This window comes from Moorena sp. SIO3E8, from assembly GCF_010692445.1.
Lineage (GTDB): Bacteria > Cyanobacteriota > Cyanobacteriia > Cyanobacteriales > Coleofasciculaceae > Moorena > Moorena bouillonii.
In genome coordinates this window covers 1-52,136 of sequence record NZ_JAAHHM010000046.1, presented here as the reverse complement: position 1 = coordinate 52,136, position 52,136 = coordinate 1, and the positions used below count along the sequence as shown (strand labels likewise).

The window sequence follows — 52,136 nt, the reverse complement described above, 5'->3', positions numbered from 1 at the left end:
CAACCTTGACTCTTAAGAAAATTGGAAAATTACATGGGCACACAAAGAGTATGCTAAATAAAGCTTATCCCTTATGGGGATAGCCTTTCCGTGCTCTAGTAGTACAAAAGTACAGGGGAACTTCAGTCAAGAGTTTTCTAGGTGATTCTAGCCAAGACACCTCAGCATCGATTAAGCTTCAAGCCTCTAGGGAGCCAGTTTCTGGCAGAGAATATGTCAAAGTTATAGTGATTGGTTCACTCAAAGGGGTAAAAAAAATAATTCACGCCCTATACATCAGAGGATTTGCTGAGGTAACGGAGTGGACTCAGCCGATGCCAACTGGTAATCCTGGTGAGGTGATGAGAGTTTTGAGGCGATTGGTTTTTGTTGATTGAGGGTTTGCTTTGCGATCGCTTTTCCCTTTCCCTCCCCCCATACCCCCCAAAACAGCGGGGGGCTTATACCATTTCTGTAAAATACAGCTACACTCAAAGCCTGGTCTGGCTTCCCCAAGGAATTCAATCAAGTAATATGCGATCGCATGGTTATTGTAGCTTGGGTTGAGCCGAACTGATGCTGTTGGCGAAATATTTCTTAACAAACCAACAAACCCCTTTAGCCCTCACCCCCAGCCCCTCTCCCAACCTTGGGAGAGGGGAGCAGATTACGGCAGAATAAGGGTTTCACGGATTCGCCAACAGTATCAGCCGAAGGAAACCCAACAAATGCTTCTAAGGAAAATGGAGAATAATGTTGAGTTACGTTAGCCATTGAAAACCTTATGGAAAATAACGATAAAATTCCCGGCGATGTAGAACACGCATCATTTCTAGCTTATCTCCATGCACTTCTATTCCAATACGATAGTCACCAACACGGATACGATACCGATTAGGATAACCTTTCAAAGGTTTAACATTACTTAATTCTTTCAATTCTGCAGCTTTCGGTATAATTTCAAAAGCTACTTCCATAATTCGCCTGTATACAGGTTGCTTTTTTAACCTCTTTAAATCTTTCAAAAATAATTCACGGTACTCGATTTCCACATTATTACTCCAAGTATTTTAGTGCGGCTTCACGGTCTAACAAAGGAGTTAACTTAGCCTCATCCATCGCTTGGTTAAGACAATAATCTTCTAATCTTTCTGATAACTCATCTAAAGCAATATTTTCTTCTGGGAATAACTGTCGCCACACTTCAATTGGGATAACAACAGCTTTTGGTTCACCATTTTTATCAGTCAGATACTCAATTTCAAACATAGAGGATTTTCCTTTGATTTGTGAACAGGATACCTTAGGCAAGAGGCAAGAGGCAAAAGTGGTGCATCTTCTATCTCCAATTTGCTTTCATTTTTGACTAGATCAAAAAATCGGGTTAGCAGTTAAACTAAGGTTCGGAAAGACTTTCGATACAAGACCATCATCATTTCGGAACAATTGTTTTTGATACTGATCATCTACCAAAGTGCAAATTGTAATGGTTGGTTGTTTAGGTTTACCAATATAATCTCTACCACCAATGCCCAGATAATCGACAATCCAATATTCAGGTACACCTAGTATGGCATAATCTTCAACCTTACGAGCATAATCGTTCTGCCAGTTTGTGCTAACAACTTCAACAACAAGCTTGATTGAGGTTCCCAAGGTAATCACAGGCTCTTTTTGCCATAAAGGTTCATTTACTAGCCGAGTTCTATCTAATACAATCACATCAGGACGAAAAGCTGTTTGGGTAGCTAAAAGTTTGATCAGACAGCGGTAGGGAATAACATAATCTGGGTATCCTCGGTCAATTTCGACATTTAACTTCCGTCCCACAAACCCTGCTACTTCCTCATGATCTCCAGTAGCTTCTATGTCAATTAGTTCCCCATCGATTAGTTCATAGCCTTCGTTGTAACCATACTGGGTAATAAACTGATCAACACTTAGAAATGTTGGTAAAGCTTGAAGCATTACAATCGCACTCCTTATCTGTTTCAGATAATGCTGGCAGTGGGAATCCGCTATGATCAATTATTGAATTATAACTGTCAATCGTGGTGGATAAAATATATATATACCAATCCTAAATGAATTGTGAGAATTTTTGTTCCCTTTTCCCAGATCCGCTGTTCCCAGATCCGCTGTTCCCAGATCCGCTGTTCCCTGTTCCCTTTGGTATAGCGTTTATTGCATTTACCAGGTACGCTTATCAACCTCAAAGTCCCCCTTTTTAAGGGGGATTTAGGGGGATCCCTTTGTCCCTCATGGGATAGAGAATTGCTATAATGAAGAAAACTAAGTTTACCTAAAATAAAAATTATCATGACAAAAACTCCCTTTTCAGAAATATTAGAAGCAGCGGATGAACTTCCCTTAGAGGATCAAGAAAATCTAATTAGTATTTTAATAAATCGTCTTCGCGATCGCCGAAGATCCGAGAGAGTTAGAGATGTTAAAGAAGCTCAACAAGAGTTTGCCGAAGGAAAATGTCAACCCGTTACTCCTGAACAGCTGAGGTCGGAAATTCTCTCGTGACTTTGTAAGCATATGCGCTACGCGCACGCTACGCGAACAGCAATCAGCTGTCAGCTGTGAGCTAAAAGCGCACGCTACGCGAACAGCTTAAAATAAACTTCTTTGGCCTATGGCCAAGCTACGGGAATGGGAGAATTTAATATTGATAGAAAAGCATGAGAATTGAAAGTATGGGGAAAAGTGCAAACAGGTTTGTGGCACAGGCTTCCAGGGTGGCACAGGCTTCCAGCCTGTGACCTAACCCATAAGCTGATAACTGAATGCTGATAGCTGATAGCTGACGGCTGAATGCTTACCCCTCAACTAATCTTGACCAAAGATGCCCCTAACCACCCAGAAAAATTATCCTGCTGCACATTGGTAGGATTCTTGACTGGCATAACTTGGTAACGACTCGGTTGAGATTTCCCTAATGTAATCGGTAGAGTGACCAATTGATCCTGATGGAATACACTAAGCTCGATAACATCACCAGCTTCGTAATCTTTTAAGCGATCGCATAATTGCTCCCCATTGACTCGCAACCCATCAATAGCCAGTAACTGATCACCAGCATCCACTCCTGCCACTGCCGCAGGAGAATCCATCTCCACAAACTGGATCCAGTCCTGACCATTCTCGGTCTTCACCTTCACCCCCAAGTAAGGCACAGATTCTTCATCCACAGCCACCACTTGTAAGCCAAAGGGTTTGAGATACTGATTGAAGGGCAATTCCCCAGTACCCTCAATAGTCTTCGAGAAGAAATTACTTAAATCTAGCTCTGCTACCGATTCTATTACCTCTTTTAGTTGTTGGGGAGTAAAGCCAATTTCCTGTTTACCAAACTGCTCCCACATCTTCCTGATCACATCATCAAAGGATCGCTGGTTTCCATGGCGCTCCCGGATTAACAAATCCAGCAATAACGACACCATTTCCCCTTTCAAATAATAGGAAATTTGGTTATTATCACTATTCGCATCCCGTCGATAAAGCTTAATCCAGGCATCAAAACTCGACTCACTCAGGGGCTGCACCTTACGTCCTGGTGTAGTTAAAAACCGGGTAATTTCTTTACTCAAATTTTCTAACAACGTCTTAGCATCATAGATACCAGCCCGTTGGGGAATTAATAAGTCATAGTAACTGGTTGTTCCTTCACAAAACCACAACGATGTCGTATAATTTTCCTGTTCATAGTCAAAGGTTTCTAGGGCTAATGGTCGAATCCGCTTAACATTCCACAAGTGAAAGAACTCATGAGCCACCAGTTGCAGGAAGCGATTGTACTTATCCTTTGCCCGAAAACCAAAGCGTGAGTAAATTAACGAACAACTATCCTTATGTTCCAGTCCCCCAAAGCCACTACCAGTTAGATACAGCAAGAACAAATAGTGATCATAAGGTAAACCCCCAAACAGCTCAGCTTCTACCTTGATAATCTTTGTAGTATCCTCAATAATCCGCTTTGGGTCAGCATTCCCCTCTCCCCAAATTGCCAATTTATGGGGTTTTCCCAAAACCTCAAACTCATAGAGCTTATGGTCACCAATTTCAAACGGACTATCGACTAAGGTATCAAAATCCGTTGCGTTGAAGGTATTATATTTTCCTGACACTCGCGGTAAGGGTGTGGTCACCCGCCAATCGGGATTAGGTGGCGCGATAGTAACCTGGCAAGGGTATTGTTCAAATCCTGGGATGAACAAGAACAGAGCAGCACCATTAAAATAACCGTGGCTAGCATCTAAGTGATTAGTCCGTACCGTTAATTCATTAGCAAAGATACGATAACGCACAGTGATAGCCGACCCATCACCAGTTTCCACTAGCCAATGATTCTTGGCCAGTTTCCGCCACGGTAAAGACTGGCTAGGATTACCCGTATCCGCAGAGAAATCTTGTAAATGTCGAGCATACTCCCGCACTAAGTAAGAGCCTGGAGTCCAAACTGGCATCTTTAAATCTAACAAAGGGGCTTCCCAGCCTTCCACTTGCAGCGTTACCTCAAACAGGTGGGATTGAGGCTGAGGCATAGCGACATGGTAGTGAATAGCTAAGGTACTAGTGGCTGCGCTGCTCCGAAAAATAGTTCTTGCTTCAGTCATTACTCAACGTTAGGGATTACCATTTAGCTCTTAGGGTAGCAATCCTCTGAGGACTCGACCTGTCAAAAAAAATTGATAATTAACTTGGGTCATGTCCATGTCTCCCGACCCTTACCACAGCGGTAGAGAGAGACTGATGACATCCCCCAAGCGCCCACCACTAGTTAAACCCAAAGCCCCAGCGCTGATTTTATGGATTTACAGATTATCGAACGAGATGGTAGACGATACCTTCCTAGCGAGCAGTTGTCGATGACCAAATGGCCTCGGCTGACCACAAGCCAACCTCTACCAACCCTTCCTCTCAAAGTAGATGACCTGTTTTTAATCACAGATACCCTAGGGAATATTTCGGGGAACTTAGAAAACGAAACTAATAGCACAACCGGGTTATTTTGTCAAGATACCCGCTTTCTCTCTCGCTTAGAGTTACAAATAGAAGGGCAACTCCCCATTCCCCTGAGTAGCACTGCTGAAGAAGGATTTGCCCTATCGGTCATGTGTTGTAATCCCCGCTCACCTAATCTTCCCCCAAAAACCCTAGGCATTCAGCGGCAGCTAGCCCTCCATGGTGGCTTATGGGAAGAAATTGTAATCACCAATTACGACACTCAACCCCTTAGCTTCACCGTCAGCCTCAGTTTCGATGCCGATTTTAAAGACTGGTTTGAAGTCCGGGGTCATCAGCGACAGCAACGGGGAACTCTGCTGCGTTCATTACCGCCTGATATCGATTTAGATACCCTGCTAACCCTAACTGAGTTCAACAGCAATACCATTAACCTAGGTTACCAGGGACTCGATAACTCCCTGATTGAATCTCAGATCCACTTTATGCACCGTCTCCCAGACACCTACAAAGGAGACACAGCGGTTTGGGAATTGTGCCTCAAGCCTGGGGCTACTGAAACCTTAGGCTATCGACTGGAACTGGTCACCCACAAAGCGCGAATCACTACAGCTAAAATTCCAGCCACCCTGGAACAAGCTAAGACCGCTAACTTACTCCAAAAGCAGGAATGGTATAAACAGGTAACTCACATTACCTCCGATAATGAAACCCTTAACCAAGTGATTTCTCGGGCAACACGAGACATCTTTTTACTAAGGCAGACTATTAATGGCTGCACAGTTCTTTCCGCAGGAGTACCTCGGTTTTCCACCTTGTTTGGACGAGATTCCTTAATTGCTGCCTCACAAACCTTAATTCTTGACCCTACCATTGCTAAAGGTACTCTGGAAATTTTAGCCCACTACCAAGGCCAAGAGGATAACCCATCGCGGGATGAGCAACCGGGTAAGATTTTGCATGAACTACGGGTTGGGGAATTGGCTCGCTGTCGGGAAATTCCTCACACTCCCTACTACGGTACAGTTGATGCTACCCCACTGTGGCTGATGCTCTATGCCGATTACTATGCTTGGACCAATGACACAACTACCCGAGACTTGCTCTGGCCCAATGCTTTGGCTGCCATGGATTGGATTGATCGTCAATCTCAGCAAAACGGCTATCTCTGTTATCAGCGCCAGTCCAAAAAGGGTTTGCGTAATCAAGGGTGGAAGGATTCCGGTGATTCCATGGTCACTCGTGATGGTACCCTAGCAACGGGAGCGATCGCATTATGCGAAGTCCAAGCTTATGTCTATGGTGCTAAAGTTAGGCTAAGCCATCTGGCCAGGATCAAGCAGCGAATTGATTTAGCCGAGCGTTGGGAAAACCAAGCCAAGGAGCTCAAGCAACGCTTCAATCAGGATTTTTGGCTAGACGACCTAGACTTCTGTGCCTTAGCACTAGATGGAGAAGGAAAACTCGTAGATAGCATAACCTCCAATCCTGGTCATTGCTTGTCATTGGGTATTTTTACTCCAGAAAAAGCAGCTAGTGTAGCAAAGCGGCTGTTAGCACCAGATATGTTCAATGGTTGGGGGATTCGTACCCTCAGTAATCAATCCGCTGCTTACAACCCGATCAGCTATCATGTCGGATCAGTCTGGCCCCACGAAAATTCCTTGATTGCGTTAGGATTGCGATCGCTAAATCAAGTCGATCAAGCCTTAGAAATTGCCAAAGGCATGATTGACATGACAGTTGAGCAACCCTACTATCGTCCTCCAGAACTATTCTCTGGTTACCAGCGCACTCCCAACAGCTCTCCGGTCAAGTATCCAGGAGCCTGTCCTCTCCAAGCCTGGGCAACTGGCAGTATTTTCCAACTGCTGCAAATGATGGTGAATTTGCGACCGGATGCTTCAGGAAACAATTTACATATTTTCAAGCCAACTTTACCAAATTTTATCAATCAACTCTTAGTCCGTAACTTGCGGATTGGCTCAACGGTGCTAGACTTGCAATTGGAACGAGCTGAGACAACCACCACCTGTAAAGTGGTCAAAAATTCCGGTAACCTCACGGTTGTGATCGAAAGCTCATCCAGTTAATGGCAAAGGGAAAAGACAAAGCATAGCGCTATAAATTTGTCCGATTTGACAAAGGTAAGGCTTTCATAGAATTGACCCTTACCACTGAGCGCTGATCTCCCACGCACTTCCTTTATACTTGCTGAGTGCCGATGATCGGCAAGCTGTCTTGACCATTAGTGCGTGGGAGTTGAAACCTATTGTTCAGGGTGTTTAAGTGTAGGTGGGGTATCGGCAGGTGCAACCTGTGGCGAATTTAATTCTTCATGGGTCAAGCACACCTAGCAAAATTATTTTAATCATAATTAAAAGCTTAATTGTTTCCATGTATTTTCCAACTGCCTTGTCGATCTAGGGGAATCATGTAAATATGGCGGTTGCTTACTTAAAGCTTGGCACACCCCGCCCTAATTCAAATCACGATAGTGGGGTAAGCGATTGCCCCACTGCCAGAAGATCCCAAGGAGTGAGCCAATCTCCGACGACAATCCTACTCCCTGCTAGCCAAGGGCTAGAGCGGGAGTAGGTTACAGACCCACCATGGACAAGACACGCTAAGTTACTATGTCTAGTTTGTTACGAGCTGTTCTCCAAAGTAACGAGAAAGCTGATTTGCGTCAGTTTATCAGCCAACTGCGATCTGAACAAGAGCAGTACTTTCTAAGGAATCAGATTCTGCAAGCGTTTGATAATTACTGCACTACTCATGACAAGCCTGCTTACTTTAAAAGAACTTCCTCTATCGCCGAACTACTGAACTATACCCACGAAATTATTCTGGAAGAGAAAAACCTTTGGCTTCTCCTGCGGACAAGGGTTGCTTCTCAAGAAATCTATCGGCTGGCAGCGGATTTGACCAGTTTTGAACCAATGCCAGTGGAGGAGTTACTAAGCTTACGCGATCGCTGGGTTAAGCGCTACTTCCCAGAAAAAGGGGGTCTGCTAGAAATTGATGTTGGTCCGTTTTACAAAAATACTCCTACAATTCGTGACCCGAGAAAGATTGGCAATGGGCTGGAGTTTCTTAACCGTTACCTATCTAGCCAATTATTTGCTGACTCTGAGCAGTGGCTAGAGGAGCTGTTGAAAAACTTACAAGCGCACCACTACGACCACACACCATTACTGCTCAATAACCGGATTGACTCAACTACCCAACTCTTTGAAAAGGTTAAGCAAGCACTAACATTAGTGGGAGAGCTACCAGCTCACACCCCCTATGAAAAGTTTCGCTTCGAGCTTCAAGTTCTCGGTTTTGAAGCAGGTTGGGGTAACACTGCTGGTCGGGTGCGCGAAACCCTAGAACTCCTCGAGCGGTTAATGGACGCTCCTGATCATGCAGTACTCGAAGCCTTTATTTCTCGTATTCCCCTGATATTTCGGGTTGTTCTGGTTTCCGTTCATGGCTGGGTTGGCCAAGAAGGAGTCTTGGGTCTTCCCGAAACCGCTGGTCAAGTGGCATACGTCATCGACCAAGCCAGTAGCCTGGAACAAACAATCCAAAACAATATTAAACTCTCAGGTCTTGACGTTCTGGGTGTCGAACCAAAGGTGATCGTTCTGACTCGCCTAATTCCCAACTGTGAAGGTACCCAGTGCAATCTACGCCTAGAAAAAATCCAAGGCACCAGCAACGGTTGGATTTTGCGGGTTCCTTTCGAGGAATTTAACCCAAACGTCACCGACAACTGGATTTCCAAATTTGAGATCTGGCCCTATCTCGAATCCTTTGCCTTAGATTCAGAAAAAGCCCTGCTAGAAGAATTCCAGGGTCGTCCAGACTTAATTATCGGAAACTATTCCGATGGGAGTTTAGTTGCGTTTCTGCTAGCTCGACGCCTAAACGCTATCCATGGCAGTATTGCTCACACCATGGAAAAGCCTAAATATCTGTTTAGTGACCTCTACTGGAAAGACTTTGAGTCCCAATATAACTTCTCCATACAATTCACCGCTGATTTAATTGCGATGAATTCAGCAGATTTCATTCTGACCAGTACCTATGAGGAGCTTGTGGGAACACCAAACAGTGTAGGCTACTACGAGTCTTACAAGTCTTTCAGTATGCCTGAACTTTATCATGTGGTGAATGGGATTGAGTTATTCAGCCCCAAATTTAATGTGGTACCACCAGGGGTCAACGAAAACATTTTCTTTCCCTACACTCAGACATCAGACCGGATTGCCGACGACAGTGAACGGGTTAAAGACTTGCTGTTGACCAAGGAAGACCCCGAAATTATCGGCTATCTCAACAGTCCTAACCAGCGCCCGATTCTCAGCATTGCGCCCCTAAACTCAATCAAGAATCTGAGTGGCTTAGTGGAATGCTTTGCCAGTTCAAAAGAACTTCAGGAACAGTGCAACCTAATTTTAATCACTAGCCATGTCAGGGTTGAGGACGCCACTGATCCAGAAGAGAAAGGGGAAATCGAGAAGCTCAACCAGCTAATTGAGCAATACCATCTTCACGGCAAAATTCGATGGATCGGACTACGTCTGACCACCCCCGATATCGGCGAATCCTACCGAGTGATTGCTGATTTGGGGGGAATTTTAGTCCATCCTGCTCGCTTTGAAGCCTTTGGTCTCACCGTTTTAGAAGCCATGATCTCCGGTTTACCAACATTTGCTACTCAATTTGGTGGACCATCAGAGATTATTCAAAACGGCGATAATGGGTTTCTCATTAACCCCACAGACTTGCAAGGGACTGCCGAAAAAATTCAGCAATTTACTTCAAAGTGCGAACACACCCCTGACTACTGGCAGAAAATTTCTCACGCAGGTATTAAGCGAGTTCGGGATAAATACAATTGGCAGTTGCATACCAAGCAGCTGCTCTCACTCGCAAAAATTTACGGATTCTGGAGCGAAACCTCTAAAGAAAGCCGAGAAGCTTTGCTGCGCTACCTAGAAGCTTTGTTCTATCTGATTTACAAACCCAGAGCGGCAAAGTTACTAGCCGAGCATAGCTCGCGTTAATCAGAGATTATGGGCTATAAAAAAGTGAGGAGGGGGAGCAGAAAGCATCACAACTGAATGGTTGAGCTGACTGTTTCTAAAGTAATGCTTAAAACCATTCAAATTATACTGATTTTAAGCTAATAAGAACTCACTCTTAGTTAATTCCCTGGTAGTTTCCGGTTAATCGGGAATTTCCTAGCTAAGATGCACCGCGATGGACATTAGTCCGCTGGTTGTAATGGTTACGAGACCTACGAATGACCGCCAGCTCGTAGCCCTTTCCCTAGTAGTTAATGTGAGGGAAAAATGTGCTGCTAGCCCCACAAGCCTTTACAACATTGCCGTTCGCGGGAGTGGAACGAAGTCCGACAAACGTTACTCCTAATCGGAGTTGTAGAAAACTCATGGAACGATGGAGGCTGATTCTAGAAATTACTAGTTATAGAAATTACTAGTTATTAAGCTTCATATCGTTAACTGACCTAAACTCATCCTCCGATGTTGGCTACCAACAGCTAACCAAAGATTTGTTCATGGGTCAGTTAATGCGGAAATCGCAAATTATTAGTGAATTCACTAATTATGGGCAATCTGCCTGAGCCAATAACTATTTCAATTAATTGCTAGTAGCCTTCCCTTGACAGCAGGGGTTTAGATTGTTGGGTATGGGGTATGGGTAAAATCTGGTGTTAGTGATCCGAGTTTCAAGGGTGGCGTTGTGCCATCTTCTGTTCACACCCCCATCACCCCTCTCTCCTACTCCCTAAACCCTACACCCTATACCCCACAAGCGAAGGGAAGCGTTTGACCTCACTCAAGGAACCACCCACCACAGCAACACTAACGACTAACTATGGATGCCAAAGTATCGTCCCCATCTAGCTCTAACCACATCTACACCGACTGGACAGTAACTGAAACCAAGTTTGATCCGACTCAATTGCACTACAAGGAAACCGTTTTTACCATTGGCAATGGTTACCTCAGTACCCGAGGTAGCTTTGAGGAAGGGTATCACGCTGCATGGCCAATGACATTGATTAATGGTGTCTACGACGATGTGCCAGTTGTCTATACTGAACTGGCTAATTGTCCTGATTGGCTACCTATAGTGATAGTTGTAGAAGGTGAACGCTTTCGTCTTGATCAAGGCGAGATCTTGCACTACGAACGTCAACTTGACCTGCATCGAGGCAAGCTAACTCGTGATGTGCGTTGGCGTACTCCTGGTGGTAAGACTATCGATATCCATATCGAGCGTTTTGCCAGTATGGCTGATGACCATGTATTAGCCCTTCGCTGTCAAATCACTCCGGTGGATTTCGATGGGGCAATCGAAATTCAAGCCAGCATCAATGGTTACCCAGATAACCAAGGGGTGCTCCACTGGGAATGGTTGAAACAGGGTCAGATTTCAACTGGAACTAACCAGACATCCGAAGGAAGTATCTGGTTACACGTTCGCACCCGTCATACTGCGATCGAACTGGGTATGGCTTCGAGAGTCAGTGTAAGTGGTGTTGATGATGCCCAAATACAGCTCAAGGGCTGTGAAGGTCACCCCACCTTAGCCACTACCTTACAAGTGCGCTCAGGACAGCTGGTTACCCTGGATAAAGTAATTAGTGTGTTCACATCCCGGGACACCGAAACCCCAGAAAAGGTAGCCCAGGAACACCTGGTCAACCAACCGGATTATCTCACCCTATTCTCTCGACATGAGGCAGCTTGGGATAAGATTTGGCAAGATAGCGATGTTGTCATTGAAGGGGACCTCAACGCTCAGATTGCTATACGCTACAATTTGTTCCAACTGTTCATTTGTGCTCCCCGTCATGATGACCGGGTGAATATTCCCGCTAAAACCCTTTCTGGTTTTGGCTATCGGGGTCACGTTTTCTGGGACACAGAAATTTTTATACTCCCGCTGATGATCTTGACTCAGCCCCAGATCGCCAAGAATTTGCTGACCTACCGTTACCATACTTTACCTGGGGCAAGGCGTAAAGCTAAGCTTCAGGGCTATCCGGGAGCCGTTTACGCCTGGGAAAGTGCTGACACCGGTGACGAAGTAACCCCTCGCTGGGTTCTCTCTGCTGAGAAAGATGGAGACCCAGTCCGAATTTGGTGTGGCGATCGCGAACTCCACATCACTACTGATGTAGTCTATGGTATCTGGAAATATTGGCAAGCTACCGGTGATGATGACTGGGTGGTACGTTACGGTGCTGAAATTATCCTAGATACAGCGGTATTCTGGGGAACTCGGGTTGAGTGGAATGGTAAACGGGAGCGCTATGAACTCCGGGATGTGATTGGTCCGGACGAATACCACGAAGGGGTAGACAACAATGCTTTCACCAACCGCATGGTTCAATGGCACCTAGAGACTGCTCAGTTCGTCCTAGACTGGTTGCGCCGGGAACATCCACAGAAAGCTAAAGAACTCGAAGAAACACTGGAGCTAACTCCAAGCCGAGTGAGTCTGTGGTCTGAAATTATCCGTCGGATGTGGATACCCTATGACCATGAAAAGAACTTAATCGAACAGTGTGAGGGTTTCTTCCAAATTGAAGACATCAACCTGGAAGATTACGAGCCACGTACCCGTTCCATGCAGGCTATCCTTGGCATTGAAGGAGCAAGTAAAAAGCAAGTACTCAAGCAGCCAGATGTCTTGATGTTACTATACCTGATGCGGGAGCAGTATGGCGTAACCTCTGAGCCCGAGAAATACCGGGAAATTTTGCAACGAAGTTGGGACTACTATTCTCCTCGCACCGATCACACCTATGGTTCGTCCCTCGGTCCTGCGGTTCACGCCATCCTCGCCTGTGAATTAGGAAAGACCGAGGAAGCTTATGTCCACTTTATGCGGGCAGCGATGGTAGACCTAGAAAATGTGCGGCGTAACGCTCATGAAGGAATTCATGCTGCTTCCGGTGGTGGTCTATGGCAAGCTATAATCTTTGGATGTGCTGGGATCAAGTTCACAGACGATGGACCGGTTGCTATTCCCCACTTCCTACCGGGCTGGACACGTCTGAAGTTTAAGCTGCAATGGCGTGGACAAAAGTACGAGTTTGATCTCAATCCAGAAACCAGTACTCAAACAGCACAATCTGGGACTACCATCTCCTCAAGTTCTCGACCCCCCGGCTCTCCAGCTCAAATCCAGGGTGTGATTTTTGACTTAGATGGGGTAATCACTGATACCGCAGAATATCATTACCAAGCTTGGCAAAAACTAGCTGATGAAGAGGGTATTCCCTTTAATCGCGAGGCCAACGAAGCACTGCGGGGTCTTTCACGTCGAGAGTCCCTGATGGAACTTTTGAACGGTCGCTCAGCCACAGAACAGCAACTCCAAGAGATGATGGATCGCAAAAATAAGTACTATCTGGAATTGATCAAGAACATCTCTAAGACTGACTTACTACCTGGAGCTCTAGAGTTACTGACTGAACTCAAGGAAGCTGGTATCAAAGTTGCGATTGGCTCCGGTAGCAAAAATGCCAAGGAAGTTATGGAACGATTGGGTATTAGCGATCGCATTGATTCAATTTCTGACGGCTACAGTGTGACCCGCTCTAAGCCAGCACCAGATCTCTTCTTGCACGCAGCACAGCAGTTGGGATTGGAACCCGCTTATTGTGTAGTAGTAGAAGATGCCGGGTCTGGTGTCGAAGCCGCTCTAGCTGCTGGTATGTGGGCTGTAGGACTTGGTCCAGTTGAACGAGTTGGAGCAGCTCACCTGGTGTTACCCAGTCTCGAAGGCGTACACTGGAGCAACCTCCACAAACAATTGGCAGGGAATCGTTTAATTCCTTGTTAGGGTATTTAAAACTAAATATTTGGAACTAAATTGGCTGGGTGAAGTCTAATTCACCCAGCCATATTTTTTTAGTTATAGTCCTGAGTACTGAGTAGCAAGTGCCGATTAAAATAAATCAGTTTAAGATAAATCATTTGCTGTCATTGTTTCTTATTCAGAACTCAATGAACTTAGCAACTCAGGACTTCTCTATTTCGTGTTTATGTTTGGAGTGAATTACTACCATTGCTTGCCACCTATAGGTAGGCTAGTCGAGCTAGTAGTGATCTGGTTCGCAGGGATTTTTCCTTAACTAGATTGAACTAGATTCTTTCAAAACTGTATATGGTTGTTCCTACTGGCCTTCACGTTTTCATAGTAACAGATTCACCGCACTTAAAAGTGCCGTGGTGGGCTACATCTGCCCCATGAATATGGGGAGTTTTGTGTCCCGATTTCCTATAATTATCTGGAAAAGGCGAAAAGCGCTGATCTAAACGATTAAACTGCACTGACAGGAGCTGAAGTTTTGGGATTAGCTTACTTATGCTGTTCTAGCACTTTCTGATAAGCTGCTTCATAGCCATCAACCATATTGGGAACACTGAAGGTCTCTTCCACATACTTACGGCACTCTTCGCGAGAGAGTTTAAGAGCTTCTGGAATGGCAGCTATCATGTCCTCAGGATTGGCACAGATTATGCCAGTTCTCTTGTCGGCCACCACCTCCGGTACAGCGCCAAAGTTCGTGGCAATCACTGGAGTGCCAACACACATTGACTCAATCATTACCAAACCAAAAGGTTCGGGCCAGATAATCGGAAAGAGGGTCAGGCTGGCTTTGGATAATAATTCCACCTTCTCTTCGTGGCTCACTTCACCCAAGTATTGAATTTGTTTACCGTCGATTTCCGGAGCAATTTCTTGTTCGAAGAATTCCCGGTCAACTACATCAAGCTTGCCCGCCATTTTCAAGTTCCAGCCAGTTTCACGGGCAATTCTGATCGCATGATGAGGGCCTTTCTCCTTTGACAAACGACCCAAAAACCCTAAGTAGGGGGGGTCATCGGCTGCTTTTGGATTGAACGGATAATCTTTTATTTTAACACCATTGTAAACCGTAGCAACATAATTCATCTCTGGTCCGGATGACCGCTGATGATTACTGATGCTAATATGGGGTATGTGGCTGTATCGCGCATAAGCCTTGCTAATATCATTGCCGAAGCGACCATGCATGGTATGAACCACAGGGGTCTTATACAAGTCAATCACCGGAAAGGTAATCATCCCTGTGTGAAAGTGAATTAGGTCAAACTCATCAGCCACCTCGCCAATCTGAGCCAGTTGCAGTAGTTCGTAAACTATTGGTGCCTCTACGGAGGGGTCAAGGCGCAACGCCTGAGGAGCCACAGACTTTAGTTTAGCGATAGTGATGGAATCTCCAGAGGCAAATAGGGTGACATCGTGACCACGACGAACTAATTCATCAGTGAGTTGGCTCACAACTAGTTCGATACCACCATAGCCTGGTGGGGGAACTCTCTCCCATAAGGGGGAAACTTGAGCTATCCGCATATCATAGTCCTCCAAAAATCTTCTAAATTAGCTTGATTGAGAGCTAGTAAAACTTAAAACGGTGCTTTTATCACAAATAAAAACCGATTCTGCTATCTTACAGAAAGTTTTTAGCTTTTGGGAAGAAGCTAGACGTAATCTATCTACATGCTCCGAGAGTAAGTCTCTACCATACAGGTGTAGATAGGTTAATTAATTTAAGTTTTATTTAACTTTATGAAGAAATATTAGCTTATATTAAGTAATCTATCAAGCTCGATATTGGTAAATTCAGCCAAATCTCCTAACCAAGGCCCACGCCTCCCTGATGGCGCAGGTAGCACCTAGAGCTAATCTTGCCTCATGAGCTACCTCGTCTGACCAGCTGAGTTAGCTGCTTGATATTCATCAAGCGCATAGTTTGCTGCTCCGGGTCAACTTTAATCCAGCCCTTACTCTCGAGCTTTTCCATAATTTTGGTAGTATCCTCTACACTGATATCTGTGATATCAGCTAAGTCTTGATAGGAAATGTTATAGATTTCTGTGCCTTTTTCAGTTATTTCACCGTAATTGTCTGCCAAACCCACTAGAGTATTGACTAAATTAACCGCTGGAGGTTGATAGCGATTTTGTAACCGGACATTGCTCTGACGTAACCGCCGCACCATCAGTTGTAACATGCGATGGTGCAACTGGGGATCTTTAAAGAGAGTTTGAATAAAGCGTTGTGCAGAAATGGTCAGTAGTCGCACGTTCGACATGGCAACGATATCGGTTGAGCGGGGAGATTCATCAAGAATTGCCATTTCACCAAAAAAGTCACCCCGACCCAAAATTACCAGTGTGACATCGTTTTCACCGCGTAAGTGTCGCACTTTAACCCAGCCGGAGACAATAAAGTAAACAGCATTACCCCAAGCATCTTCCATGATGATAGCTCGGTCGGTCGGGTACTCATGCTCCACCGCAATGGACTCAAACCATTCTAAGGTTTCTGGGCTAGCTGTATTAAATAGTGGGAAAAGCTCACTATAAGCTGTAGTCTGCATTAGGGTTCTTTAAGCTGAGATTGAAGGTAATGATACGCAGTAGTGACGATCTGGGACTGCTTGGACAGTTCCTAGCCTAGCAGTGAAGTGATAGTGGTTAACCACATTCTATTAAACCAACTCTAATGAACCAACAGGTAAATAAAGGTGAATACTGATAATACTGTCAGCTGTGGACTGTTGAGTGTTATCGTTCACCAGTTACGTAGATAATTTAATTCCACCCTCCCCTACTAACCTGTCGCCCATTTAAATTTAATAGTATTTAATAGTTTAGTGCCTGAACCCCTTTGTTGGTACTGATGCGTGAAAATTAGATGGGAACTTAAATCTTTGATTGTAGCTTTGATTGTACTAGGAGAGTCTTTTTTTCCTAGAGTATGAACCTATTCACTACCAGAAGGTAGTTAGAGCATCCCGAATGTAAAACCCTCTATCAGTTAATTCTGCGACCAAAAAAAATTGACTACATTTAACACTAGCTATTCCCGTTGTTTTAACCCCAGGTTCAATTTGGAATTGCATCTCTATTAGCACCAGCCCATCTCAGACCATAATGAAATAGCCCTGGTATAACGGTTACTTTTTTTTCTATCCAGGTTTTAACGTACTTTTTGCCGTTTAATCCTTTTTTTAAAGGATGTTAACCCGTTAATTCAAATTTAAAATAAAGGGTAGTTTTAATTTAAAATTAACTAAAATGGCCAAAGTTTTGAGGAACTTACTGTATTTTAAAATCCTGAATAACCGGATTTTTTGAACTTGTAGATCATAATCTAAATTACAAACACCAGTTCTCAGGGATTTAATAGTCGTCAATTATTTCTTAGTTTTTGTTTTTATAATGGTATCGACCTTACCATTACTCTTTCAATATATCCGATCTTCTCTGAGAGAAGATATAAGGATAAAAAATTGTGTCTTGGCTTACCCTTACTAACTATGGATAGAGTAGCATGGTAATGCCCTCCACCACTTCTTGTTAAAGAAGCTGACGGCGAATAAAGTCAGCGCCTTGAGTTTAATAACTGCGGCTCTATTGACAAACAGTTTCCCTGGTTCGAATCTGCCTATTGTGAGCTTGGGCAATTCTCTGTTTCCGATTTTGGGCAATGGCTTTGACTAGTCTAAAAGGATTAATACCGTGTTCGTTAGCATAGCGTAAGATATCTTGCAGCTCTTCTTCGGTAAAATTAACAGTTGGCTGAGAGTGGGTAGATGGCTGATTTTTGCTATTTTGAGTCATAATCCTGGTTTGCCAATAGGTTGAAAGTTGTAGATGTATCCCTGACTTGCCATAACAGTTGCTTGAAAGATTTTGAGCTGAGGTTGTCAGATGGCTGATCATGGGCAGCTATACCCATTGAGCGGTCAGCTTACGGGCTACTTTCCTGGGTAAACAGCTATTAGCTCGCTCTTCTGTACGGAGATCAGAGCTTAAGTTCAATAGCTAAACCAAAAGCTAAGTTTATACCCAAAGGAAGTATAAGGGTGCAAATGCTCAAGCAATTTGAGATGATTGGTTTTAAGTTTCTAATACGGTTTCGATATTCCTTGATAGTTTGGCTTGGATTAGATCGTTTCCCATACTCAGCTGTTAATGATTAACCACTAACGACTAAACTAATGACTATAATCCTAACGAACGACGATGGGATAGATGCTCCCGGAATTAAAGCACTAGAGCAAGCGGTCAACGGTAACGGTAATTTTGTAATTATCGCTCCGAAGGAGCATCATTCAGGCTGTGGCCATCAGGTTACTACATATAAACCGATTCACGTCCAACGTCGGTCAGACTATGAGTATGCAGTTTCTAGTACCCCAGCGGATTGTACTCGCCTTGCAATATCACATATTATACCAGAGGTAAAGTGGGTTCTGTCAGGTATTAATGCTGGCGGTAACTTGGGGGTTGATGTCTACATTTCTGGTACAGTGGCGGCGGTTAGGGAAGCGGCGATACAGGGGATACCAGGTATTGCGATTTCCCACTGGATTAAAAAACCTTGGGTGATTAATTGGGAGGTGGCGAGTCGTTGGACAGCTAGGGTGTTGGCGGATTTGTTGAATCGTCCGATTGCTGCTGGTACTTACTGGAATGTGAATTTACCTCACTTGGAACCGGGGTCACCTGAGCCAGAGGTGGTATTTTGTGAACCGAGTACTCAACCGTTACCGACAAAGTATCGTGTGGAGGGGGATCACTACTATTATGAGGGGGAGTATGACAAACGCGATCGCGCTCCTGGTACTGATGTAGATGTGTGTTTTTCGGGTAATATTGCTGTGACTCAGTTGCGACTTTAAGGTATCAGGACTTACCCAAAACTGGGCACCAAACCCCCTTAGGTAGTAGGGTGCCCCTACTAGTAGAGTAAGTGCCCAAGTCCTGACAATGCTATGGGTGGTTTGGTTTAGAACCACGAAGGCACAAAGTCCGCCCAGAGGTAATTAATAAATCAGTGAATCAAAGTTTTTAGTAATTAGTGACCATGCGAATTTTAATCATGGGTGGTACCCGGTTTGTTGGGGTTTATTTAACCAAGGTTTTGGTGGAGATGGGCCATGAGGTGGTGCTGTTCAATCGGGGTAATAAGCCAGCGCCAGTGCCAGGAGTCCAACAGATTCATGGCGATCGCAAGGATCCCAATCAGCTCAAGGAAATGTTATCGTCTCAAGAGTTTGATGGCATTTTCGATAATAATGGTCGGGAGTTGAGTGATACTCAACCCTTAGTGGAAATTTTTAAAGACCGGGTGCAGCATTTTGTGTATATGAGTTCGGCTGGGGTGTATTTGAAGTCTGACCAGTTACCCCATCTCGAAGGAGATCCAGTTGATCCCAATTCTCGCCACAAGGGTAAACATCATACTGAGGCTTACCTACAAGAACTTGGGGTGCCATTTACCGCGATTCGTCCAACTTATATCTATGGTCCCCAAAATTATAATGATGTTGAAGCTTGGTTTTTTGACCGGATTGTTCGCGATCGCACTATTCCCATCCCTGGTAATGGCATGCACATTACTCAGTTAGGTCATTGTCAGGACTTGGCGAGGGCAATGGCGGCAGTATTGGGGAATCCGGAAGCGATTGGTAAAATTTACAATGTGTCCGGGGAACGCTATGTCACCTTTGATGGTTTAGCACGAACCTGTGCTATGGCCTGTGGTAAGTCGGCTGATGAGGTCAAGCTCGTGCATTATGACCCGAAGCAGTTTGATTTTGGTAAGCGCAAGGCTTTCCCATTTCGATTACAACACTTTTTTGCTGATATCCATAAGGCATTGACTGAACTTAACTGGCAACCGGAGTATGATTTGCTTTCGGGACTGAAGGATTCCTTTGAGAATGATTATCTCGGTTCAGGTCGGGATCAAGCTGAAGTAGATTTTGCTGTTGATGACCAGATATTAGCGGGTAACAGGTAAACTAAGCCAGAGATTAAGGTTAGGACCACCGATAGCCAGAAAAGGACTAGGGATGGGATGATCCAGGTGTCGGGAGTTGGAGCAATTAAAAGTGCGATCGCACTAATTTGGCTGACGGTTTTGAGTTTACCCCAGATATTGGCTCCCTGTATGCTAGCGCTACCGGATAACTTGGGGTTAACTCGCCAACCTGCGATCGTTAACTCCCGTGCCAAAATCAAACAAACTCCCCAAGCGGGTACCTGACCTAGCTCAATTAATGCTAGTAGGGGCGCTAGTACCAAAAATTTATCCACTAACGGGTCAAGGAATTTTCCTAAATCAGTAATTTGGTTCAGTTTACGAGCTAGATAACCATCTAACCAATCCGTTCCAGCCGCAAGGACAAAGATCCCTAAACTAATCCAGCGGCTTTGGTCAGTTGGGTGATTCAGGAAGTATAAGATAAAGGGCAACCCCAGTAAGCGGGAAAAGGTAATCCAGTTAGGCAGACTCATTCTGGTAATCGGTAATCGGTAATCGGTAATCGGTAATTGGTAATTGGTTACTGACCATATTAATTTTAGGGGCACAGGCCGTGCCCCCTTAAGCATTTCGTCTATGGAAGTGAGAACCGACAGAGGAGAGGGAATAAATTTAGTATGTACCTCATCAAACTGAGAACCGCTATAATTCCTCTTCCTCGTTTCCGATTGCCTATTGCTGACTGCCCGAAGACGTCTAATGAACCATTGCTGGTTCTAGCACTATCAAATTGCCCTCCTCATCAACTGTGATCGGCAGAGGTTCGCTGATATCGCCGAGAAAGCTCCCGTCTAGAGCGAAATTACGCCATGACATAAAGTACCAGATCTGATCAGGACCTTGTACCAGTTTCCCGGAATAGAGCCGCTTCACTGAATCAGCCCAGAGCGCCCTTGGAGCAGAAAATGGTCCTAAAGGATGATCAGCAACCATGTAGAACGTTCCCGTGAGGTTACTATCAACAAACTCTCCTGGGGGGATCGAGAAGAGCAGATAGTAGCGCCCCTTGATAGTAACCACTTGCGGACATTCCATAGTCCCGAACGTCATAGGCTCAGTTAATGGTGGTAATACTTGCCAATCAATCAGGTTTTGTGAAGTGGCATGAGCAATCACGCCCCGACTTTCAGCAGGACCATAGTTAACGCGACCAGTAATTAAAGCATGAAATTCCCCTGTTTCTGGATCCTGAAACACCCAAGGATCGCGCCAGGCTTCATCGAACCAAAGGTTTTTCTCAGGGTGCTCGAGATCATACTTCTCGTAGTAGCGACTATCAGCCTCGATCACCGGGTTTTTCGGATGTTTTTCCCAGTGGATTAAATCTTTGGAGGTCGCAAGGCTGATGCGTTGGATTTTTCCTTGCTCTTTGCGATCAGTGCTGGTGTATGGGAGATACCACAGGCCATCATGACGAATTACGCAGCCAGTCCAATTAGTGTACTCATCCACGTCACCATAAGCTTCAGGCTTCATAGCATCTGGTAGAATCTCCCAGTGCCGTAAATCCTGAGAAACAGCGTGACCAAATGAAACATGCCAATGTCGGTCTTCTGGATCCGGTAAATCCTTAGAAGCTTGCAAGTAAAATAAGTGATAGTCGGAAATATCTTGAGCTAGCCAGAAGTCCCAGATCCATTTATCTGAGAGTTGTAAACTGTGATTAGGAAGCATAAGTTACCTGCTTTTGTGTAAGAGTATTAGTTAGTGAATAACTGTGACTAACTCCCTAGAAAAGTTAGCCTCTTTACTAAGGCGTCAACTAGAGAGTATAAAGTAATAATTCGGTAGTAGGGTAAGGGAAGTAAAATTCCTTACCGCTTAATTAAATCCTATCTAACTAATTATTGTGTAATTTATAGAAGCAACGCCTAATGATTAAACAATAGTCTATGTATCCAAGTATTTTTTTTCCTGAATACATTAAACTAGTGAGGAATTACGTACTGAGAGTAGTTAAAACTATATCTATACTTTAGACGGGCATAAAGTTTGAGTTAGAAGCTATCAGCAAATACGCTCACTGTTGATCGCTCAAAGTATAGTGTTTTAATTGATGATAACTTACCCTCTAATCAGATAATCAGAGAGTTACTACGTAAGTCCTAATATTATTTGATAATAGCTTAAGGCTATAGCAGCATTTAAGCGAGGTCTGTACTCGCTTTTTTACCTATCACTACCAAACTTATTCTAAGATAACAAATAGTGTTGGGGAAATGTCATTGGTAAAATTGCTTATTAATTGCCATTCAAATCAAATCTTTAAGTTGTGAAGACATAGACAAAGTTTTAACTAAGGTCAGATTACTAGGATGTAAGCATTTAGCTATCAGCTATCAGCTATCAGCTCTCAGCTTTTTAATAAAACGGGTAAGCATTGCTTTAATTTCTGTTACGTTAGCTGACCGCTGACCACTGACCACTGACCACTGACCACTGAATGCTTACACTAGGACTTACGCAGTTGAAAGGAAAACCCGAAGCCAAACTCGAAGCCAAACCCTAATTTAGGAGCCCAAGGCTTGCGCCCTCTAGATAGGATCTCAGCCTATATAGCACTACGCATTCAGATGTTTGACATTGTCTTGATGCAGTCGCTCATGGGGGAAACCACGGCAGTCGCTCATGGGGGGAACCCCCAAGACCGCGCTGCCTCCCCAAGACCGCGCTGCATCGCTCCTAAACTCCGAAACCTAGTCCTAGCTTACTTTTGACTTCTGACGCAAGAACCTTATGACTTGCGCGTAGCGCTATACCTCGATGCTAAACTTGCATGAGCCAGCCTACGGATTGGCGTTGCGTCAGTCTTCGAATGAATATAAGTAGAGTGGGCATCCTGCCCGCGCGGAGAGGAAACGGGCAAGATGCCCATTCCACGGCAAGATGCCCATTCCACGGCAAGATGCCCATTCCACGGCAAGATGCCCATTCCACGGCAAGATGCCCATTCCACGGCAAGATGCCCATTCCACGGCAAGATGCCCATTCTACAGGTGCGACCCAAGGCCGTGAGCAATCCCTCACGGCCTTGGAGGCGCGCACCTACTCTTAAAATCATTCCATTATTAAGCAACGCCTACGGATTAGGCTATCAAGCGTGTAACCTTAATGTATTACTTAGTAATACATATCATCAAGGAGAATTGGCGATCGCCAATTCTTGGTAAAAGATAAGTATTTATGGCTCTTCCGTACTTGTTATGCTAAATTAACACTTTGAGGAAGGGAGCAGGAAGTAGGGACTGAGGCCGTTGGCCACGCTACGCGAACGGAGCAGTGGAAAGAGGCAGTATTTAGAAATTATTGTTAATTAATCAGAACCATTGTATAGTAAGCTTTATGATTTTTTTAACCTGAAATGAGCGCATAGCAGGTACTGAAGAACCGTATTTATACTTAGATTGTGCCCCATATCCCTGGAATTTGATGGATCCTCTTGTCAAACAAATAATACATTGATTTAATAAAGTAATATTCCCTTAACAAAACTAAAAATATCTTAAGCAGAAGCTGATGATACAACAACTCGATCAGGGCAGGAGCGACGCTGCGACCTTAGAGCAACTGTTCAACCATGATATCAGCATCCAGACAACGCCTCATCAACCTGCTCCAAGTAAAACAGCTCTCTCAAAATATCTCCTGCTTTACCTTCAAGGAGGAAAGGATTTAGAGGGAGTGCCTTGGCAGAGAGGGGAAATGGGTGGGGCTATTCTTAGTGAAGATTTGTCTGTAATTAAGCACTTAGGTCCTGTGTTTCAGCCAGACCGGGATGACTACTGGCGAAGCTCTCGCCTTCTAGCAGGAAGCTTACGGTTGGTAAACGAAAATTCCCTGTATTTCTTTTACGGTGGATCTCCAGACCGTCCTAATTTGCTTCATGAGTATATTGGCTTCTGTAAGGGAATCATTAGGGATAATCACGAGATTGATTGGCAAGCTCCCCAACTGATCGAATTTCTTGATTGGGAGAAATACTACGATTACTCTGACCATCCATTGATGCCAGACCAACGTCACCGCCAGTTGCGGGATCCTTTCCCCATCTTTCACGAAGGCAAGTATTGGATGTTTCTATCTGCTGCTGCCAAGACAAATTCCCAACCCAAGAAAGGCTGTATTGGTCTAGCAGTAGCAGATCAACTCGAAGGACCCTATACACTCTTGCCACCAGCCCTGTTTCCTCATTTCATGACCGATGAAGGTGAGCAAGGTCTCTTTTACGAGTGTGAACGAAGCCACGTTTACTATAAAGGAGGAATGTGGCACATGTTCTTCTCTGTGATGAAGCAACATGTGGATCCCCGTTGGCTTGAGCAACTTGGTGATGACGCTGCCTCCATTACTGACTCCAGCCTGTACCATTTTGTCTCGCCACAGATCAACGGTCCCTATCAGCCAGCAGGGGTGGTACCGGTTGTGAAAGGATCCTCCGAGTCTAACTTGTATGCGATCAACTTCGAGCGCAATAACCAAGAAGACCTCATTGCCTATGGGTTAAATTTAGGAATGCAGGAACTGGATGTTTCTGGTCAGTGGAAAGTGTTGTGGGACAACGATTATCCAGAAATTAAGAAAGTAAGTCCTTCTGGTCAGCAGAGTGTTGCTGATCCCTCGTCACTATTATATGGACGTGAGGGATACTTTATTTGGGATGCAATTCTATTCAAGCTACCTGCCTAAGGTTAACTAGGTTACCAGGTTAAAGGTTATCTTTTGAAGCTTTAACGTAAGCATATGCGCTACGCGCACGCTACTTGAGGTGCAGTCAGCGGTCAGCGGTCAGCGGTCAGCTTATTTTATTCAAAAGCACCGATGACGCTACGCTGTTCGCTGATAGCTGCATGCTTACCCTTTAACTTTCAACCTTTAACCAAACAACCTTCACACTAATTCAATAGCTAATAGCTTACGGTTCCACAATCGAACCCATGAACAAAATTGCTCCAGTTTTATTGTCCCGAACAGTACAGAAAAAAGGACGATTAACCACTAGATTAAATGGTTGATCTATGCTAATCGAAGTGGGAACAACACCGATAGAAGTAGCAGCCGCTGCTTCAGTGCCTTCTTCATTCACTTCTACAAAGGTTTTGTGCTTGACTTGACTAATCGCTGCTGATTCAGAGGTTAGATTAGAAAAATCAGCGTTATCGGTAAACGCCACATCCATCCCCAAAGCTTTTAGGGAATCGTTGAGTTTAATATCGTATTCAAATTTAAAGCGGGGTAGCCGAATTGACCCATCCCGAGACCTAAACTCTTTCATCCATTGTAGCCAGTTTTCCGCTGTGAGTTGTTGTTGAAATTCTGCCAAGCTGCTCCCTTCACGGGGTAAGAAAACATACAAACTCAACCGTTCTTTACCGTAGGGAATACTTACAGCTTGAAAGGCATCATTTTCATAGTACTGATACTTCCCATACTGATACATCATTGGGTGTTGCTTTTGGTTTAAATCAGAGATATAAAAAGCTTGATCAGACGTTTGACTTTTATCGAATTCTCTGGTCCAGCTGCCTTTGAAATAGATAGCATTAATTAAGAAAAGTAATTCATCCCCTTGAGTGCGTTCGACAATCGTTTTGATTTTGCCGTTTGTGTTATTTTTGACCCAACGGTTAATTTTTTTTGCAGCCTTGGCACTACTAAAATCAAGTTCTGTGACCTTTGCTTTGTAGAATTCCTGGTTGTTTTTAATAAATTTGGGGTTGATGTCAATGCCTTGGTTAGCCCACAGGGAGTTGGCAATGGACAGCTGGACATCAGGGTCAGCATTTTCCAAGCTAGCTTTTAAGGCGTTATTCCCCTGGTTGAGTTGATCTAGACTCAATCCCTCTAATTCTAGGACTTTTGCCATAGCCTCTTGAGTCTCGCCGCTGGCACCGTTGTAAGCCATGTCTAGGGCAATGGCGATGCTGGTGGGAGAGACAAAAACATTCTTGTTAGTGTCCTGCTTGAGAATTTCTGAGAATAGCTTGAAGCCAAATTTAGTATTAGCGTCTACAAGATTGGTATCTACTGCTAAAGTTGGTTTTTGGTCAGCTGACATTGATTCTTTCCTTGGTTCGGAGTTAGGCAGAGGGTCAAGGGCATTGGTTTTTTCCGACACACACCCCAATATACCTGTAAGCAGGATGCTGACTGCCATAACAGTGGCTATACGACTAAGTATTTGATGGTTCATTTGATCGTCTCCGTTGCTAATACCCTGTTCTAATATGACCATTTCAGGATAATTCGGTTCCATTAGTTACGGTTTTTGCTACGGCTAAGAGGGTAATCCGTAATGGGGAATAACGATATAATCGTGGTGTTTAACAGTCTAAATAACCTAATTTCCACATAACCAACGTTATCCAGGAGTCATGATTTCATAAGTTGTCAAGGTTTTAATGGCTCGATACTTCTGGACTTTTCGGTATTTTTTTGTCCCTCACATACCTCAAGTCTTTCAAGTTGGCTTTTCTGTTATCCCTCACCAGAAAGTGCTGCACAAAAGGCTATTTGTCTCATAGGGAATTATAGTCAAGTTTAGGCAACTATTACTATAACTTACTGATCTTCCCGATTTTTTGCCCTTGACAGCCACAATATTTTCATGCTATAGTATAATAATATAAATAAAAACTATACTCCAGATTCTGCTGAGCAACAACTAAATCAAACACAAAACCATACATTAAGCAAACCAGATCACAAACATCGGATATCTACGATGAAGTTGACGAATAACACACCCTGCCTCCACTAGTATCAGGCTAGTGGAGTTTTTTGATCGAGATCACCTGATGCTCAGATTGACTAGATCGACCAAAACAAGCAAGTTTATAAAAATTTATATGAAATAACACCAAAAATTGACATTAGACCAACACCAAATCATACTTAATTGGCCAATAATAATAATTGAGAACACAAAGAGAAAAGCACACCCCGCTAGTCTGGCCGCTAGCGGGGATTTTTTTTACCGGAACTACGGCCAGGAGCCAGGCCATTTGAGCAGTAAGCCTCAAAACTGGGTAAATTTATCATGGGCAGCTCGGGAGAGCGGTGGCTCCGACTAGAATGAAGCGGAAGTGATGGTGATTGTGGTCGAACCGACCGTTTGCCAGCCAGAGTTGCTCTGACTCCCTACCCATTCACCCAATTAAGGGTAAGCTGACCACAGTGGTTTAAGCTTTAGCCCCATCTTTGCTTACAGAAACAGATTCCGAAACGTATCCATATTGCTGGCTGCAAGCATACCTGCTAGGAAGCCAAATAAATGTCCTTGCCAGGAGATCCCTGTTTCACCAGGCAATAAACCTCTGAGTGTAAAACCATAGACACCACCGATAGCGATAGAACCTATGACTAACAGGGAGTTACCTTCTAAATACCCCTGTCCGATCAGAAAAGCTACATACCCAAAAACTAGACCGCTTGCGCCATAAGAGACCGTGTTAGGTGAACCAAGTAGCCATTCAGCCAAACCACCAACCAAGACTATCACCAAGGTCACGACCCAGAAATCATCCGTTCCTCGTAACAACACCCAACAGCCAAGGAGCGCGAACGGAATAGTGTTTCCGATCAAGTGTTTCCAGTCTTTGTGCAAGAAGGGTGAAAACAAAATACCAACTAGCCCAAGCCAGGTGCGGGGTTGGATACCAAACTTGTCGTTCAGTGCTCCCCCGCATAAGACTAAATTGACAAAACTTATAATCCAGGCGTAAAGAACCAAATCACCCACCGCCTGGAAGTTGTCACCCCAAGCATTTTGGAATTGATTAATCCAATCAAATATACTTGTCATACTTCACCCGGTAGCCTGCACGCTCATATTTATGTTTACTACTATAATTTATATAGCGTTTCTCCAGGATTTTTTACCTATTCCCTGTTCCCTACTCCCTACTCCCTAAAACCCAGTACTTTGTAACTTAACTAATTAAGACTTGCTATATATATAATTGATCATGAGTGCCAATTCAAGGTTATCCCAAGGTAATTGGATCATGAGTGTATATTCAGAGTTGGTTTTTCCCCGATTGATGGACTGGGCTATGTCTGACCCGGTCTTAAGCAAGTATCGTCAAGAGGTTTTATCTGAGGTGTCTGGGGAAGTCTTTGAAATTGGCTTTGGCACAGGATTAAATTTAAGGTATTACCCCAACCACCTACAAAAACTTACAACTATTGATGTTAATCATGGGATGGAATCATTAGCTAAAAAACGTATTCATGACTCGGAAATTACTGTTGATTTTCGGGTACTGAATGGCGAAAGTTTACCGATGGCTGACCATAGCTTCGATAGTGTAGTTAGCACCTGGACATTGTGCAGTATTACTAAAGTAAATCAGGCTATAGAAGAAATTTATCGGGTCCTAAAACCAGGGGGAAAGTTCTTTTTTATTGAGCATGGAATAAGTGATGAGTCTAAGGTTCAGGTTTGGCAAAACCGCTTGACCCCTTTACAAAAGATTATTGCGGATGGCTGTCATCTAAATCGTAATATCAAACAGCTGGTTGAAAATCACTTCCAGATTCTGACGTTAGAAGAGTTTTATGAACCAAAATTTCCTAAGATTATGGGCTATATGTATAAGGGTGTTGCTCAGAAGTCTTGTTAGCATTAAGCGGTCAGCAGTCAGCGGTTAGCGGTCAGCGGTCAGTGGTCAGCCTAATGCTTAAAATAAACTTCATTTGGGATAATTTAATAGTTCGAGATTTTACAGAATTAAAAGTCTGGGGAAAAGCCCATCATAAGCATATGTTGATAGCTGAATGTTGATAGCTGAATGCTGATAGCTGAATGCTGATAGCTGAATGCTGATAACTTAAATAGGAACATTAGTTCCAACAGGAAATTAATTATTACCCTATTAACTATCTCGATTTAATGCTGAAATTACAGCTTGCTGGCTGACTATCTGATAAATTCCTTTGAGATACTGCATGACACGAGGGTCAGCTGCTCCTAGAGGAATTGTTCCTAAGACATCGAGGACTGTTCCACTATCTGTTGGTGGTGCAATTACCACCAGGGAAGAATCGAGAGGCTGATCGTATTGCCAAAATTGCTGAATATTGACTGAGGTTTCAGGATCGCCGATTACTGATTCCCCCTTTTCCCTGTTTTGATCAGGGTTTTGATCAGCAGACGTGAGATTTGGAATTGACGATGGCTGCTCTGTGGTGGAAGTTTCCCCTGCTTGACCACTGCGTAATTTACGCAAGGCATCAAGGATTTGTTCTTTGGTGCTTCCCCGCAACTGGAACAAAACAAAGGGGTCTTCGCTGAAGCGATCGCCTAATTCATAGTATACTGCTGCGATATGCTTACAAGGATTTTTGGGATCGGGGCAATTGCACTGGGAACGAACGTCGGAGAGGGTGAAGGGAAATAAACTTAAACCATTGGCAGTAAAGACTTCTTCGATATTATGGGGCATTTCTCCTGCTAATAACTGAGCTGAGTAAATTGCTTTACTTGCTAGGGTTTGCACCACATAATTCCAGTCTTCCTCGGTAAAGGGTTCGATGGAAATGGTTAATTCATAGGGCTCCGGAGCAGTTCCTTGAACTTTGGCGACTACTTGTGGTCCTAGAAAGTCAATACTGAGAATATTGCCTTCTTTGGCATAGATACGTCCCCGTTCCAAACGCTTTTTGAAGCGATAGGAATTGAGTAAGTCATTCCAACGTTCTACCCACCATTCTTGGGTTTCGATTTCGTAGTTTGTCATTTATATAGCAAAGAAAACAGGGAGTAGGGAGTAGGGAGTAGGGAGTAGGGAGTAGGCAACAAATGCTTATATTAGCACTATAGCTGTTTCTAGTCTAATCAGGTAAGCACTATTTTTTCGCTCTTCCCTGTTCCGAAGTCCCTGCTCCGAACGCGCCCCGCGTTCGGAGCAGGGAGCAGACCGATTTTTGGCAACTTTACACAAGTTAATACAGCGATGCAGCTTCGGAACAGGGGGTTTCCCCCACTCGCGCTTTGCATCAAGAAGTGAGGTTTATTTTTGTCCAGGTACATATTTATGGTTTTTTAGGGAACAGGGAACAGGGAATAGGGAACAGGGAAGAGAAAAAAATCCTGTGTACCTGATAGCTATTAAAAACGCTTTAAATGTGATATAATTATAATGTTAATTAAGTCCGTCAATAGTATCTAAATGAAAACAATTTCCAAAAGTATACTGAAAAGCAAACTGCTGGAGTTATTGCAGCTTGTAGAGTCAGAAGGGGAAGAAATTGTAGTCACTGATCGGGGCAAACCAGTGGTGATAATTTCTAAATACGGTAATTTATCCTCAACAGAACAGTTATTTGGAAAAATGCGCGGTAAAGTCAAGTATTTTGAGGATTTAACAACTCCTACGACAGAAGAATGGGGAGAAGTGTGAAAATTGTTCTCGATACTTGCGCGTTGATTTGGTGGAGTCTAGATCCAGATAAGCTTTCTCAATCGGCGAAAGACCTTTGCTAAACGCTATAACTGTGTGGAAGATAAATAATTTGGTCTTGATATTCGTTTTCAAAAGATGCCTCAGCTAGAAAAACCAGCTCATCAATATTTTCTCCCATACTTAACTTGGTGTTGAGAATAAAGATTCCTGGTATGTGATTCCCTTCTGTAATATAATCAGCTAAATGGGTAGGCATAGATTTATGATTATTTGTTACCAGCACAAAACCATACTCGTCACACCATTTCAGAATTTGGGGGTCTAACGTTCCTCTTGCAGGAGTATTCGGTTCACCAACAATCCACATCACCAAATCAGGAGAATTCCGGGTCAATTGGATTTTGTAAGCAGGATTGACATTTTCATCCAATAGATAGTTGAGAGTCATCAGCTTTTTTGATTACTTTTCGTTCTGCTCTCAACTTCCGCAATCGCAGGGCAGAGGTCGAGGGGTTAATTTGCTGTGCTTTCAGTTGCTGGTGACTCCACTCTAACCAGTCAGCAACATATTGGCTGACCATTTCTTTATTGTGTAGATAATAAAGAATAGTAGCATAAACCTGTTCTAGATTTAGGGATGGATAGGTTTCGGCAATTTCTTCAGGAGTGCGGGCACGATGGATATAATCATAGAGAATAGTTTCTATTCCTATTCTTGTGCCTTTTATACGAATATCGTCCACACTGAGGAAGTCAAAATAGTCTTCTAGTTGCATTTTTTTATAGCAAAGGGAACAGGGAGTAGGGAGTAGGGAGTAGGGAGCAGGCAAGAGGTAAAAAATCCTGTATACCTGATAGCTATGAAACACCATTTATTAATTTTATCATACTTTGATGATGTTGGAGTACAGGCTTACTGAACCACCAGTATTGGATTCCCGATTCCCAATTCTCTATTCTAAATTCTCTATTCTAAATTCTCTATTCTAAATTCTCTATATATTCCAAAACAAAAAAAAATAGCCGCAGAAATACTATCCACGGCTATTTCAATCACCTATGTCAGAAGTTTCCAAACCAATCCGGATGTGATCCGATGGGATTGGCCAAGGGGGGGAAACCCCCCCAGAAATTTAAGGTGTTATGGCAACAACAAGTACTTGGTCATGATAGTAATGAATTGCCCTGGAACCTCAGTGGGCTGCAGAGGACTCCACTCGGAAATTTCCGCATAGCGCAGACCATAAAGGGCGTACATCGTGTTGAGTACTGCTTTACGAGAACCCTTCAAGATGTGCTTAACGGGTTGTTTGTTGGAGTTTGGAGTAAATTCTGACATAGGTCAAAGATTCAATTTGTTGACAAGTATTATTGTAATGATTATACAACTATTTGTCAAGGGTTTTTAAAGGTTTTTTTTTGAGTATTTTAAAGTTAATAAAAAAAGCAATACTATAACGTTATCGTTAGCTTTTAAATAAACAAATGCCCTAAAATAGACTTACATTGCTATCAATATTTATCCATACTTAAATCCATCAATCCCTACAAATAGTCTTTGTAAATAAATGTAAAAAACTAAATTAATCCTTGCATTTTTTCCAGGATTTATCTATACTATAGATATTGAGACTGAGACTAATAACCGCGCTGGTTCAAACCATTAACCGACGCCAGCGCGGTTTTCCTCCCACCTAAATAGGAGTTACTTCCATGATGGCAAAAATATCACAATTATCAATACAGCGGTTTGCAATTGCTGTTAGGTACAACGTCTGGGCTTTTAGGGAGCAGGGAGTAAGCAATAGGCAATAGGCAATAGGCAATAGGCAATAGGCAATAGGCAATAGGCAATAGGGCTATAAGGCTCAAGGGTTAACAATAGACCAGACCAGGTAATCACTTTTAACACACCAGTACCCATTTATTCCTAACGAGTACTATTTTCTCACACACCAATACTATTTTCTTGTAAACGAGTACTGCTGTGTAACAAATGGGTACCCGTTTCTTCCTAACGAGTACTAGTTTCTCATTAACTAGTACTTGTTGCTAATAAACTAGCCAGTCAGCAAAGCTTGTAGGGTGGGCAAAAACCCTTTGGTTCTTTGAACAATTCTAGATACTATCATTTTGCCCACCCTACGCAACTAATAAACTAGCCAGTCAGCAAAGCTTGTAGGGTGGGCAAAAAGCCGTTGATTCTTTGTAAGTAGGGTGGGCAAAAACCCTTTGGTTCTTTGAACAATTCTAGATACTATCATTTTGCCCACCCTACGCACTGTTCCCTGTTCCCGTCTTGATGCAGTCGCTCATGGGGGAAACCCCCAAGACCGCGCTGCATCGCTATTCCCTGTTTCCTAAAAACCTCACCTAATTAAAAACCGCAATATATTATTTTATAATTAGGACAATTACCAGCCAGCCATAGGGCAATTGCCATCGGGGGCATCTCATTGTTACGGTTTTATCCGATGGTGCGTTATTTTATTAACTTGTGTAACGTTGCCAAAAGTCTCCCTGTTCTCTCTTCCCTACTCCCTACTCCCTACTCCCTACTCCCTACTCCCTGTTCCCTGTTCCCTGTTCCCTGTTCCCTAAAACCAGGAACTCTGTACCTCACCAAATTGAAAACCACTAGACACATCACCCCCCATGAGCTTAATCAAAAAAATCTACAATCAATTTCAACCATTTTATCCCTTACCAGCCAACGATCCAGTTTATGTAAACTGTAGTGCAGTCAGGGGCGATGACAATATTTTCAGAGAAATTGGTAAAAATATCCTCTTTTCAAACCAAGCGACTTGTCAACTTTATACTGGACATCGGGGTGTAGGGAAGTCAACGGAGTTATTGCGTCTGGAAGATTATTTGCAGAAGGATGGCTGCTTTGTGGTTTATTTTCCCGCAACGGAAGGAGATATTGATGAAATCGATGCTCAATATACAGATATTCTGTTAGCTTGTACTCGTAATATTTTAGAGAAACTTAAAGAGTATGCTGCTCCTCATCCTGTCTTAAATTGGTTACAGTCTCGCTGGACTGAATTAAAGGATTTGGCGTTATCGGAGGTAGAATTTGAAAAATTAACGGTTGAAGCTCAAATTCAGGTTTTTAGTAAATTGACTACAACCTTAAGACGCAATCCTAGTAGCCGTGAAACCATTAGAAAACAAGTTGATACTTATAGTGTATCGTTGATTACAGCGTTAAATGAATTTATTGAAGAGGCTCAACAGAAATTACCTGAGGAAAAATCTAAAATAGTTGTGATAGCAGATAACTTAGATAGAATCATACCCCTGGAAAAAGGGAATGACAGAACAAGTCACGAGGAAATATTTATTGATTATAGCAGTCAATTAACAGCGTTGAATTGTCACGTAGTTTATACAGTACCTATTTCCTTAGCTTATTCCAGTCAAGCTACTGAATTAAGAAATAGGTATGCTACTCCTCAAGTTTTACCAATGATTATGGTAAAAAACCGTCACAACCAACCCTATTCACAAGGATTAGATAAATTAAAAGAAGTTATTGAAAAAAGGATTCACTTAGTTGACCCTACGATTGATATTGATACACAAATATTTGATAGTCAAGATACTCGCATTGAGCTTTGTGCTATGACTGGTGGTCATGTCCGAGAGTTGATGCTATTAATGCAGTCAGTAATGCGTTATATTGATGATTTTCCGATTACTACAAAAATAGTGAGGCGGGCGGTTAGTGATGCCAGAGATAGCACCTATCGTAATGCGGTTAGTTCTGAAGAATGGCCAAAATTAGCTGAAGTTTATCTTTCCAAGACTATCCCTAATGATGAAGACTATCGTAGTTTGCTATTCCGTCGTTGTGTGTTGGAATATCGAGAGTCTAATGCAGAAGATAATCCTGTGCGTTGGTATGATGTTCACCCTTTAATTGAAGGGACATCAGAATTTAAATCTGCTCTTCGTGAGTTAACTAATAGTGAGCATTCAGCAGTCAGCGGTCAGCCATGAGCCATTCCCGTAGCCTGGGTGGCACAGGCTTCGACGCTGTGATCTAGCCCATTAGCTGATAGCTGATAGCTGATAGCTGAAAACTGATAGCTGATAGCTAAAAACTAATAAATAAAATGCTGACATCCAATTCAACAACATTTAGATCAGATGAACAAGAATCGTATCTGAGGTTAAAACGCGATTTATCTTGGCGTGAAGGCTTTGGGATTTTATTTGTGCGGTGTACTCCTGTACAAGAAAAAAGAATTATTGAAGAAATTCAACAAGATATTAATGATAAAACGGTTGATGTTTTAAAGCTAGACCATTCTATTTATAATTTATATGATCTGATTGAGGAAAAGGTTAACGACAATCCCATTGATATTTTATTTGTTAGTGGCATTGAAAAGTCTTTAGCCTTAGACGATTATATTAAACGTACCCTTGAAAACCCTAAAAAAGCGTATCAAAAAGAGGCTTTAGCCAGCTTATTAGGTCATCTCAATTGGCAACGGGAAAGATTTAGAGATGATTTTAATTGCTGCTTAGTCTTTACCGTCAGAAAATATACGTTAAGGTATTTAGTCCGTCGTGCTCCTGATTTTTTTGATTGGCGTTCTGGAGTAATCGAGTTTCCTGTAGATAGAGATATTGATTTGCTTGACTATTATACTCCCTTTCAAGCTGATATTGAGCCGCAAAAACCACAGGAGGTATCTCAAAATATATTTCATAGTAGTGACGAGTATTATGACTTGTTGAAAAAACTGCTATTACTAGAGTATGAGAATAATGGAGATTTACAATTTATTTATTCTGTTATTAAATCTAATTTATCAAAATTAGATTTGTCTTTTAAAACTATTTTACACAAGTGGATACTTAATACTTGTGCTGAATTAAATCCTGAAGAAAAAGAGGCAATTGCTGGAATAGTAGAAAGTCTTTGTATTGATATTTCTAAATTTCCATTAGGAAAATGGGCAAATGCTATAGAAATAGCAATTACTGGATTAGAAACTATTTTAAAATTACGTCCTCGGGAAACTCTATCACAACAATGGGCGCAAACTATACATAATCTTGCTGCTGTGTATAGTAACCGTATTTTTGGCAAAAAAGCTGAAAATATAGAAATATCAATTGATTATTATAAATCTGCATTAGAAGTTAGAGTACGTGATAATTTTCCTGAACAATGGGCAACAACTATTAATAATCTTGCTATTGCTTACACTAAAAGAATTAAAGACTCCAGAAGAGATAATCTGGAGGCAGCTATTGGTTATTATCAGCAAGCTTTAGAAGTACGAAGTCGTGAAGATTTTCCCTATGAATGGGCAACGACTCAAAATAATCTCGGTAATGCTTACTTAGAAAGAATCACAGGTGAGAAAGCACAAAATCTAGAAGAGGCCATCCCTTGCTTCCAATTGGCTTTAAGGGTTTACACCTGTCAAGATTTTCCCTATGAATGGGCAACGACTCAAAATAATCTCGGTAATGCTTACTTAGAAAGAATCACAGGTGAGAAAGCACAAAATCTAGAAGAGGCCATCCCTTGCTTCCAATTGGCTTTAAGGGTTTACACCCGTGAAGCTTTTCCTATTGATTGGGCAAGAACTCAAAACAATCTCGGTAATGCTTACCGTAATCGAATCAAAGGTGAGAAAGCACAAAACTTAGAATATGCGATCACTTGCTTCCAATTGGCTTTAAAAGTTTACACCCCTCAAGCTTTGCCCTATGAATGGGCAACGACTCAAAATAATCTAGGTCTTGCTTACTTAGAAAGAATTACAGGTGAGAAAGCACAGAATATAGAATATGCGATTGCTTGCTTCCAATCGGCTTTAGAAGTACGCACCCGTGAAGCATTTCCCGAAAAATGGGCACAGACTCAAAACAATTTAGGTCTTGCTTACTCAAACAGAATCACAGGTCAGAAAGCACAAAACTTAGAATATGCGATCGCTTGCTTCCAATCAGCTCTTACCGTTTATACCTTTGACGCATTTCCCTATGAATGGGCATCGACTCAAAATAATCTCGGTAATGCTTACCGTAACCGAATCAAAGGTGAGAAAGCACAGAATATAGAAGAGGCGATCGCTTGCTGGCAATTGGCTTTAAAAGTGCGCACCCGTCAAGCCTTTACCCGAGAGTATCTACAAACTAAAAATAACCTGGCTTTCACTTACCAAGATGTTCAAAAGTTCACCGAAGCTTACAAGGCTTTTGATGCTACCATTGAAACAGTAGAATCTTTACGCGAGGAAATTATTTCTGGTTCTGGAGTAGAAGAATACAAGACCAAACTAGCTGAAGAATGGAATAAAGTCTATCGAGGCATGGTGGAAGTCTGTATAGAGTTAACGGACTATACCCAAGCCCTAGAATACGTGGAACGGAGCAAAACCCGCAATTTAGTTGAACAGATCCTCAGCCGTGACCTGAAAAGCATCTTCCCTAGAGATGTTGTCACTAAACTAGAACAATATAGGGATGAAATAGCCATAGGTCAATACCAAATCCAGCATGGCAAAGTTGAAAATTCAACCGCCCTGGCACAACATCTCCAAGAATTGCGACAGCAGCAGAATGATTTACAAGACCAATATTTACGTATCGGTTCTAGCTTTAAATTTGAGCAATTTCAGAAAAATTTAGATGATAAAACTGCCATTGTAGAATTTTATATTACAGGGAATAAGCTACTTACTTTCATCTTTACTAACCAAACCAAGCAGCCTATAGTTTTGCAGTCTCAGCCAAAATGCTTAGATAAATTGATAAGATGGGTAAATAAATATTTCACTGCATACCATACAAAACAATCCCATTCGCGACGCCACCTGACTACCCGTTTACATTTGCTGGCGCAAATTCTGCACATTGATGAAATCATTCAGCAAATACCTCTAGAGTGCGATCGCTTAATTTTAATCCCCCATTTATATTTACATTTATTACCGCTTCATGCTTTACCGATTAACAGTAAGCAGGGAGGAGGTAAATCTCAAATTTTGATGGATCGGTTTCCAGCAGGGGTAAGTTACGCCCCTAGCTGTCAACTACTGCAACTTGCTCAAACCAGAAAACGCCCGGACTTTACCCACCTGTTTGCCGTTCAAAACCCCACTGATGATTTGCTTTACACCAACATCGAAGTAGAAGTCATTAAACACTACTTCAACCCAGCATATACAGATGTTCTGGCTGGAAAAGCTGCCACTAAAACTGCCATAGATAGCAAACCTCTCAACACTTACCACTGTGCCCATTTTAGTGGTCATGGTTACTTTAACTACGAACAACCACGTAAATCGGCTCTGATCCTGGCAGATACCCACCTCAGTCCTGCACCAAATCAACTCGACCCAGAACAACATCTAGTTTTGGATAACGCAAACGCTATTGACTTAGACAAGAGTCTAACCCTAGATGCAGTCTTTGCTCTGAAATTAGAACAATGTCGCCTTGTCACTCTTTCTGCTTGTGAAACGGGATTAATCGACTCCAATAACATTAGCGACGAATACATTGGCTTACCTGGTGGTTTCCTAGTTGCGGGGAGTCCAGCGGTGGTTAGTAGCCTGTGGCCGGTAGAGCAGTTCTCTACTGCGTTGTTGATGATTAAATTTTATCAGAATTTGCAAAACCAGATGTCCTTAGCAGTTGCCCTTAATCAAGCGCAATTCTGGCTGCGGGATAGTACCCAGTCTGAGTTGTTGGCCTGGAGTAGGCAGTTATCTGTGGACAGCTCTTTGATGAAAAGCATTGAAGACAAACTGGATTTTTTTCACCCCCATGAGCAACCGTTTCAAAAGCCCTACTATTGGGCAGTATTCTGTGTAATTGGAGAGTAACATCATGATTTATAACTATAAACTTCTAATATTGCCCTCTTTCCTGAAAACACAACTAGACGTGTTTTCTAGGGAAAACTTACAGGACTTAGATGAGACCTTAACCCGTTTGCGGAGTAACCGACCAGAAAACGTTGAGGAAATTCTCATAAATTGGTTAAAGGCACGGCTGACAATCAGGGATAAACTCATAGAATTTGAGGAAATTTACAGGGCGGAGCTTGGCAAAGTTCCTCCCAGTGAACCTATTCAGCGCGATCGCCTTTCTAATTGGTTTCAGGAACTGCGCCAGCCGGTAAATGATAAACTTAATAGTAAAGGGAAGGGAGAAGAGGAAACAGGGAGTAGGAAATAGGGAGTAGGGAGTAGGGAAAATGGACATGCCTATGATGTTGAAATTGTGGATTATCACTAATGACTACAAAACTTCCCCCTATTACTCCCGGTGACATTCTTCTAGAAGAATTGATCAAACCATTCGGCATCAGCCAGAATCAACTGGCTGAGGATATCCATGTACCCGTAACACAGGTCAATGCCATCGTAAACGGCAAAAAAACTATTACTACCGATACAGCCCTGAGGCTAGCCAGATACTTCGGTACTACTCCCCACTTTTGGTTGAACCTCCAACAACATTATGAGCTTGAACTAGCCGAAGCAACCCTAGCTGATCAGATTTTGAAAACGATCAAACCCCTCGCTTCTATTGCGGCAAATGACCATGAAGGGTAAGCAAATTATAGGGCTGCGCCCAGGGAACAGGGAACAGGGAACAGGGAACAGGGAGTAGGGAGTAGGGAGTAGGGAGTAGAAAGGGAGTATGTCAGTTTTGTTCATTCCTGATTCTGATTCCCTGTTGGTTCCCCTTAATAAGGATTGAGATCCCCCTAAATCCCCCTTAATAAGGGGGACTTTTGAAGACTTATACTGATACTTTGACCAGTACAAAAAAACTTTGTAACGGCAGTGATAACAATCAATTTAAGCACTAAAATAGTCAAATATTATCACTGTTCCCTGTTCCCTGTTCCCTGTTCCCTACTCCCTACTCCCTACTCCCTACTCCCTACTCCCTACTTCCTAATCATCAATAACCGCACTCCGGTCAAGCAACACCAAATCGCGCAATTGTTCCGTATTCATTTCCGTCAACCAATCTTCTCCAGCATCTACAGTTTGTTCCGCTAACTGTTTCTTACTTTCAATAATGTCATTAATTTTTTCTTCTACAGTGCCAGTACAGATAAACTTATGGACTTGAACATTGCGTTTTTGACCAATCCGAAAGACGCGGTCAGTAGCTTGATTTTCCACCGCTGGATTCCACCAGCGGTCTACATGAAACACATGATTAGCTCTGGTTAAATTCAATCCTGTACCACCCGCTTTCAGAGACAGAATAAATATCGATGGACCATCGGGGTCATTCTGGAAGCGATCAATCATTTCCTCCCGTTGTTTCTTACGAGTTGCGCCATAGAGGAATAAAACTTCCTTGCCAAATTTTTCCTCTAAATAGGGTTTCAGCAATTTCCCCCATTCCGAAAATTGGGTAAAAATTAAGCCACGGTCTCCCTCAGAAATCGCTTCTTCTAACATTTCTTCCAACCGTCGTAACTTACCCGACTGCTGGCTAGACATCAAGGAATTATCTCCCGTTTTCCCTTTCGTCTTTTTCCCCTTACTCTCTAACAGAGCGGGATGATTACACAGTTGCTTGAGTCTCAACAACAAGGTCAAAATCATGCCCTTGCGCTTAATCCCCTCAGCTTCTTCAATTTGTGCTAAGGAATCATCCACCAACTGTTGATAAACCGTAGCTTGGGCTGCGGAAAGACCACAAAAAACATTCATTTCCTGCTTTTCGGGCAAATCTTGAATAATAGACTTATCGGTTTTGAGGCGACGGAGGATAAAGGGTTGCACTAGCGATCGCATGGTCTGCAAGGAATCCCGGTCGCCAAACTTCTCAATGGGTACAGCAAATCGACGTTGGAAGAATTGGCGATCGCCTAAATACCCAGGATTGAGAAAATCGATAATTGACCACAATTCCGACAACCGATTTTCGACGGGAGTACCGGTTAAGGCAATCCGAAAGCTAGTGGAAAGTTGCTTCACCGCTTGGGATTGCTTAGCGCTAGGATTCTTAATATTCTGAGCTTCATCCAGCACCACCCCCTGCCATTCCACCCCATCCAGGGTAGTGGCATCCCGATGTACTAAGGAATAACTGGTAATGATCACCTGCTTAGTCTTAACTGCCTTAGCAAAGGCTTTCCCTTTGGAGCGTTTATCCCCGTGATGGACAATAGTTTTCAGGGATGGCGCAAATTTCCTTACTTCCCGTTCCCAGTTTCCTAGCACAGAGGTCGGACATACCACTAAGCAGGGTCCATTTAGCGTACCTTCTTCCTGAAGATGCAACAGAAACGCAATCAGTTGTGCCGTCTTACCAAGGCCCATATCATCCGCCAGACAAGCACCCAAACCCCAACGTTCCAGAAAGGCCAGCCAGCCCATCCCTCTAGCTTGATAGGGTCGCAATTGCCCCTGAAAACTAGCAGGTTGAGGAATCGGCTCAAGGGATTGATTCCCCTGTAAGTTAGTAATTAACTCTTGCAACGCTCCCGATGCTTCAAACTTCACTACTGGTAGTTTTGCCAAGGTATTATTATCACCAGTAGTGATCCGCAAAGCATCCTCTACCGACAGAGTCATGTTATCTGTCGAACCCTTAAACATCTCTTGAGCTGCACGGACATCAGACGGTTGTAACGCCATCCATTCCCCATCCACCTCCACTAGCGGTGATTTCAGTGCCATCAAGCGATTAAACTCCCGCTTCGAGATGGTTTTATCTCCAATCGCCAGTTGCCACTTAAACTTCAGTAAGCTTTGGAGTCCTAACCGTTGATTCTTCTTTTGTGGTGGCACTTCCGCCACAAGACTAATCCCCAAGCGTTTGGCTCCCGTGCCTGGTTTCAATCCTGGGGGTAGCACAATACCCAAGCCATTGTTTTGCAACCGCCATGCACTCGCCCTAATGAACTCATACACATCTACTATGGTTAGCTCACAAAACTCAGGACGGGGTTGGTGTAGGCTAGGTTCAATGGGAGGATAGAGTCGAGTCGCTAATCCTAACCCTTTGAGGAACGTTTCCTGAGGTTGTTCAATGGTTCGCTGGTTAATCTCCAATCGCTCTCCGGAGTAATTCCAGATTGTCTCAGCATCCACCACCAGGTCTGGGTCATCAACCGCTTGTAAGCCATAGGCCAAGCTCCAATTCTCTTGATCAGAGGTAGGAGGTTTCAGGATAAAACAAGTACGAAACAGATTTTGGCTGAAGGTCTTGGACGTCGGTGTCACTAAATTCTGTTGCACCGGAGTGTTCCAAGTCGAGAGTGCTGCGGCTAATCGACCTAGGGTTGTTGACTCTAGGGCTAGGGTTTCTGAATTATCTGAATTAGAAGACAAATTAGAAGAAAGCGATCGCAACCATTCCACCATCGGTGAATCTACTACTGGCACCGACTCACCCTTGACAAAATGCCGCACCTGTGTATTAACCACACTACTCAAGAATCCCAGTAGCAATTCCTGAGCCTTAACCAAATCGGTTGCAGGTTGAAGGGTCAACTGTGGAGAACTAACCTGTTGTGGATAAGCACAGCAAGCCGAGGGCATGAGCTTGATATACGTTTCTAGACGGACTTGATCGGTAGTACTATCAAGCAGAGGTTGCCAGCAAGCCCTTACCTTACCATCAGGCAATCGGTACACTCCTGGTAAAAACTTACCCCGACTCAGCAGATCCAAGCTCCACCGCATCACCTGAGACCAAAAACGCAACTCCCCTCCCAGGTAAGCGTCTGAGCCTTCAAAAGAGCCCAGGGGTAAAGCTTGCAGGAATCTTACCGCTGCCATCGGTTCCAGACTTACCCCTTGCACTTGCCATGGTTGCAATTCCCACTGGCCAGCCTCTGCACTATCTTGTGAACTATCCTCTGCACTATCTAAAAACACTTTGCTAGACAGCACTGGATAACCTGGCTCACCTTTGGATGATGCTTGAGTAGGTAAGAGAACAATTTGAGACTGCCAGGGATGGTGATCCTGTTGAGCACTACGCTTACGACTACCTGAACGAGCCTTCTCAGACACCTCTAAAAATTGACCAATGGACAGACGATGAGAATCTAAAAAAGACGTCAATTCTTCCTCAGTCATGGCAAACGGGTGACATGACATCTCATTGGCAGTAGTTGATATCTGCGCCTTCGTGCGCCAGGTTTCTCCCCAAATAAATAGATGACCATTAGTTTCCCTAGGTATCCAACTGCCATGTAACGTTGCCATAATAATTTTTGTGTCTTTTTCTGTTATCTAGTCCAGGTTTTGTCGATCAAATTTGCTGAATTTATCCCTTAGGATGAACAGCTATCCTATCTGATTAATAGATTGTATAGCGTTTCTCGCAGTTATTAGGTAAGCTTTTTAATCTCAAAGTCCCCCTTATTAAGGGGGATTTAGGGGGATCAATTTCTACCTTATGGGATATAGAATTGCTATATAACAAAGGGAATCGGGAATCGGGAATCGGGAATCGGGAATCGAGAAACACAAATTATCATAATTCCTTGAGATTACTATATTAATTGAAGTAAGCAAACTTATTTTTTTAGCTGATTAGGGGAGATTATCTCCAGTTATTTCACCCATTACATAAAAAATATTCGCTTATCAAAAAACTTGATAGAGACTACCTTAATTCGATTTTGCAATAACAAAAAACGGTAAAAACTGAAGTAAAATTAATGGCTATTACTTAGACTATTCAGTAGTCTTGAAACTCTAAAAAACCGCTGAGGTGACTCCAGAATAAAATTGGCCGCTGTGAAAAACCAAGCAACCCTAGGGCGTGTTTTCAAAGTTTTCCGCAAGATTTAGATCCCCCCCAGCCCCCCTTAATAAGGGGGGAGCCATTCTCAAAGTCCCCCTTTTTTAAGGGGGATTTAGGGGGATCTCCGAGTTTGAAGACACGCCCTAGGCGTAGAGGAGTTGATCCCTTAGCCAAACACCATCAAAAAGTATAGCGTTTCCTAGTCTAATCAGGTGCATCATATAAATTTTTTCATTGCTCCCTGTTCCCTGTTCCCTGTTCCCTGTTCCCTGTTCCCTGTTCCCTACTCCCTACTCCCTACTCCCTACTCCCTACTCCCTACTCCCCACTCCCTACTCCCCACTCCCTACTCCCTACTCCCTACTTAACACCCCCCCCGAGTGATAAATGCTACGATTGCGACAGAACGAGAACAGTGATCAAACAAAGAAGGAAAAAGTACCGAAATGGTAGAGATAGACAAGTCAATATCCTTTGATGGACGGGATATTAGACTCAAAGTAGGTCTACTTGCCCCTCAATCTGGTGGTTCAGTAATGATACAGTCGGGGGATACAGCAGTTTTAGTGACAGCAACTCGTGCCCCTGGTCGAGAAGGGGTCGATTTTCTGCCCTTGGTAGTTGACTACGAAGAAAGACTCTACGCAGCAGGTCGGATTCCAGGTGGTTTCCTAAGAAGGGAAGGCCGTCCTCCAGAAAAAGTTATTCTAACTAGCCGTCTAATTGACCGTCCCTTGCGTCCGTTATTTCCCAGTTGGCTACGAGATGATATACAGATTGTAGCAACTACCCTGTCTATGGATGAACAAGTACCGCCAGATGTTTTGGCAGTTACTGGTGCATCGATTGCGGTGTTGCAGGGTAAGATTCCCTTCTATGGACCGATGGCAGCTGTAAGGGTAGGCTTACTCGGGGATGATTTTATGATTAATCCCACCTACAAAGAAATCGAAAACGGTGACTTGGACTTAATCGTGGCTGGTTCCCCACAAGGGGTAATTATGGTAGAAGCCGGTGCCAATCAATTACCGGAACAAGATATAATCGAGGCCATTGACTTCGGCTACGAAGCGGTACAAGACTTGATCAAAGCCCAGCAAGACCTGCTTGAGGAGTTGGGAATTGAAATAGTGATTGGCGAACCCCCAGCCGTAGACTCGAATCTAGAAGAATTTATCCGCGTCCGCGCCACTGAAAAAATTAAAGCTATCCTCTCGCAATTTGACCTGGACAAAAAGGGTCGGGATGTTGCCTTAGATAAAGTTAAGGACACTGCTGTCAAAGCAGAAATTGTCGAACTCAAAGAGGATGACCCAATCCGTGTAGCGGTTACTGAAGATAGCGCATTAGTCGATAAGCTGTTCAAAAGCCTCACCAAAAAACTGATGCGTACTCAGATTGTGGAAGAGGGAGTGCGCGTAGATGGTCGCAAGCTAGACCAAGTGCGTCCTGTCTCTTGTCAAACCAGTTTATTACCTCAGCGAGTTCATGGTAGCGCTTTGTTCAACCGAGGACTAACCCAAGTCCTATCCACTGTTACCTTGGGAACACCTGGAGATGCCCAAACTCTAGATGACCTTAACCCAGAAGATGAGAAACGCTATCTGCACCACTACAATTTCCCACCCTTTTCTGTAGGGGAAGTCAAGCCATTGCGATCGCCCGGACGGCGTGAAATTGGTCACGGAGCCTTAGCTGAACGAGCATTAGTGCCAGTGTTGCCCCCTCAACACGAGTTTCCCTATGTGATCCGAGTGGTATCGGAAGTGCTCTCCTCCAATGGTTCCACCTCCATGGGCTCGGTTTGTGGTTCAACACTGGCCTTGATGGATTCAGGTGTACCCATTACCAAACCCGTTAGTGGTGCAGCCATGGGTTTGATCAAAGAAGGAGAGGAAGTCCGCATTCTCACCGATATTCAAGGTATTGAAGACTTTTTGGGTGACATGGACTTCAAAGTCGCTGGTACCGATACTGGCATCACGGCTTTGCAAATGGACATGAAAATCACTGGTCTGTCCATGGATACCATAGCCCAGGCCATTGAGCAAGCCAAACCGGCCAGACTGCATATCCTAGAAAAGATGCTGGCGGTGATTGACACACCCTCCACAGACATGTCACCCTTTGCTCCTCGCCTCTTAACCATGAGGATTGATCCAGAGTTCATTGGTACCGTGATTGGTCCAGGGGGTAAGACAATTAAAGGAATTACCGAGCAAACTGGGGCAAAAATCGATATTGAAGATGACGGTACAGTTACCGTATCTGCTATGGATGGGGACAGAGCTACAAAAGCTATCAGTATCATCCAAGGCTTAACCCGCAAGCTGAATGAAGGGGATGTCTATGTTGGTCGTGTCACCCGAATTATTCCCATTGGTGCCTTTGTGGAAATACTTCCTGGCAAAGAAGGTATGATTCACATTTCCCAACTAGCTGACTACCGAGTTGGCAAAGTGGAAGATGAGTTAGCGGTAGGAGATGAGGTAGTTGTCAAAATACGGGAAATTGACAACAAGGGTCGTCTTAATTTAACCCGTTTGAACATTCATCCCGACGAAGCTGCCGCAGCAAGGGAAGCAGCAGCGTTATAGCGCTACGGGCAATGGCATTGGCAAGAGGCAAGAGGCAAAAGTTAACACCGACAGCTTTTGCTGCTTGTATCAATGTCGGGAGATGTCACAGAACAGATGTAAGAAGCGTCTGGGGAGTTGGGGGAATAAATTGACCTTACTCTGATGATGCTTCCCTGAATTTACCCTAGGAGTATCGTCTGATCAGGTCAATGACCAGCAAAAGTCTAACATTTCTGATATTGGCGTAAGTAAAAGCTTTAAACTAAATAATGCATTATGGTTTAGAGATGATTTAGTTAAGCTGTGCGGAAAATTGTTATAGCTGGTAACTGGAAAATGTACAAAACTCAAGCGGAAACCGCTGAGTTTTTAAAGGGATTTTTGCCTGAGCTGGAGCAAACTCCCATAGAACGGGAGGTTGTTCTGTGTGCTCCCTTCACCGACTTGGGTGTGATGTCTGAGCATGTACAAAATACTCCTGTACAGATCGGGGCTCAGAATATCCACTGGGAAAATGCTGGAGCCTACACTGGTGAAATTGCTGGTGGGATGCTCAAGGAAATTGGTGTGCGCTATGTCATTGTTGGTCATAGTGAACGGCGTCAATACTTCGGCGAAACTGATGAAACCGTTAATAAACGCCTTCACGCTGCTCAGCGTCATGGTTTGATTCCGATTCTGTGTGTTGGGGAAACGAAAGCACAACGGGATGCTGGTGAAACAGAAGACATTATTACCAAGCAGTTGGAAAAAGACCTAGTCAACGTTGACCAGCAAAATTTAGTGATTGCTTACGAACCGATTTGGGCAATTGGTACTGGCGACACTTGTGATGCATCAGAAGCGAATCGAATCATTGGATTGATTCGCTCTAAGCTAAAGGAAGCTAATGTCCCAATTCAATATGGTGGCTCCGTCAAACCCAAGAATATTGATGAAATTATGGCTCAATCAGAAATTGATGGAGTACTGGTGGGCGGAGCAAGCTTGGAACCTGCCAGCTTTGCCAGGATTGTCAATTATCAGTAGTTGTAATTAGTCATTGGCTAATTGTTAATTGTTAATTGTTAATTGTTAATTGTTAATTGTTGATGGGTTAATTGTTCTTAGCTTATTAATTAGTTAATTTGCTAATTGCAATTTTCAATGTGCAATTAGCCATGATCTATAAGCGATGGATAAAGGAAAACTAACCATCCAGAACTATTCTTTTGAGTGGGGCAAACGAACCTATATCATGGGTATCTTGAACGTTACCCCCGATAGTTTTAGTGATGGCGGAGAGTATTATACCCCAGAAGCTGCCTTAAGGCAAGCTCAGGCTCTAGTAGATGCTGGTGCTGATATTATCGATATTGGTGGTCAATCGACTCGACCTGGTGCCGAGCAAATTTCCCTACCCGAAGAACTGAAACGAGTTGTGCCTGTGGTAAAGGCAATCCGTTCAGTGGTGAAGATACCCATTTCTGTCGATACCACTAGAGTATCTGTGGCTAAGGCTGCGGTAGAAGCTGGTGCAGATATAGTCAATGATATTTCCGGTGGCACATTTGACCCAGACATGTTGCCAGTCGTAGCCCAGTTGGGGGTACCCATTGTCTTAATGCATATTCGAGGCACCCCCGTTTCCATGCAAAAACTAACTGACTATCAAGACTTAATTGGGGAAATCTATAGCTTTCTGGAGGAGCAGGTCAATGCCGCAATCGCAGCAGGAATTAAGCGATCGCATATTATTATTGACCCAGGCATTGGTTTTGCCAAAACCGCTGAGCAAAGTGTAGAGATTCTGCGGCAACTCCCTAGGTTTGATGCCCTTGGTGTACCGATGTTAGTCGGAGTATCTCGGAAAAGCTTTATTGGACGAATCATCAATCAACCAGACCCCAAGGGTAGAATTTGGGGAACTGCTGCGGCTTGTTGCAGTGCCATTGCCGGTTCAGCAGACATCCTGCGGGTACACGATGTTCGCCAGCTCCATGATGTCTGCCGTGTTGCTGATGCGATTTGGCGTGTGTAAGTATTCAGTTATCAGCATTCAGCTATCAGTTATCAGCATTCAGCTAAAGCGCTACGCGCACGCTACGCGAACAGCATTCAGCTAATGTGCTACGCACACGCTACTAGATCGGTGCTAATGTGCTACGCCCACGCTACTAGATCGGTGCTTTTGAATAAGCGATGCAGCTTCGGAACAGGGGGTTTCCCCCATGAGCGACTGTATCAAGACAAGAGGTAAGCATTGGTTTAATCTCTGTTTCGTCTGCTGAACGCGCACGCGTGAGCCTTTAGCTCACGGCTGACAGCTGACGACTGAATGCTTACATTATTATTGCCCTAATTACTCTCGCCCACAGATTCAGTTTGAAGCAAATCAGTCATGGCTTCGCTCAGTGCTTTTGGATCCATAAAGACGACTTTAGAATTGCTGCTTTCACCTAATTTTTCATTGGCTTCTACATAGCGTTGAGCGATCAGAAACTGTAGGACTTTCTGAGTATTAGCTTGCTCTTGAAGAGCTTTGGAGATCATTTGGATTGACTCCACTGTACCTTCAGCCTGTAAAATTTTGGCTTGTTTCTCACTCTTAGCAGCTCGCTCCTTCTCTAGGGCATCGATAATAGTCTGGGGTGGTTTAATCTCTTGCACCTCAACCCGCATCACCTTGACTCCCCAATCAGCAGAGGCATCATCTAGTTGTTGCAATAAGTTCTGATTGATTCTGTCTCGAGAGGCATAAGTCTCATCTAGTTCCAACTGACCAATGGTAGAACGCAGGGTGGTCATGACTAAATTTTCAATCGCCTCATGAACATTGTCTACAGCATAAAACGCTTTGTACATATCTAAAATTTGCCAATACACGATGGCATCGACTTCTACCTGAACATTATCTTTCGTGATTGCTTGCTGAGGTTCAATGTCTAAAATCTGTTCACGGGTACTCTCTTCTACAGCAATCTTGTCTATAAACGGAACTACATTGAAGTTAAGACCAGGGTCTAGTTTTTTACGATACTTACCAAAGCGTTCTACTAGAGCTTCATTTCCCTCTTGGACAACTTTTGTGGTACCGACGCTGTATCCAAAAGCTACTAAAACAACTGGGGCAAGTATGCTCAGAAGAATATCCATAGTGTTTGAGCTCCTATTAGGAGATTAATCAATTAACTGATGTTGCGGCTAGCGTTTGCTAGAAATAACTTTATCAATAGAACAGCACAAAATGTGTGTATAATAGATAACTTTCACTCTAGCGACCCCTGGGTTGACTGTCAAAGCTGTTATCAAAACTACGGAGAACCTAACTTCTGTGGATGAGGGGTATTACCCTCACCATTACCCTCACCTATAGTTAGAAACTGATAAGACAACAAAGGGAAGATCCGCAAGAACTAAAAAAGTAGGTTATCAAAGTCGATTTGGTGTAACCATTCAGCCGTGAGCCAAGGCCAAAGGCTGATAACTGATAACTGATAGCTGAATGCTGAATGCTGATTGCTGATTGCTTACGATTTGGTACTAGTCAGTTTTTTCACCACCAGATGGCTTGTCTTCTTCAGCCTTTTCCTGATTAACCAGCCATTCTGAGAGGGGGCGTGAGACCGCATACTGAAAGTCCACGGGCACTAACAGTACATCCAACTGCTCAGATTTGGAATCCAGTGGTAAAACTTGAGCATATAGGAAACTGCGAGTAAAGTCCAAGTTGCCTAAGATCAGCTTCGGAGTGTCCTGATTTTTCAGTTTCACTGTTATAGTTGCTGAGGGCTTGTCCAATCCATACTCTGGAAGTTGGTCAGGGCTAACCGTAAGAATGCGATCGCTTTTACCCTGAGCCAGCAAGTTCAACAAAAAGGAAACAACCGCATCACTAGCTATCCCCTCTTTCGGCTTTTTCATCCGCCAACCCGATTCTGGCTCACTGGCTCGCTCAAATACTAAGGTCTTGTCATCACTATTAACAGTAAACGATTGAATCTCGTCTTGAGTGAAATTAAATATAGGTTTTTTAGGGATTTTAGCAGCTTCTCGCTTTTCAGAACCCTGAATTTCATAAATATATACACCTCCCCCGAGGAGGATGGCAGAAATGACTAAAATCAGAGTTGTCCGTTGTAGTTTCATGGGATTAAACTGCATCGATGCTAAACACAGCTTAATACTTTATAGGGATTCTCAATTGGGTGAGGTACGCCGCCCTTGGGAGTAGGGAGTAGGGAGTAGGGAGTAGGGAGTAGGGAGTAGGCAACAGGCAACAGGCAACAGGCAACAGGCAACAGGAACCCACCCCTAACCCCCTTACAAGGGTAGGTTTTTTATAAAGAGGCGAGTAGGTACTTTTATTAGGTATCAACTTCTATCCATATGTATCAAAATACACCATTAATTTCTGTAAATTTATCCCCATATGTATCAAAATACACCATGATTTCCGGGATAATTCTCCCCATTTCCCGCTTTTCCCGACTCCCGATTCCCGATTCCCGACTCCCGACTCCCGACCCAAATGTAAAAAATACCCCTGTGAGCCCCTAACCCCTCCCAGGAGGGGAAAAGAGGGAAGAGATCAATAAAAGCGCTCTGTGTAAACAATTATGAAAATTCCGATCCAAAAAACACTGCTATGGCTATTGGGTGGTTTAAGCATCTCAGGGGTAATCGCCCCAGCCTTGGGATTAGATACATCAATCTCAGAAGCTGGTATTAATGTCTATCGGTTACACCAACCTCCCTATAATTTAACCGGTCGCAAAATTGCCATTGGGCAAGTAGAAATTGGTAGACCTGGATTATTTGGTAAGGATAAAGCCGCTGTCAAGAATCGGACAGTAACTCCTGCAGGAGTTTTTTATCGCAACACCCCAGCACAACCTAATACCCATGTTGATGAACATGCGGCTATGGTAGCCGCTGTGATGGTTAGTCGAGACAAAGGGTTGCGGGGAGTAGCACCTGATGCAAAACTCTACGCTTCAGCAGTTGGCTCCCTGTCTAGGAGTGGACAACCAGAAGAGTGCCTGGCGGCTCAGCATATTGCTCAGCAAAATGGCTCAGATGTGCGGGCAATTAATTTTAGTTTTGGTGAATCCCTACAGCGGGACCCGAGGGAGGAAGCGGTGCTGGATGGCAATGCGCTGTTAACTCTATGTATCGATTGGTCAGCTAGGGTGCATGATGTCTTGTATGTGATTGCTGGCAACCAAGGGAAAGGGGGCATTCCGATCCCCACAGATAATTTTAATGGTATCAATGCAGCATACACAGCCAAGCGTCAGGGAGTTTTTAATAAAGTAGACTTTGCTAACTTGAGTGCTTTACCAGTTGGCATTGGTCGTCGTCTGATTCGGCAAGAAATTAATGTTGGTGCCCGCCGCTCGATTAATTTGGTAGCTCCTGGCAACAAGATATCGTTGTATGACCTCAAAGGTAAAGTGACTAAGGTCAGTGGTACCAGTTTTGCTGCTCCCCATATCACTGGTGTTGTAGCATTGCTACAGGAATTTGGTGATTCCGCTTTGCGCAAGCTGCGCTCAAGACAACAAAAACTATTCTTGATGCAGTCCCTCAGGGCGGAAACCTCCAATACCGGGCTGCATCGCTTGTGGATGAATTGGAGTACAGATTCCCGACGCCATGAAGTAATGAAGGCAGTGTTGCTTAATTCTGCTGACAAAATCCAAGATCTCGGTGATGGGATGCTACTAGGCATGAGCCGCACGATTCGGGCAAAGGATAATCACCACTGGTTAGAGTCTGATGCTTACCAAGACCCCAAAATTCCTCTGGATATGCAGATGGGGACAGGACATCTCAATGGGTTTCGAGCTTACCAGCAATTTAAACTCGGTCAATGGAGCCCCAGTGGCATTGGAGTGCCACCAGTAGGTTGGGATTACCGTACTGTGGAAAAATCATCTTATCGGGACTATGTGTTAACAAAACCCCTAGCAGAAGGAAGTTTTATCTCTTTAACTCTCGCTTGGGACCGTTTGGTAGAGTTAGAGGATGACAATAATAATGATGCTTATGATGTTGGGGAGCGTTTTAGCGATCGCGGTTTGAATAATCTTGACCTCTATTTAATGCCAGTCGGAGAAGAGGACACTACCAAAAGTGTCTGTGCTTCTATCAGTGAAGCGGATGCTGTGGAACATATTTTCTGCCAAGTCCCTGCTCCGGGTCGCTATAAAATTCGGGTTCAGTATCAACAACAGCTTAATCAGCCGTCTCAAGCTTATGCTTTGGCTTGGTGGACAGTTCCAGATGCCCAATGAGAAGCAAGATGGGGAAGATAGGGAAAGTTGGAAACTTTACTCACATCCGGGAAACTCCTGAATCTTCCCTAAGATTACTCATAAAAATGACAAAAAAATAATAATAAAGCCTGAAGGGGTGACGAAATAGCCTGAAAAGCTTTAAATGTAAAGCTTTCACCATTTTGTGCTAAAAAAAAGATAGGTCTCTTTTGTTCAACAAGACCTACCTATTGACAATGTTACCTGTATTCTAC

At 43.6% G+C, this 52,136-nt stretch carries 44 protein-coding genes; 22 read left to right on the top strand and 22 right to left on the bottom strand.

The genetic code is table 11. The features are described 5' to 3' along the window. Nucleotides 1-307: 307 nt before the first annotated feature. The 4 genes from F6K46_RS19985 to F6K46_RS19970 all read right to left on the bottom strand — a co-directional run bounded on the left by F6K46_RS19985 (nt 308) and on the right by F6K46_RS19970 (nt 1,947). Entirely contained in the window at nt 308-583 is a 276-nt protein-coding gene (locus tag F6K46_RS19985; RefSeq protein WP_293062691.1) for a hypothetical protein, read from the bottom strand. Between the two features lie 178 nt (nt 584-761). After that, nucleotides 762-1,031, bottom strand: a complete 270-nt coding sequence (locus tag F6K46_RS19980; protein WP_075902223.1) for a type II toxin-antitoxin system RelE/ParE family toxin — start codon at nt 1,029-1,031, stop codon at nt 762-764. A 4-nt stretch (nt 1,032-1,035) separates the two neighbouring features. Then, nucleotides 1,036-1,248 (bottom strand): hypothetical protein, encoded by a 213-nt coding sequence (locus F6K46_RS19975; RefSeq protein ID WP_293062688.1) that lies wholly within the window; start codon nt 1,246-1,248, stop codon nt 1,036-1,038. 102 nt (nt 1,249-1,350) lie between these two features. After that, on the bottom strand, nt 1,351-1,947 hold the full coding sequence (locus tag F6K46_RS19970) for a Uma2 family endonuclease (RefSeq protein ID WP_293062686.1): 597 nt from the start codon (nt 1,945-1,947) through the stop codon (nt 1,351-1,353). A gap of 351 nt (nt 1,948-2,298) precedes the next feature. Between F6K46_RS19970 and F6K46_RS19965 the strand changes: the two genes are divergently transcribed. Next, complete coding sequence (locus tag F6K46_RS19965) at nt 2,299-2,511, top strand: hypothetical protein (RefSeq protein ID WP_293062684.1); 213 nt, start codon at nt 2,299-2,301, stop codon at nt 2,509-2,511. Between the two features lie 299 nt (nt 2,512-2,810). Here the strand turns inward: F6K46_RS19965 and F6K46_RS19960 are convergent, their stop codons facing one another. Further along, nucleotides 2,811-4,601 (bottom strand): M61 family metallopeptidase, encoded by a 1,791-nt coding sequence (locus F6K46_RS19960; protein WP_293062682.1) that lies wholly within the window; start codon nt 4,599-4,601, stop codon nt 2,811-2,813. A 252-nt stretch (nt 4,602-4,853) separates the two neighbouring features. On the opposite strand from F6K46_RS19960, the gene F6K46_RS19955 reads away from it, so the two are divergent. From F6K46_RS19955 to pgmB, 3 genes are all read left to right on the top strand, one after another. Continuing rightward, the gene (locus F6K46_RS19955; RefSeq protein WP_366510770.1) at nt 4,854-7,043 is read left to right on the top strand and encodes an amylo-alpha-1,6-glucosidase; all 2,190 of its coding nucleotides are present in this window, start codon (nt 4,854-4,856) and stop codon (nt 7,041-7,043) included. Nucleotides 7,044-7,586: 543 nt separating this feature from the next. Beyond that, on the top strand, nt 7,587-10,007 hold the full coding sequence (locus F6K46_RS19950; protein ID WP_293062673.1) for a sucrose synthase: 2,421 nt from the start codon (nt 7,587-7,589) through the stop codon (nt 10,005-10,007). An 835-nt stretch (nt 10,008-10,842) separates the two neighbouring features. Next, entirely contained in the window at nt 10,843-13,824 is a 2,982-nt protein-coding gene (pgmB, locus tag F6K46_RS19945) for a beta-phosphoglucomutase (RefSeq protein WP_293062671.1), read from the top strand. A 519-nt stretch (nt 13,825-14,343) separates the two neighbouring features. Here pgmB and F6K46_RS19940 read toward each other — a convergent pair. The 3 genes from F6K46_RS19940 to F6K46_RS19930 all read right to left on the bottom strand — a co-directional run bounded on the left by F6K46_RS19940 (nt 14,344) and on the right by F6K46_RS19930 (nt 17,657). Then, a complete protein-coding gene (locus tag F6K46_RS19940) occupies nt 14,344-15,381 on the bottom strand; it encodes a glycosyltransferase family 4 protein (protein WP_293062669.1) in 1,038 nt (345 codons plus the stop codon). A 340-nt stretch (nt 15,382-15,721) separates the two neighbouring features. Beyond that, nucleotides 15,722-16,411 carry a Crp/Fnr family transcriptional regulator gene (locus F6K46_RS19935; protein WP_293062667.1) on the bottom strand — a complete coding sequence of 230 codons (690 nt, stop codon included), beginning with the start codon at nt 16,409-16,411 and terminating at the stop codon, nt 15,722-15,724. A gap of 1,036 nt (nt 16,412-17,447) precedes the next feature. After that, nucleotides 17,448-17,657: a hypothetical protein gene (locus tag F6K46_RS19930; RefSeq protein WP_293026248.1), complete on the bottom strand. Its 210-nt coding sequence runs from the start codon at nt 17,655-17,657 to the stop codon at nt 17,448-17,450. 380 nt (nt 17,658-18,037) lie between these two features. Between F6K46_RS19930 and surE the strand changes: the two genes are divergently transcribed. Together surE and F6K46_RS19920 are read left to right on the top strand one after the other, a co-directional pair. Beyond that, entirely contained in the window at nt 18,038-18,721 is a 684-nt protein-coding gene (surE, locus tag F6K46_RS19925) for a 5'/3'-nucleotidase SurE (protein ID WP_075902245.1), read from the top strand. A gap of 185 nt (nt 18,722-18,906) precedes the next feature. Then, nucleotides 18,907-19,845, top strand: coding sequence for an NAD-dependent epimerase/dehydratase family protein (locus F6K46_RS19920; protein WP_293062665.1), 939 nt, complete (start codon nt 18,907-18,909; stop codon nt 19,843-19,845). Here F6K46_RS19920 and pgsA read toward each other — a convergent pair. Further along, on the bottom strand, nt 19,791-20,342 hold the full coding sequence (gene pgsA, locus F6K46_RS19915; RefSeq protein WP_070394434.1) for a CDP-diacylglycerol--glycerol-3-phosphate 3-phosphatidyltransferase: 552 nt from the start codon (nt 20,340-20,342) through the stop codon (nt 19,791-19,793). The two genes, F6K46_RS19920 and pgsA, sit on opposite strands and share 55 nt — an antisense overlap. Nucleotides 20,343-20,565: 223 nt before the next feature. Then, complete coding sequence (locus tag F6K46_RS19910; protein WP_293062663.1) at nt 20,566-21,543, bottom strand: hypothetical protein; 978 nt, start codon at nt 21,541-21,543, stop codon at nt 20,566-20,568. 917 nt (nt 21,544-22,460) lie between these two features. Here F6K46_RS19910 and F6K46_RS19905 point away from each other — a divergent pair. The 3 genes from F6K46_RS19905 to F6K46_RS19895 all read left to right on the top strand — a co-directional run bounded on the left by F6K46_RS19905 (nt 22,461) and on the right by F6K46_RS19895 (nt 24,555). Then, on the top strand, nt 22,461-22,586 hold the full coding sequence (locus tag F6K46_RS19905; RefSeq protein ID WP_293062661.1) for a hypothetical protein: 126 nt from the start codon (nt 22,461-22,463) through the stop codon (nt 22,584-22,586). Between the two features lie 150 nt (nt 22,587-22,736). Continuing rightward, nucleotides 22,737-23,039, top strand: a complete 303-nt coding sequence (locus F6K46_RS19900) for a hypothetical protein (protein WP_293062658.1) — start codon at nt 22,737-22,739, stop codon at nt 23,037-23,039. 346 nt (nt 23,040-23,385) lie between these two features. Then, complete coding sequence (locus F6K46_RS19895; RefSeq protein ID WP_293062652.1) at nt 23,386-24,555, top strand: glycoside hydrolase family 68 protein; 1,170 nt, start codon at nt 23,386-23,388, stop codon at nt 24,553-24,555. A gap of 226 nt (nt 24,556-24,781) precedes the next feature. Here F6K46_RS19895 and F6K46_RS19890 read toward each other — a convergent pair whose 3' ends face one another. Then, nucleotides 24,782-26,059, bottom strand: coding sequence for a serpin family protein (locus tag F6K46_RS19890; RefSeq protein WP_293062650.1), 1,278 nt, complete (start codon nt 26,057-26,059; stop codon nt 24,782-24,784). Between the two features lie 1,011 nt (nt 26,060-27,070). Next, the gene (locus F6K46_RS19885; protein WP_075902120.1) at nt 27,071-27,670 is read right to left on the bottom strand and encodes a rhomboid family intramembrane serine protease; all 600 of its coding nucleotides are present in this window, start codon (nt 27,668-27,670) and stop codon (nt 27,071-27,073) included. Between the two features lie 202 nt (nt 27,671-27,872). Between F6K46_RS19885 and F6K46_RS19880 the strand changes: the two genes are divergently transcribed. Continuing rightward, the gene (locus F6K46_RS19880) at nt 27,873-28,490 is read left to right on the top strand and encodes a class I SAM-dependent methyltransferase (protein ID WP_075902118.1); all 618 of its coding nucleotides are present in this window, start codon (nt 27,873-27,875) and stop codon (nt 28,488-28,490) included. 252 nt (nt 28,491-28,742) lie between these two features. Here the strand turns inward: F6K46_RS19880 and F6K46_RS19875 are convergent, their stop codons facing one another. Beyond that, nucleotides 28,743-29,606 (bottom strand): SWIM zinc finger family protein, encoded by an 864-nt coding sequence (locus F6K46_RS19875; protein WP_293062645.1) that lies wholly within the window; start codon nt 29,604-29,606, stop codon nt 28,743-28,745. Between the two features lie 432 nt (nt 29,607-30,038). On the opposite strand from F6K46_RS19875, the gene F6K46_RS19870 reads away from it, so the two are divergent. Then, a complete protein-coding gene (locus tag F6K46_RS19870; RefSeq protein WP_293062643.1) occupies nt 30,039-30,269 on the top strand; it encodes a type II toxin-antitoxin system Phd/YefM family antitoxin in 231 nt (76 codons plus the stop codon). A gap of 79 nt (nt 30,270-30,348) precedes the next feature. Here the strand turns inward: F6K46_RS19870 and F6K46_RS19865 are convergent, their stop codons facing one another. From F6K46_RS19865 to F6K46_RS19850, 4 genes are all read right to left on the bottom strand, one after another. After that, on the bottom strand, nt 30,349-30,720 hold the full coding sequence (locus F6K46_RS19865) for a DUF5615 family PIN-like protein (RefSeq protein ID WP_293062641.1): 372 nt from the start codon (nt 30,718-30,720) through the stop codon (nt 30,349-30,351). Next, complete coding sequence (locus F6K46_RS19860) at nt 30,695-31,048, bottom strand: DUF433 domain-containing protein (protein ID WP_293044716.1); 354 nt, start codon at nt 31,046-31,048, stop codon at nt 30,695-30,697. The genes F6K46_RS19865 and F6K46_RS19860 overlap by 26 nt, the downstream gene beginning before the upstream one ends. Before the next feature lie 365 nt (nt 31,049-31,413). Continuing rightward, nucleotides 31,414-31,611 carry a hypothetical protein gene (locus F6K46_RS19855; protein WP_293062635.1) on the bottom strand — a complete coding sequence of 66 codons (198 nt, stop codon included), beginning with the start codon at nt 31,609-31,611 and terminating at the stop codon, nt 31,414-31,416. A 444-nt stretch (nt 31,612-32,055) separates the two neighbouring features. Beyond that, complete coding sequence (locus F6K46_RS19850; protein ID WP_293062633.1) at nt 32,056-32,196, bottom strand: hypothetical protein; 141 nt, start codon at nt 32,194-32,196, stop codon at nt 32,056-32,058. Between the two features lie 550 nt (nt 32,197-32,746). Between F6K46_RS19850 and F6K46_RS19845 the strand changes: the two genes are divergently transcribed. The 6 genes from F6K46_RS19845 (at nt 32,747) to F6K46_RS19820 (ending at nt 39,325) form a co-directional block, all read left to right on the top strand. Continuing rightward, entirely contained in the window at nt 32,747-33,010 is a 264-nt protein-coding gene (locus tag F6K46_RS19845; RefSeq protein WP_293117275.1) for a hypothetical protein, read from the top strand. Then, entirely contained in the window at nt 32,928-34,280 is a 1,353-nt protein-coding gene (locus tag F6K46_RS19840; RefSeq protein WP_293117271.1) for a P-loop NTPase fold protein, read from the top strand. Before F6K46_RS19845 ends, F6K46_RS19840 begins: the two co-directional genes overlap by 83 nt. Nucleotides 34,281-34,396: 116 nt before the next feature. Continuing rightward, nucleotides 34,397-38,134 carry a CHAT domain-containing protein gene (locus F6K46_RS19835; protein ID WP_293065235.1) on the top strand — a complete coding sequence of 1,246 codons (3,738 nt, stop codon included), beginning with the start codon at nt 34,397-34,399 and terminating at the stop codon, nt 38,132-38,134. Nucleotides 38,135-38,138: 4 nt separating this feature from the next. Further along, nucleotides 38,139-38,489, top strand: coding sequence for a hypothetical protein (locus F6K46_RS19830; RefSeq protein ID WP_293065232.1), 351 nt, complete (start codon nt 38,139-38,141; stop codon nt 38,487-38,489). A gap of 59 nt (nt 38,490-38,548) precedes the next feature. After that, the gene (locus F6K46_RS19825) at nt 38,549-38,869 is read left to right on the top strand and encodes a HigA family addiction module antitoxin (RefSeq protein ID WP_293065229.1); all 321 of its coding nucleotides are present in this window, start codon (nt 38,549-38,551) and stop codon (nt 38,867-38,869) included. 234 nt (nt 38,870-39,103) lie between these two features. Continuing rightward, the gene (locus tag F6K46_RS19820; RefSeq protein ID WP_293065226.1) at nt 39,104-39,325 is read left to right on the top strand and encodes a hypothetical protein; all 222 of its coding nucleotides are present in this window, start codon (nt 39,104-39,106) and stop codon (nt 39,323-39,325) included. Here F6K46_RS19820 and F6K46_RS19815 read toward each other — a convergent pair. Both F6K46_RS19815 and F6K46_RS19810 read right to left on the bottom strand, forming a co-directional pair. Then, nucleotides 39,218-42,499: a DEAD/DEAH box helicase gene (locus F6K46_RS19815; protein ID WP_293065223.1), complete on the bottom strand. Its 3,282-nt coding sequence runs from the start codon at nt 42,497-42,499 to the stop codon at nt 39,218-39,220. The two genes, F6K46_RS19820 and F6K46_RS19815, sit on opposite strands and share 108 nt — an antisense overlap. Nucleotides 42,500-42,685: 186 nt before the next feature. Continuing rightward, complete coding sequence (locus tag F6K46_RS19810) at nt 42,686-42,811, bottom strand: hypothetical protein (protein WP_269087046.1); 126 nt, start codon at nt 42,809-42,811, stop codon at nt 42,686-42,688. Between the two features lie 444 nt (nt 42,812-43,255). Between F6K46_RS19810 and F6K46_RS19805 the strand changes: the two genes are divergently transcribed. The 4 genes from F6K46_RS19805 (at nt 43,256) to folP (ending at nt 47,642) form a co-directional block, all read left to right on the top strand. Then, the gene (locus tag F6K46_RS19805) at nt 43,256-43,411 is read left to right on the top strand and encodes a hypothetical protein (RefSeq protein WP_293065220.1); all 156 of its coding nucleotides are present in this window, start codon (nt 43,256-43,258) and stop codon (nt 43,409-43,411) included. A 78-nt stretch (nt 43,412-43,489) separates the two neighbouring features. After that, a complete protein-coding gene (locus F6K46_RS19800; RefSeq protein WP_293065217.1) occupies nt 43,490-45,640 on the top strand; it encodes a polyribonucleotide nucleotidyltransferase in 2,151 nt (716 codons plus the stop codon). Nucleotides 45,641-45,925: 285 nt separating this feature from the next. Then, nucleotides 45,926-46,651 carry a triose-phosphate isomerase gene (gene tpiA, locus F6K46_RS19795; protein WP_293065214.1) on the top strand — a complete coding sequence of 242 codons (726 nt, stop codon included), beginning with the start codon at nt 45,926-45,928 and terminating at the stop codon, nt 46,649-46,651. 145 nt (nt 46,652-46,796) lie between these two features. After that, nucleotides 46,797-47,642: a dihydropteroate synthase gene (folP, locus tag F6K46_RS19790; protein WP_293065211.1), complete on the top strand. Its 846-nt coding sequence runs from the start codon at nt 46,797-46,799 to the stop codon at nt 47,640-47,642. Between the two features lie 317 nt (nt 47,643-47,959). On the opposite strand, the gene F6K46_RS19785 is transcribed toward folP, so the two are convergent. The 3 genes from F6K46_RS19785 to F6K46_RS19775 all read right to left on the bottom strand — a co-directional run bounded on the left by F6K46_RS19785 (nt 47,960) and on the right by F6K46_RS19775 (nt 49,902). Further along, nucleotides 47,960-48,757 carry a stomatin-like protein gene (locus tag F6K46_RS19785; protein ID WP_070394341.1) on the bottom strand — a complete coding sequence of 266 codons (798 nt, stop codon included), beginning with the start codon at nt 48,755-48,757 and terminating at the stop codon, nt 47,960-47,962. 387 nt (nt 48,758-49,144) lie between these two features. After that, entirely contained in the window at nt 49,145-49,765 is a 621-nt protein-coding gene (locus F6K46_RS19780) for a DUF4340 domain-containing protein (RefSeq protein WP_081431284.1), read from the bottom strand. Between the two features lie 5 nt (nt 49,766-49,770). After that, entirely contained in the window at nt 49,771-49,902 is a 132-nt protein-coding gene (locus F6K46_RS19775; protein WP_269087045.1) for a hypothetical protein, read from the bottom strand. A gap of 318 nt (nt 49,903-50,220) precedes the next feature. Here F6K46_RS19775 and F6K46_RS19770 point away from each other — a divergent pair, with 318 nt between their 5' ends. Next, nucleotides 50,221-51,900 (top strand): S8 family serine peptidase, encoded by a 1,680-nt coding sequence (locus tag F6K46_RS19770; protein WP_293065200.1) that lies wholly within the window; start codon nt 50,221-50,223, stop codon nt 51,898-51,900. Nucleotides 51,901-52,136 lie beyond the last annotated feature (236 nt).

What these genes read in the sequence shown, in the direction of transcription:
- F6K46_RS19975 (WP_293062688.1), bottom strand. Translation starts at nt 1,248, where the DNA reads ATGTTTGAAATTGAGTATCTGACTGATAAAAATGGTGAACCAAAAGCT.
- F6K46_RS19970 (WP_293062686.1), bottom strand. Translation starts at nt 1,947, where the DNA reads ATGCTTCAAGCTTTACCAACATTTCTAAGTGTTGATCAGTTTATTACC.
- F6K46_RS19965 (WP_293062684.1), top strand. Translation starts at nt 2,299, where the DNA reads ATGACAAAAACTCCCTTTTCAGAAATATTAGAAGCAGCGGATGAACTT.
- F6K46_RS19960 (WP_293062682.1), bottom strand. Translation starts at nt 4,601, where the DNA reads ATGACTGAAGCAAGAACTATTTTTCGGAGCAGCGCAGCCACTAGTACC.
- F6K46_RS19955 (WP_366510770.1), top strand. Translation starts at nt 4,854, where the DNA reads ATGACCAAATGGCCTCGGCTGACCACAAGCCAACCTCTACCAACCCTT.
- F6K46_RS19950 (WP_293062673.1), top strand. Translation starts at nt 7,587, where the DNA reads ATGTCTAGTTTGTTACGAGCTGTTCTCCAAAGTAACGAGAAAGCTGAT.
- pgmB (WP_293062671.1), top strand. Translation starts at nt 10,843, where the DNA reads ATGGATGCCAAAGTATCGTCCCCATCTAGCTCTAACCACATCTACACC.
- F6K46_RS19940 (WP_293062669.1), bottom strand. Translation starts at nt 15,381, where the DNA reads ATGCGGATAGCTCAAGTTTCCCCCTTATGGGAGAGAGTTCCCCCACCA.
- F6K46_RS19935 (WP_293062667.1), bottom strand. Translation starts at nt 16,411, where the DNA reads ATGCAGACTACAGCTTATAGTGAGCTTTTCCCACTATTTAATACAGCT.
- F6K46_RS19930 (WP_293026248.1), bottom strand. Translation starts at nt 17,657, where the DNA reads ATGACTCAAAATAGCAAAAATCAGCCATCTACCCACTCTCAGCCAACT.
- surE (WP_075902245.1), top strand. Translation starts at nt 18,038, where the DNA reads ATGACTATAATCCTAACGAACGACGATGGGATAGATGCTCCCGGAATT.
- F6K46_RS19920 (WP_293062665.1), top strand. Translation starts at nt 18,907, where the DNA reads ATGCGAATTTTAATCATGGGTGGTACCCGGTTTGTTGGGGTTTATTTA.
- pgsA (WP_070394434.1), bottom strand. Translation starts at nt 20,342, where the DNA reads ATGAGTCTGCCTAACTGGATTACCTTTTCCCGCTTACTGGGGTTGCCC.
- F6K46_RS19910 (WP_293062663.1), bottom strand. Translation starts at nt 21,543, where the DNA reads ATGCTTCCTAATCACAGTTTACAACTCTCAGATAAATGGATCTGGGAC.
- F6K46_RS19905 (WP_293062661.1), top strand. Translation starts at nt 22,461, where the DNA reads ATGCAGTCGCTCATGGGGGAAACCACGGCAGTCGCTCATGGGGGGAAC.
- F6K46_RS19900 (WP_293062658.1), top strand. Translation starts at nt 22,737, where the DNA reads ATGCCCATTCCACGGCAAGATGCCCATTCCACGGCAAGATGCCCATTC.
- F6K46_RS19895 (WP_293062652.1), top strand. Translation starts at nt 23,386, where the DNA reads ATGATACAACAACTCGATCAGGGCAGGAGCGACGCTGCGACCTTAGAG.
- F6K46_RS19890 (WP_293062650.1), bottom strand. Translation starts at nt 26,059, where the DNA reads ATGAACCATCAAATACTTAGTCGTATAGCCACTGTTATGGCAGTCAGC.
- F6K46_RS19885 (WP_075902120.1), bottom strand. Translation starts at nt 27,670, where the DNA reads ATGACAAGTATATTTGATTGGATTAATCAATTCCAAAATGCTTGGGGT.
- F6K46_RS19880 (WP_075902118.1), top strand. Translation starts at nt 27,873, where the DNA reads ATGAGTGTATATTCAGAGTTGGTTTTTCCCCGATTGATGGACTGGGCT.
- F6K46_RS19875 (WP_293062645.1), bottom strand. Translation starts at nt 29,606, where the DNA reads ATGACAAACTACGAAATCGAAACCCAAGAATGGTGGGTAGAACGTTGG.
- F6K46_RS19870 (WP_293062643.1), top strand. Translation starts at nt 30,039, where the DNA reads ATGAAAACAATTTCCAAAAGTATACTGAAAAGCAAACTGCTGGAGTTA.
- F6K46_RS19865 (WP_293062641.1), bottom strand. Translation starts at nt 30,720, where the DNA reads ATGACTCTCAACTATCTATTGGATGAAAATGTCAATCCTGCTTACAAA.
- F6K46_RS19860 (WP_293044716.1), bottom strand. Translation starts at nt 31,048, where the DNA reads ATGCAACTAGAAGACTATTTTGACTTCCTCAGTGTGGACGATATTCGT.
- F6K46_RS19855 (WP_293062635.1), bottom strand. Translation starts at nt 31,611, where the DNA reads ATGTCAGAATTTACTCCAAACTCCAACAAACAACCCGTTAAGCACATC.
- F6K46_RS19850 (WP_293062633.1), bottom strand. Translation starts at nt 32,196, where the DNA reads ATGGGTACTGGTGTGTTAAAAGTGATTACCTGGTCTGGTCTATTGTTA.
- F6K46_RS19845 (WP_293117275.1), top strand. Translation starts at nt 32,747, where the DNA reads ATGGTGCGTTATTTTATTAACTTGTGTAACGTTGCCAAAAGTCTCCCT.
- F6K46_RS19840 (WP_293117271.1), top strand. Translation starts at nt 32,928, where the DNA reads ATGAGCTTAATCAAAAAAATCTACAATCAATTTCAACCATTTTATCCC.
- F6K46_RS19835 (WP_293065235.1), top strand. Translation starts at nt 34,397, where the DNA reads ATGCTGACATCCAATTCAACAACATTTAGATCAGATGAACAAGAATCG.
- F6K46_RS19830 (WP_293065232.1), top strand. Translation starts at nt 38,139, where the DNA reads ATGATTTATAACTATAAACTTCTAATATTGCCCTCTTTCCTGAAAACA.
- F6K46_RS19825 (WP_293065229.1), top strand. Translation starts at nt 38,549, where the DNA reads ATGACTACAAAACTTCCCCCTATTACTCCCGGTGACATTCTTCTAGAA.
- F6K46_RS19815 (WP_293065223.1), bottom strand. Translation starts at nt 42,499, where the DNA reads ATGGCAACGTTACATGGCAGTTGGATACCTAGGGAAACTAATGGTCAT.
- F6K46_RS19800 (WP_293065217.1), top strand. Translation starts at nt 43,490, where the DNA reads ATGGTAGAGATAGACAAGTCAATATCCTTTGATGGACGGGATATTAGA.
- folP (WP_293065211.1), top strand. Translation starts at nt 46,797, where the DNA reads ATGGATAAAGGAAAACTAACCATCCAGAACTATTCTTTTGAGTGGGGC.
- F6K46_RS19785 (WP_070394341.1), bottom strand. Translation starts at nt 48,757, where the DNA reads ATGGATATTCTTCTGAGCATACTTGCCCCAGTTGTTTTAGTAGCTTTT.
- F6K46_RS19780 (WP_081431284.1), bottom strand. Translation starts at nt 49,765, where the DNA reads ATGCAGTTTAATCCCATGAAACTACAACGGACAACTCTGATTTTAGTC.
- F6K46_RS19770 (WP_293065200.1), top strand. Translation starts at nt 50,221, where the DNA reads ATGAAAATTCCGATCCAAAAAACACTGCTATGGCTATTGGGTGGTTTA.